This window comes from Ectothiorhodospira sp. 9100 (assembly GCF_022227565.1).
Lineage (GTDB): Bacteria > Pseudomonadota > Gammaproteobacteria > Ectothiorhodospirales > Ectothiorhodospiraceae > Ectothiorhodospira > Ectothiorhodospira marina.
Map to the genome: position 1 here is coordinate 1 of NZ_JAJNAN010000014.1, position 56,470 is coordinate 56,470.

Genomic DNA, 56,470 nt, shown 5'->3' on the forward strand with positions numbered 1-56,470 from the left:
GGCTATGCACCGGATGCCAAAACCTCTGCTGCGCGCCAGTTTGTCGCCGGTGATGGCGGGCGTTAGCCAAAATAGGGGAGTCGCATGAGCCCTAAGAGATATGTCGTTGTCAGCTCACATGAGAGTGAGTTTCCTGAGCCAATCACCTTCAAAAAAGGTGATTCTCTTCTTGTTGGTGAAGAATATGAAGGTCCTGAGGGCTGGGATAACTGGTTCCTATGCACTACGCCTGGGCAAGCCCGGCTGGGTTCCTGGTCAGGTTATCGAGAGTTTCGAGAACTCACACGGTAGCTCACCCCATCGGCCAGGGATTTCTCCGAGCCCAGGGACATGATCCAGTGCCCATGCACTACGCTCGTCGGACACCCCTGTCAATAACGGCTCAGACCCCGTACCATAATCGGTCCGGTTTTCGGGCCCTGTTCGCCGCTCGGCAACGCCCCCTCCCTCTTTTTCCCGCAGGACATTCTTTTGATCTCCACCGCCAATATCACCATGCAGTTCGGGGCCAAGCCCCTCTTCGAGAACGTGTCAGTCAAGTTTGGCGGGGGTAACCGTTACGGCCTGATCGGCGCCAACGGCTCGGGGAAGTCCACCTTCATGAAGATCCTGGGGGGCGATCTCGAGCCTTCCGCCGGCCAGGTGATGCTTGAGCCGAATGTGCGCCTGGGCAAGCTGCGCCAGGACCAGTTCGCGTATGAGAAGTGCAGCGTGCTGGATACCGTGATCATGGGGCACGAGGAGCTTTGGAAGGCGCGTGCCGAGCGCGACCGGATCTATTCTCTGGCGGAGATGAGCGAAGAAGACGGCATGAAGGTCGCTGAACTGGAGACCGAATTTGCGGAAATGGACGGCTATACCGCCGAAGCCCGTGCCGGCGAGCTGCTGCTTGGCCTGGGGATTCCGCTGGCACAGCACAGCGGGCCCATGAGCGAGGTCGCGCCCGGCTGGAAGCTGCGCGTCCTGCTGGCCCAGGCGCTGTTTTCCGATCCGGAAGTGCTGCTGCTGGACGAGCCCACCAACCACCTGGACATCAATACCATCCGCTGGCTGGAAAGCATCCTCACCTCGCGTAACAGCACGATGATCATCATTTCCCACGATCGCCACTTTCTCAACAGCGTTTGCACGCACATGGCGGATCTGGACTTTTGCGAACTGCGCCTGTTCCCCGGCAACTACGATGAATACATGACGGCCGCCACCCAGGCCCGCGAGCGTCTGCTGTCTGACAACGCAAAGAAAAAGGCACAGATCTCCGAGCTGCAGGCCTTCGTCAGCCGCTTTTCGGCCAACGCCTCCAAGTCCAAGCAGGCCACCAGCCGCGCCCGGCAGATCGAGAAGATCCAGCTGGATGAGGTCAAGCCCTCGAGTCGGGTCAGCCTGTTCATCCGTTTTGATCAGCACAAGAAGCTGCACCGTCAGGCCGTGACCCTCGACAAGGTCAGCCAGGGGTTCGATGGCGAGACGCTGTTCAAGAACCTGAGTCTGCAAATCGAGGCCGGTGAGCGCGTGGCGATCATCGGCCCCAACGGTATCGGCAAGACGACGCTGCTGCGCACCCTGGTGAATGAAATGCCGCCGATGGCCGGCACGGTCAAATGGGCCGAAAGCGCGGATCTGGGCTATTTCGCCCAAGAACACGCCGAGGACTTCAAGAACGACGAGACCCTGTTCGACTGGATGGCGCAGTGGACCACCGGCGGCGACCAATTGGTGCGCGGCACCCTGGGCCGCATGCTGTTTTCCAACGATGAAATCTTCAAATCGGTCAAGGTGATTTCTGGTGGCGAGCAGGGCCGGATGCTGTTCGGCAAGCTGATCCTGAAAAGGCCCAACGTGATGATCATGGACGAACCGACCAACCACCTGGATATGGAATCCATCGAGGCGCTGAACCTGGCCCTGGAGAACTACCCCGGCACGCTGATCTTCGTCAGCCATGACCGCGAGTTCGTCTCCAGCCTGGCAACCCGCATCATCGAGCTGAACGAAGACGGCGTGACGGACTACAACGGCACCTACGATGATTATCTGCGTCAGTTGGGCGTGGCGGTTTAAGCCTTAAGTAACACGCAAAAGGGGACAGATTTATTTTCCCGCCCTGCAGGGCGGGAAAATAAATCTGTCCCCTTTTGCTCTTTAGCTCCGCAGTGCCTTGGGCAGTGAGAACGTCACCGTCTCGCTGCGCCCTTCATGTTCCACGCAGGTCTCCACGCCCAGGGGCTTGAGGTGATCCACCACCTGCTGCACCAGCAGTTCCGGGGCGGAGGCGCCGGCGGTGATGCCGATGCGCTGGCGGCCTTCGAGCCAGCGGGCGTCGATGTCTTCGGCGCCGTCGATGAGGTAGGCCTGTATGCCCATCTTCTCGGCGATCTCACGCAGGCGATTGGAATTGGAACTGTTGGGGGAGCCCACCACCAGGATCAGGTCACACTCCCCGGCCAGGGACTTGATGGCGTCCTGTCGGTTCTGGGTGGCGTAGCAGATGTCGTCACGGCGCTGCCCCTGGATGTGGGGGAAGCGCTCCCGCAGGATCTTGAAGATGCCCTGGGTGTCGTCCATGGAGAGGGTGGTCTGGGTCACGTAGGCCAGATGGTCCGGGTCCTTGACGTCCAGTTCCTGGGCCTGCTGGATGTTCTCCACCAGGTAGATCTCGCCCCCGTGGCTGCGATCGTATTGCCCCAGGGTGCCGTCCACTTCCGGATGCCCGGCATGACCGATGAGGATGACCTCCTCACCCCGGACGGCATGGCGGGCCACCTCCATGTGTACCTTGGTGACCAGCGGGCAGGTGGCATCGAAGACGCGCAGGCCGCGCCTGTCGGCCTCGTCCCGCACGCTGCGAGGCACGCCGTGGGCGCTGAAGATGACCGTGGCGCCATCGGGCACCTGGTCCAGCTCCTCCACGAAGACGGCGCCCTTTTCCCTGAGTTCGTTCACCACGTAACGGTTGTGCACCACCTCGTGACGCACGTAGATGGGCTGGCCGAACAGGTCCAGGGCCCGTTCCACGATCTCGATGGCCCGGTCGACACCGGCGCAGAATCCACGGGGGTTGGCGAGGAGGATATGCATGTTCGTCTGGCCTGAGGGTGAGGGTTGCGGATAGGCGAACATCCTACAACAACGGCGCACGCCTGCCGAATGGGCCTGCCATGGTTGGGGGCAAAAAAGGTGTCTGTCCCCTTTAAGTTACGCTCAGCTCGGTGTTTCCACCGACAGCACCTCGATCTCCACCGTGATGGTATGCCCCGCCAGCGGGTGATTGAAATCCACAATCACACGGTCCCCTTCGATCTTGCGAATCAGCCCCGGGATCTGCTCGCCCGTGGGAGTGTCGAAGCCCACCAGCAGGCCCGGTTCCAGGGGCATGGCCTCGGGGAAATCGCTGCGTTCCATGGTCTGCACCGCTTGTGCCGTGGCGAAGCCGAAGGCTTGTTCAGGGGGCAGGGTGGTGGTGCAGGACTCCCCTTCTGAAAGCGCAGTGACCAGTCCTTCCAGGGCGCCGTGCAACTCGCCCTGGCCGACGGTGAATTCCACCGGTTCGACCGGATCTTCCCGGGTGCTATCGGCCACTTGGCCGTTTTCCAGGGTGATGGTGTAATGCATCCGTACCCGGCTGCCGGCGGTGATCATGACTTCTGTGTCCCGCGAGGGGCGGGTATGAGGCTGGTGATGATGAGGATCACGGCGCCCACGGTGATGGCGCTATCGGCGATGTTGAAGGTGGGCCAGTGGTAGCCGGCGTAATGGAGGTCGAAGAAGTCGATCACGTGCCCGTGCCAGACCCGGTCGATCACGTTGCCGATGGCGCCGCCCAGGATCAGCGCCAGGCTGACGGCGGTGCTGGTCTCGTCCCGCTTGAGTTGACGCAGCCACCAGATGATCACCCCGCTGACGACCACGGCCAGTGTCGTGAAGAACCAGCGTTGCCAGCCCCCGGCATCACTGAGAAAGCTGAAGGCGGCGCCCTGGTTGTATACCAGGGCCAGGTTCAGGAAGGGCAGGATCTCCATGGGGGCGAACTGCACCAGCTGGTACTCGGCGATGCGTTTGGTGACCTGATCCAGGAGGATCACGCCGAGGGAGAGCCATAGCCATTTGAGCATATTGTTCGGGTCTCTGTTTGACTGAGGTTGTGGTGGTGGGTGGGGTGGCTTCGTCTCCCTCATCCCCAGCCCTTCTCCCCAGAGGGGAGAAGGGAGTTTGTCCGCCCCTGAGCCTTCGGAAGGTGGCAGGGATGTGAGCCCCTCTCCCGCTGGCGGGAGAGGGGTTGGGGTGAGGGTGGGCGGAGGCCCCAATCAGGCAAATGCCCGCTGCTCACCCTCGCCCGCTACGTTCTCTACACAGCGCCCGCACAGCTCCGGATGCTCGGCGCTGGTGCCCACATCTTCCCGGTGATGCCAGCAGCGCGGGCACTTGGCATGTTCACAGCGCAGGGCGCGGATGGCCAGGGCGGTGCCATCGGGCAGGGCGGAGGCCACGGCCGTGGCGGGTGCCTGGCCCAGGGCATGCACCCGGGCATAGGAGGTGATCAGCACGAACCGCAGTTCATCCCCCAGGCGGGTCAGGATCTCCTGCAGCCCGGCATCGCAGTACAGATCCACCTCGGCATCCAGGGAGGCACCAATGCCGCCTTCGTTGCGCAGTTTTTCCAGCTCACGGCTCACGCACTGACGGACCTCCAGCACCCGTCGCCAGTCCTCCACACCCAGGGGCGCATCGTCCTGCAGGGGGAAGAGGCCGTCATACCAGGTGTTGAGCAGCACCGAGGCGTTGCGCTCGCCGGGGATCTGCTGCCAGATCTCCTCGCCGGTGAAGGAGAGGATGGGGGTCAGCCAGCGGGTCATGGCCTCGATGATGTGGTACATGGCCGTCTGCGCCGAACGGCGCGCGCGGCTGTCCGCCTGGGTGGTGTACTGACGGTCCTTGATCACGTCCAGGTAGAAACTGCCCATCTCCACCGAGCAGAAGTTATGCACCCGCTGGTAGATCTGGTGGAACTGGTAGTGCTCGTAGGCGCGGATGACATGCTGCTGCACCTGCAGGGCCTGGTCCACGGCCCAGCGGTCCAGGGGCAGCATGCGCTCGGCGGGCAGCAGGTCGGTGGTCGGGTCGAAGCCATTGAGGTTGGCCAGCAGGAACCGGGCGGTGTTGCGCATGCGCCGATAGGCATCGGCAGTGCGTTTGAGGATCTCGTCGGAGACGGCCATCTCGCCACTGAAGTCGGTAGCCGCCACCCACAGGCGCAGGATGTCGGCCCCCAGGGTGTCCATCACCTTCTGCGGGGCCACCACGTTGCCCTTGGACTTGGACATCTTCTGGCCCTGGGCATCCACGGTGAAGCCGTGGGTGAGCACCGCTTTGTAGGGCGCGGTACCGCGCATGGCCACGGAGGTGAGCAGGGACGACTGGAACCAGCCCCGGTGCTGGTCGGAGCCCTCCAGATACAGGTCAGCCGGCAGGCCCAGGCCAGGACGGCGTTCGGTCACCGTGGTGTGGGTCACGCCCGAATCGAACCACACATCCAGGGTGTCATTCAGTTTTTCAAAGTGTTCGGCGTCTTCACCCAGCAGTTCCTTGGGGTCCAGCGCAAACCAGGCCTCGATGCCTTCCTCTTCCACCTTTTTGGCCACGGCCTCAATCAGGGCCTGGGTGTCCGGGTGCAGTGCGCCGGTCTCCTTGTGGATGAACAGGGGAATGGGCACCCCCCAGTTGCGTTGCCGGGAGATGCACCAGTCCGGGCGGTTGGCCACCATGCCCTCAATGCGGGCGCGTCCCCAGTCGGGCACCCATTGCACCTGTTCGATGGCCCGCAGGGCGCCCTCGCGCAGTTCCGCCTTGTCCATGCTGATGAACCACTGGGAGGTGGCCCGGAAGATGATGGGGGTCTTGTGGCGCCAGCAATGGGGGTAGCTGTGGCGCAGTTTTTCCACATGCACCAGGGCGCCACGCTCCTTGAGCACTTCCAGGATGCGGCCATTGGCCTCGGTCACGTTCAGCCCGCCAAAGAGTTCGGTGGAGGGCAGGAAGCGCCCGTCGCCGCCCACCGGGTTTTCCACCGGCAGGTCATAGCGGCGACCCACGATGTAGTCGTCCTGACCGTGACCCGGGGCCGTATGCACCGCGCCGGTACCCGCCTCCAGGTTCACGTGCTCACCCAGAATCACGGGGACCTGACGGTCGTAGAAGGGGTGCTGTAGCAGCAGGCCTTCCAGGGCTGCACCCTGGGCGTGGCCGATGACGTGCTGCCCCTCCAGGCCGTAGCGCTGCATGAGGTTGTTCACCAGTTCGGTAGCCACCAGCAGGCGCTCGTCGTTCACGGCCACCAGGGCATACTCCAGCTCCCCGTTCAGGGCCACGGCCTGGTTGGCGGGCAGGGTCCAGGGGGTGGTGGTCCAGATGACCACGCTGATGGGGCCGCTGCCGGCATCACCATCCACATGCATACGTCTGAGCAGGTCCTCGTCGTCCAGGACACGGAAGCGCACGTCGATGGCCGGGGAGGTCTTGTCCTCGTATTCCACCTCGGCCTCGGCCAGGGCGGAACCGCAGTCCACGCACCAGTGCACCGGCTTGTTGCCCTGGATCACGTGACCACGGTCGATGATGCGGCCCAGGGCGCGCATGATGTCGGCCTCTACCGCGTAGTCCATGGTCAGGTAGGGATGTTCCCAGTCCCCCAGCACGCCCAGGCGCTTGAAGTCCTGGCGCTGACGGTTGACCTGGTCCTGGGCGTAGTGGCGACAGGCCTCGCGGAAGGTGCGGGCATCCGCGCCCTTGCCGGCCTTGCCCTGGCTGCGTTCCACCTGCAGTTCAATGGGCAGGCCGTGGCAGTCCCAGCCGGGTACATAGGGGGCATCGTAGCCCGCCAGGGTGCGGCTCTTGACGATGACATCCTTGAGGATCTTGTTCACCGCATGGCCGATGTGAATATCCCCGTTGGCATAGGGCGGGCCATCGGCCAGCACAAAGCGGGGTCGACCCGTGCTGGCCTGGCGGATCTGTTGGTACAGACCCTCCCGTTCCCAGGCAGCGAGCATCTCCGGCTCGCGCTTGGCCAGGTTGCCGCGCATGGGGAAGTCGGTCTTGGGCAGATTCAGGGTGTCTTTATAGTCGGTCAAGCTGGAAATCCTCGATTCAGTCCGGCGCGCGCTCGTCGCTGGGCCGCCCCTGAAAAAATGCACGGGCATGATCCACGTCCCGGGCGATCTGCGCGCGCAGTTCATCCAGGGAGGTGAAGCGTTGTTCATCCCGCAGGCGATGGAGCAGGTCCACATGCAGGTGTTTTCCATAGAGGTTGGCATTCGTGTCGAACAAATGCACCTCCAGGCGGTTCTGGACGCCCCCCACCGTGGGGCGGGTGCCGGCGTTGGCCACGCCCTGCACCGGCTCGCCGGGGAGGCCGAATGCCTCCACGGCAAATACGCCACGTATCGCCATGGGGCAGGGGCCCAGGCGCAGATTGGCGGTGGGGAAGCCCAGTTGGTGGCCCTTCTTGTCGCCATGGGCGACACGCCCGTTGATGCGATACGGGCGGCCCAGGAGTTTTTCCGCCTCGTCCATGCAGCCTTGGGCCAGGGCACCACGGATGCGGGTGCTGCTGACCCGGGCGCCGTCGATATGGAAGGTGTGCATGTGCGCCACATCGAAACCATGCACCCGCCCGGCCTCGCGCAGGGTTTCAAAGGTGCCGGCGCGGTCCTTGCCAAAGCGGAAGTCGTCCCCCACCACCAGGTGGCGCACGCCCAGGCGCTCCACCAGCAGTTCCCGGATGAAGTCCTGGGCGCTCATGCCGGCCAGGGCCGGGTTGAAGTTCAGGCACAGCAGCCGGTCCACGGAAAAACGGCGCATGGCCAGCAGTTTGTCGCGGAAGCGCTGCAGCCGGGCCGGCGAGCGCTCACCCAGAAAATACTCCCGTGGCAGAGGCTCGAAGGTGACCGCCACGGTGGGCAGGCCCCGTTCGGCCCCCTTTTCGGCCAACTGCCCGAGCACCGCCTGGTGCCCCAAGTGCACACCGTCGAAGTTGCCGATGGTGGCCACCGAGCCCCGGTGCCGGGGCCTCAAGTTGTGGGCACCGCGAATCAGTTCCATGGGATTGGCCGCAAAAGCCTCGATTATACGTGGGGGGGGGGGCGCGTTTACAGGGTTGGTGCCCCCTTGCTAATTACCGCAGCAGGAATGTCCTGGGCCGCACCCCGGTGGCCAGCAGAGTGAGTCCATAGGCGCCACCGCCCAGGGCGATCAGGCCCAGCAGGGCGCTGACCCGTGTCAGCGCCGGCCATTCGCTCCACTGGCTCAGTTCCGGCAGCATCAGCAACAAGAGCAGGGTCAAAAGGCCACTTGCCAATAGCATACGCCACCACAGGCCCGGCCAGCCGGGCAGGATCATCAGGATGCCGTCACGGCGCAGCCCGCGGTAGAGCAGTCCGGCATTGAGGTAGGCCGACAGCGAGGTGGCCAGCGCCAGGCCAGCATGGGGGCCGGGCCAGCCCATCCACACCCAGGGCACCACAATGGCCACGTTCAACGCCATGTTGGCCACCATGGCGATCACCGCCACCTTCACGGGGGTTTTGGTGTCCTGGCGGGAAAAGTATCCGGGCGCCAGGATCTTGATGAGGATGAAGGCGGGTAGCCCCACGGCGTAGGCCATCAGCGACAGGGCGGCCATGCGGGTGTCACTCTCCAGGAACTCCTGATACTGGATCAGGGCCGCGAGGATGGGGGCGGCGAGCAGGATCAGGCCCAGGGCCGAGGGCAGGGCGATGAGCAGGGACAGGCGCAGCGCCCAGTCCAGTGTCCTGCCGAAGGCTTGCGGGTCCTTGCGGGCATATTCTCCGGAGAGGCGAGGCAGAATCACCGTGCCGATGGCGATGCCGAACAGGGCCAGGGGCAGTTCCACGAAACGGTCGGAAAAATACAGCCAGGTGATGGAGCCGGTGGCAAGAAAGGATGCGATCAGTGTGTCCACCAGTAGGTTGATCTGAACCACCGAGGTACCGAAGATGGCGGGTAGCATGAGCTTGGCGATGCGCTTCACGCCCTCGTGGGTACGTCGCAGTCGGGGCCGGGGCATCAGCCCATGGTGCATCAGGAAGGGGACCTGGAAGGCCAGTTGCACCGCGCCGGCCACGAACACTCCCCAGGCCAGGGCCATCACTGGTTCCTGGAAATGCGGCGCACCCCAGACGGCAGCGGCGATGAGCGACAGGTTCAGGAACACCGGAGTGAAGGCGGGCACTGCAAACCGTCCCAGGCTGTTGAGAATGCCCCCGGCCATGGCGGTGAGCGAAATGAACAACAGGTAAGGAAAGGTGATGCGCAGCATGTCGGTGGCCAGGGCATGACGGCCATCCTCCCCGTGGAACCCCGGGGCAAAGACGCTGATCAAGAGGGGCGCGGCAATCACCCCGAGAAGGGTGGTGATGAACAGCACCAGGGTGAGGGCGCCGCTGACGTGGTCCACCAGGTCCTTCAGTGCCTTCTGGCCGCGCTGTTCACGGAATTCAGCGAACACGGGCACAAAGGCCTGGGAGAAGGCTCCTTCGGCAAACAGCCTGCGCAGGAAGTTGGGGATGCGAAAGGCAACGAAAAAGGCGTCGGTGGCCCCGCTGGCCCCAAAACTGACCGCCAGCACCATGTCCCGTAGATAGCCAAACAGCCGCGACACCAGGGTCATGGCGCTGACGACAGCGGTGGACTTGAGCAGTCGGCTCATGGGTTGGCGCGAACTCGTGGGTTGCCGGGCACAAAAAAACCCGGAGTGACCGGGTTTACAGGTATATCGTCATGGAGAAAAGGTGTCTGTCCCCATTTTCTCGAGCCCTTCTCCCCCAAGGGGAGAAGGGAGTCAGGTCGATTACAGTGCCCGCACCCGCGCATTCAGGCGGCTCTTGTGACGCGCGGCCTTGTTGCGGTGCAGGACACCCTTGGAGACGGACTTGTCGATGACCGGCACAGCGGCCTGGTAGGCGCTGGTGGCGGTGTCCTTGTCACCTGCTTTTACAGCCTTCAGCACCTTCTTGATGGCAGTGCGAAAGCGCGAACGCGCGGCCATGTTGTGCTGGCGATTCTTTTCGCTCTGGCGGGCACGCTTGCGAGCTGAGGCGATGTTGGCCAAGGTAATCTCCTGAAAATTCGGGTCAGTTCCGGAAAAGCCGGCAATCTTGCATGGAGGTGGGTGGGATGTCAAGGCATTCCTGAGCGGCCTTGCTGCGCCGCAGATTGATCCATCGCAATAACCCTGACACTCTTGCCCCCACCCGGCCCCACAAGAAACGTCGGGACACACCAAAGGAGGACAGGTCATGACCCCATCTGAGACGGATGAAATGCGCGCCTACACCCACCGGCCCCGTGCCAAGGCGAGACGCCGATGGCAGATCCTGCCCATGGTCTGGCTTCTGATCAGCCTGGCTTGGCTGGGGATGCCCTCTCTGGCCACCGCCTCCGATCCGGCGGCCCGCGTGGTCTATCATGCGGACTTTTCCGATCCCCGCCGGTTCAGCGCCATGCTCACGAGCATCAACAACATGGCAGTGCACTACGAGAATGAACTGATGGATCATGACATCCGCATCGTCGCCGTCTCCCACGGCATCCGCTTCCTGACCGACGATCCCCTGGAGGATTCCCCCTTTGCCGAGGACGATACCCTCGCCGAGGAGCGTGACAACCTGCGCGGGCGGTTGAGTTCCCTGATCTCCATGCATGGGGTGAAGGTGGAACTGTGCGACATCACCCGCTCGGCCCTGGATCTGCCGGAGGATGAACTCTACGAAGGGGTCTCCATGGTGCCCTCAGGCGTGGTGCGCCTGGCCGAACTGCAGAACACGAAGGGGTTTGCCTACATCAAGATCGAGTAGTCCCGGCCAAAGGTCGAACGCCGAGCTGGCAGACTTCCGGGTATGCATCAAGGCTCCGCGAAGGTCAGTCAGCCATCTCCTGGTCGGCTGTTCCCAATGCATCAAGGCCCTGTCGGGTGCCGGAGGTCTGTTGGCGGGCTTCAGCCGCAGGAAGAGGCTGCAGAGCCTACAGGGATGTATTCAGGCGTCCCGCCAACAGACCTCCGGCACTCGACAGGGCCGCTACCCCCGTAGCCAGTCACGTCGATCACAACACCACCAGATTATCCCGATGAATGAGCTCCGGCTCATCCACATACCCCAGGATGGATTCGAGCTCATCACCTCGCCGCCCCATGATGCGGCGGGCCTCGTCGGCGGCGTAGTTCACCAGGCCCCGGGCCACCGGGCGCCCATCCGGGTCCAGACAAGTGACCACCTCGCCACGGGAGAACCGGCCCTTCACGTGGGTGACACCCACCGGCAGCAGACTGCGGCCCGCCTCACGGATCACCCGTGCGGCACCGGCATCCAGCAGCAACTCCCCGCGTGAGACCAGTTGCCCGGCGATCCACTGCTTGCGTGCCGCCAGGGGTTCCCGGTCAGGACGCAGCAAGGTGCCCAGATCCTCGCCCGCGGCGACGCGTTCCAGCACCCCGGAGGTGCGCCCCGAAGCGATCAGGGTATGGGTGCCGGAGCGGGCGGCACGGGCCGCGGCCGTGAGCTTGGTGGCCATGCCGCCGCTGCCCAATCGACCGAAGGTGGGGGCCACCAGGCGCAGCAGGCTCGGGTCCGAGGCCAGACCCTCCGAGACCAGTCGGGCATCCTGGAAGGTGCGCGGATCCCGGTCGTACAGGCCGTTCTGGTCGGTGAGGATCACCAGCAAGGAGGCCTCCACCAGATTGCACACCAGGGCCGCCAGGGTGTCGTTGTCGCCAAAGCGGATCTCCTCGGTGGCGACGGTATCGTTCTCGTTTACCACCGGGATGGCGTGCATGCGCAGTAGGGTGCGCAAGGTGCTGCGGGCGTTCAGATACCGTCGCCGGTCGGCCAGGTCATCATGGGTGAGCAGAACCTGGGCGGCATGCAGCCCATGTTTCTGGAAATGACTCTCATAGGCTTGCACCAGGCCCATCTGCCCCACGGCGGCGGCGGCTTGCAGTTCATACAGGGCCGATGGTCGCTCGCTCCAGCCCAGGCGCGTCATCCCCTCGGCCACCGCGCCGGAGGATACCAGGATGATCTCGTGGCCGGCGCGGCTCAGTCGGGCCAATTGATCGGCCCACCCGGCCAGGGCCTGCATGTCCAGGCCCTGGCCGTCGTTGGTGATCAGCGCCGAGCCGATCTTGACGACCCAGCGGCGGGACTTGCCCAGTGCTTCACGTGTCACTGTCATGCGCTTCCAGGTGTCTCATGACCTGTTGTGTGAGGGTGTCCGTGCCTTCGCCGGTGACGGCGGAGATATAAAAGACGGGCGCCTTCCAGTCCAGGGCCTGGATGATGGCCTGGCAGCGTGCCTCGCGTTCATCGGGCGAGACCAGGTCCACCTTGTTGATCACCAGCCAGCGGGGGCGCTCCAGAAGCTGTGGGTCGAACTGCGCCATCTCCTGTTCGATCACGCGGACCGCCTGCTCAGGTGCCTGCTCGGGATCGGGCGGCTCAATATCCACCAGGTGCAGCAGCAGGCGGTTGCGGGACAGATGCTTGAGGAACTGGATGCCCAGCCCCGCCCCCTCGGCCGCCCCCTCGATGAGACCGGGGATGTCGGCCATCACGAAGCTCTGCAGGGGGCCCACGCGGACCACGCCCAGGTTGGGGTGCAGGGTGGTAAAGGGGTAATCGGCCACCTTGGGGCGCGCGCCGGATACCTTGGAGATCAGGGTGGATTTGCCCGCGTTGGGCAGTCCCAGCAGGCCCACGTCGGCCAGGACCTTCAGTTCCAGGCGCAACTGGCGCAGTTCTCCCGGGGTGCCCGGCTTGGACTGGCGGGGCGCCCGGTTCACGGAGCTCTTGTAGCGGGTGTTGCCCAGGCCGTGGAAGCCGCCCTGGGCGACCAATAGCTTCTGGCCATGGTCCACCAGGTCGCCGATCAACTCATCGGTCTGGGCGTCGAAGGCCAGGGTGCCCACCGGCACCTCCACTTCCAGGTCTTCCCCGGCGTGACCGGTCATGTTGCGGCCCCGGCCATTTTCGCCGCGCCCGGCCTCGAAGTGGCGCTGGAAGCGAAAATCCGCCAGCGTGTTCAGGTCGTGGGTGGCCACCAGGTAGACGGATCCCCCATCGCCCCCGTCGCCGCCGTCCGGGCCGCCGAACGGCACATACTTCTCCCGGCGAAAGCTTACGCAGCCGTTGCCGCCGTCGCCGGCCTTGACCTTGATGGTGGCTTCATCAACGAATTTCATGGGGTGGCTTCTTGTTCCGGGGTGGTGGGCGCCTTCTCAGGATACGTCGCCCGGGGGCAAAGCGACACCCCGGTCCCGTGCGGGGCCTGGGGGCATTAAAAAAGCCCCGGAAGGCCGGGGCTTTGGAGTCCTTGCTGCCGATTGTGGCCGGCAATCAGGCGGCGAGTACGCTCACGTACTTGCGGCCCTTGGGCCCCTTGGTTTCGAATACCACCTTGCCGTCCGCCTTGGCGAACAGGGTGTGATCCTTGCCGCAGCCCACATTCAGGCCGGGGTGGAACTGGGTGCCACGCTGACGAACGATGATGTTGCCGGCGATCACGGCCTGGCCACCAAAGCGCTTCACGCCAAGACGTTTGCTTTCTGAGTCGCGGCCGTTACGGGTACTGCCGCCTGCCTTCTTATGTGCCATTTGCTGTTACCTCTTGCCTATCAGCCGGCGATGGAAGTGATTTCCAGCTCGGTGTAGTGCTGGCGGTGCCCCATCTGCTTGCGGGAGTGCTTGCGACGGCGGAACTTGATGATCTCCACCTTTTCGCCGCGCCCGTGGGACTTGATGGTCGCGGTCACTTTGCCGCCTTCCACGTAGGGCGCACCCACCTTGATGTCTTCGCCGCTGCCGACCAGCAGGACGTTGTCGAATTCCACAGAGGCGCCTTCCTCCGCGTCGAGCTTCTCGACCCGGAGCTTTTCACCCTGGGCAACCCGGTACTGCTTGCCACCGGTAGCGATAACCGCGTACATCTTTGATGTTCTCCGAAAAGGTCTTCAATCCAAAGACGCGGAAGTTTACCTGCGCCGCAAGCGGTGGTCAAATAGAAAGACACGCAAACTCAGGGATACGCCTTGACACTCAACCACTCCATTCCTAGCATGCCCGAGGCTCCCTCCCTTAGTGATCAAATTCCGTCCATGGACCTTGACCAGATTCGCGACCTGATCGCCGACGACATGAAGGCGGTGGACGACTGCATTTGTCGGCGTCTGCAGTCCCCCGTGGTGCTCATCAACCAGTTGGGCCACTACATCATCAGTAGTGGCGGCAAGCGCCTGCGTCCGATGCTGGTGCTGTTGTCTTCCGGGGCCTGCGGCTATCGGGGCGCGCAGCACATCGAACTGGCTGCCGTGATTGAATTCATCCACACCGCCACCCTGCTGCATGATGACGTGGTGGACGCCTCGGAGATGCGCCGCGGGCGGGAGACCGCCAATGCGCGCTTCGGCAACGAGGCCAGTGTGCTGGTGGGCGATTTCCTCTATTCCCGCTCCTTCGAGATGATGGTGGAGATCGGCAACATGCGCATCATGGAGATTCTTTCCCACACCACCAGCACGGTGGCCGAGGGTGAGGTGATGCAGTTGCTCAACTGCCATGATGCGGACACCACCGAAGAACGCTATATGCATGTGATCCAGTCCAAGACGGCCAAGCTCTTCGATGCTGCTGGGCGGGTGGGTCCTGTGCTGGCTGAGCAGCCCGAGGCGGTGATCCAGGGGCTGGCGGCTTATGGCATGCACCTGGGCACGGCCTTCCAGCTCATTGATGATGTGCTGGATTACAGTGGTGAGCGCGACGAGATGGGCAAGAACATGGGCGATGACCTGGCTGAGGGCAAGCCGACGCTGCCGTTGATCCACGCCATGCGTGTGGGTAACGAGGCGGACGCGGCCCTGGTGCGCGAGGCCATCGAGAAGGGGGGCCGTGATTATGCCGAGCGGGTGCTGGCGGCCATTCAGGCGACGGATTCCATCGAGTACACCCGCAAGATGGCGGAGCAGGAAGCGGACAATGCCATCGAGGCCCTGTCGGTATTGCCTGAAAGCCCCTATCGGGATGCCATGGCATCGCTGGCACGTTTTTCCGTGGGGCGGGTGTACTGAGCGTATTTCGGGATTGGTGGGGTCGTGCGGGGTTGGACTTTCCGGAGTCTTCGTAGCACAATACGCACCCTGTCGGGACGGTCAATCCCGCAGTCAATCGGAGTGTAGCTCAGCCTGGTAGAGCACCGCCTTCGGGAGGCGGGGGTCGAAGGTTCGAATCCTTTCACTCCGACCAGATCGAAAAACGCCACGGGGGTCGTCCTTCGTGGCGTTTTTTTTGGCAGGTGCCTGGGGTGGGTGCCTGGGGTGGGTGCTGGGGGTGGTGTCTCCCTGGTGCCGGGGGCCGGTGCGCGGGACGCCGTGAATACTTCCCTGTAGGCTTTGCAGCCGCTTCCTGCGGCTGAAACCCGCGCACCGGCCCCCGGCACCAGGGAGACTGGTCACTATCCGGGCTTCGTTCACCCCCTCATCCCCGGCCCTTCTCCCCCGCGGGGAGAAGGGAGCAAGTCTTCTGTTTGAAGCCCCTCTCACCCTTCGGGGAGAAGGGAGCAAGTCTTCTGTTTGAAGCCCCTCTCAGCCTTCGGGGAGAAGGGAGCAAGTCTTCTGTTTGAAGCCCCTCTCACCTTCGGGGAGAAGGGAGCAAGTCTTCTGTTTGAAGCCCCTCTCACCTTCGGGGAGAGGGGTTGGGGTGAGGGGCGGTGTGCCCCAGACTACCCACGCCCCCCCAGCAGGCGCTCGGTGATGCTCTCCATCGCCGTGCCCATGCGTTTGCCCAGGCTCTGGCGGCGCTTGTAGGTGATCTCGTACAGATCATGCTCCCGGGCCAGCTTCATCAGCACATCGTCGCTGGTGCCCAGTTCGTCCACCAGCCCCAGGGGGCGGGCCTGTTCGCCGTACCAGTGCTCCCCGGTGCCCACCTGGTCCATGTCCAGGGACGGGCGATAACGGGACAGGAAGGTCTTGAACAGGGTGTGGGTCTCTTCCAGGTCCTCCTGGAACTTGGCCCGACCCTCGGCGGTGTTGCGGCCCAGTACCGTGAGGGTGCGCTTGTATTCGCCGGCGGTGAGCAACTCGACATCCACGTTGCGACGCTTGAGCCAGCGGTGGAAGTTGGGCAACTGCGCCACCACGCCGATGGAGCCGACGATGGCGAAAGGGGCGGCCACGATGCGATGAGCCACGGCGGCCATCAGGTAGCCGCCGCTGGCGGCCACCCGGTCCACGCAGACCGTGACCTTCAGCCCGGCATCACGCAGCCGCACCAGTTGCGAGGCCGCCAGGCCATAGTGGGGCACCATCCCGCCGCCGCTTTCCACGCAGACCACCACATGATCCAGGTCCGGACGGGCCTGGGTGAGCACTGTGGACACCTCCTCGCGCAGGCTCTCCACATGGGAGGCCCGGATGTCGCCGTGAAACTTCAGCACGAACACCCGGGCCCGGTCAGGATCCGGGGACGGGGCCAGTGCGCTCTTTCCCTTGTCGCCACCGCGCAGACGCTTGAGGCGTGCAGCCCACCCCCTGGGCGCCGCGAAGCGCCGTTTCAGGGTGTTCTCCATGTGCTGGTAGCGGTCGTTGAGGCGACGCACATTAAGTGAGTCCTGGCCGCGTTCCCGGGCATTGGCGGCGGTGCTGGCAAGACTGCCCAGCACCACCAGGATGGCCACCACGATGGTCAGTGCCTTGGCCAGGAAGAGGGCGAGATCGTAGATGAATTCCATCAGAGGGAATCCACCTTACGCCTTCATCACCTGGTTCTGCAGAAAGGCCTCGTATTCGGCCACGAAGGACTCGGGCATTTCAAAATAGGGCAGGGCACCGGTGGGCATCTCGTAGATGAGCCAGTTGGGGCGCTTGGCCACCACCGACTTGCCCTTGAAGTCCACGAAGTCGCCCCGCTCGCCATGCACCATGAACACCGGCAGCTTCAGGGATTCGTAGATGGTGGTGATGTCAGCGCTGAACAGGTTGCCGGCCAGGAAGTGGTAGGGGGCATTCTTGGCGCCGGGCTGGCGGGTGGTGGCCACGCTGTATTCCAGCAGCCCCAGGTCGATGTCCTTGGAGCCCCAGGCCTTGTTGAGGAAGTAGCGGATCACGCTGCGCTTGGTGAGGGCGTTGAATAGCCCCTGGCTCCAGGGGGCGCGCACGAAGAAGTTGTGCAGCCAGGGCATGCCGCGAGTGCTCTCTGCCGGGCCGTCCAGACGGCCGGTCCCCTTGAAGCCGGTGGGGCTCACCAGGCCGATGCTGCGGAAGGCGTCGGAGGATTCGTGGGCGGCGCGGGCCAGGAACTCCGAGCCCAGGGAAAGGGCGATGGCGTCCACCTTGCCTTCGCCGTGCAGGCGGCGGATCTCCTCCACCATGGCATGGACGGCATCGGTCATCAGGCGGGGCGTGTAGGCCCGGTCGCTACGGTCGGAGCCGCCGAAGCCGGGTAGTTCCAGGGCATACACCGGACGCCACTTGGCATAGTGATCGTAAAGTGGCTTGACTTCATAAGCGGAGCCGGCCGCATTCACGCTATGAATCAGCAGCAGGGGGACATCGGTGCGCTGTTCCTGACTGCCGGGCGCGGCGTGGTAGTAGCACAGACTGCCTGCCTTGCTCTGCAGGGTGCGGCGCTCACCCGTGAGGGCCGGAGGCAGGGTGTAGGCGGGTGCCTGGGCCTTGCCTGCGGCGCTGTCGGTGGCGGCCTCGGACAGATGGATCGTTGGATGGCTGGGCAGGGTGGCGGTCGCCGCCGCAAGCGGCTCGATTGAGATGGGTCTGAACATGGTGGGGTACTCCCGATCAAGTGGATGTGTGGCTGCCGTCACCTCTGGGCGACGGCGGAAATCCTGAATGTGTCTGTGAGTATCTGGAGTTTGGCCATGTCGATCAAGCGGCGCGACACTTCTGGCGCGGGGATCCGCGAAGGTCTATTCCTGGTGCTATAGTCGGGAAGCTGGGTGTATTGAGCGACTCAAAATCATTGTAAGGAGGCGTGTGATGAACATGATATTCCGTGCAGCGGCCACCCTGACGATCGCAGCAGGCTTGCCCCTGGGGGTTGTCCAGGCGGATCTCGATCGTTCGGCACCGCCAGAGGGTGCGCAGGTGTATTTCATTACGCCGTCGGATGGGGAGACCGTCAGTTCGCCGGTGATGGTGCGCATGGGGCTCAAGGGGGCGGGGATTGCCCCGGCAGGTGTGGAGCGTTCCAATACGGGCCATCATCACCTGCTGATCAACACGGATCTGGATGAGGTGAACCTGGATACGCCGCTGCCTTTCTCGGATCAGACGGTGCACTTCGGTGGCGGCCAGACGGAGGCAGAGCTGGACCTGGAGTCTGGCACACATACGTTGCAGTTGTTGTTCATGGATTACCGGCATGCCAGTTTTGATCCGCCGGTGGTGTCCGAGCAGATCACGATCACGGTGGAGTAGGTGCTTTCGCAGGGAGAGGGGCTAAAGCCCCCTCCCGTCATGGGAGGTGACAAAAGGTTCTGTTAGTATACCCATCAGTGATGCGTGGCCCCCGGAGTCCTCCGGCAGACACCACAACAACGATGGCCGCGTCAGGATCTTTCAACACCACCATAGGAAAACGGCAACATGCATATCGGCACCACGCTTACCAACTTCATTATCGAGACCCAGCGTCAGTTCGAGGGGGCCACCGGGGAGTTCACCGGCCTGCTCAACGACATCTCAGTGGCCTGCAAGAAGATCTCTGACCTGGTCAACAAGGGCGATCTGGTGGGGGTGCTGGGCACCGCCAACACCCAGAACGTACAGGGAGAAGAGCAGAAGAAGCTGGACGTGATCACCAATGAGATCTTCATCGAGGCCCTGGCCCATAACGGCCACGTGGCGGCCCTGGCCTCCGAGGAGATGGATGATGTCTACCATCTGCCGGAGGACGCGCCGCGGGGCAAGTACCTGGTGCTGTTCGACCCCCTGGACGGGTCCTCCAATATCGATGTGAACGTCTCGGTGGGGACCATCTTCTCCATCCTCAAGGCGCCGGCCGGTGTGCGTAACCCCAGCAAGGAAGACTTCCTCAAGCCCGGCACGGAGCAGGTGGCTGCCGGCTACTGTGTGTACGGACCCTCCACCATGATGGTGCTGACCACGGGCACCGGCACCAATATGTTCACCCTGGACCGTGATTTCGGCGAGTTCCTGCTCACCCATTCCAACGTGCAGATCCCGGAAGACACCCAGGAATTCGCCATCAACACCTCCAACATGCGCTTCTGGGAGCAACCCGTGAAGCGCTACATCGGCGAATGCCTGGAGGGCAAGGACGGCGCCCGGGACAAGGATTTCAACATGCGCTGGATCGCCTCCATGGTGGCCGAGGTGCATCGCATCCTGACCCGCGGCGGGGTGTTCATGTACCCCCTGGATTCCAAGATCCAGGCGAAGGGACAGGGCGGCAAGTTGCGTCTGATGTACGAGGCCAACCCCATGGCCTTCCTGATCGAGCAGGCAGGCGGCGCGTGTACCACCGGGCGGGAGCGCATGATGGCCTTGAGCCCGCAGGACATTCATCAACGCGTCCCCGTGATCCTGGGGTCGCGCAATGAAGTGGATCGGGTCACCGGTTATCACCAGGAGTAAGATGGCCCCAAGGGCTGTCGTAACGTACAAGGCCCGGCATTGCCGGGCCTTGTACGTTGAAGCGCCTGGATCCCGTGATGAATGAATCCGTGGCATTACGAACGGCGTGTTTGCCAAACCAGGGCCGAAGGGTCTGTAATACGCCCACATCCGGACTGAATCACCCACCCACTCAACTCCATCCAAAAGGGGACGACATCATGGATCGCTGTATCGGGCTGGACATGGGCTACGGCTATATCAAGGCGGAGGACGGTCAAAACGGCTATGTCTTCCCCAGTGTGGTGGGCGAGGCCGGTACCCAGGCGCCCATGTCCCTGGGCTTCAAGCGGCCGCCACCGACGGAGGATTTGCGTATCTCCGTGGGCGGGCGGGAGTATTTCCTGGGGGATCTGGCCATCCGTCACTCGCGTATCGCCTACCGGGGACTTTCTTCCACCCGCGCCGAGGGGGATGACATCCTCATCCTCTGCCTGGGCACGCTGGCGCTGTATTGCAAGGACAGCCTCAACAGCTTCTTCGTGGTCACCGGCCTGCCGCCGGGACGCATGCACATGGCCGACGACCTGGTACGGCGCCTGCAGGGAGATCACGAGGTGATCCGGCGCGTCGGCAATCAGCGCCATGCTTACAGCGTGCGTCTGGATCGCATCGACGTGGTACCCCAGCCCGTCGGCACCTTCTGGTCCATGGTACTGGATGACCGGGGCAATCTGCGCGAGGACAGCCCCATGCTGGATGGCCGCGTGGGCATCATTGATGTGGGCTTCCGGACCAGTGACTTCGCCACCATTGTGGATGGCGAATATGCCCCCGCCTTCAGCCGCACCGTGCCCATCGGCATCTCCCATGGATATGATGAAATCGCCGACCTGCTCAACGCCAGGTACGGTCTGGAGCGGGAGACCTACACCCTGGATGAGGCCATCATTGAAGGGGAACTGAATGTCTCCGGGCGCAAGGTGGATATCACCGGTCTGCGCGATCAGGTATTTCAGGATCTGGCCACCAAGTTGCTGGTGGAGATCAACTCCCTGTGGCAGGTGGATGACTATCCCTTTGTGCTGATCACGGGTGGGGGTGGTCAGGTCATGTCCCGCTATCTGCGCGAGATGATCCCCCATGCCCGAACCGTGGATGAACCCATTACCGCCAATGCCCGCGGGTTTCATGCCTGGGCCCGTTACAATGCGCTGCAGGCCGGCATGGGAGAGCGGGCCAGCGAGGACCCCTCGGAAGATGACGGTGCCAAGGCCTGACTGTTGCCGGCGGGCCGTTAGCGCGCCTGCACGCGGACCGGTCATTGGGTTAACCTAGGGGCCCGTTGCATATTGGCTGGAGATCCGACCCTTGATCAGGGGAACCCTTTATATCGTTTCCGCCCCCTCGGGGGCGGGCAAGACCTCGCTGGTGGCCGCCCTGCTCAGGGCCCGATCCAGCCTCGTGGTGTCCGTGTCCCATACCACCCGACAGCCTCGTGACGGGGAGGTGGATGGGCAGCACTATCACTTTGTGAACGCCGAGCAGTTTCTGGGCATGATCGAGGATGGCGCCTTTCTGGAGCATGCCCGGGTCTTCGATCATTACTACGGTACGTCCCGGGCGGCTGTGGAGGAGGAACTGGAGCAGGGGCTTGATGTGATCCTGGAGATCGACTGGCAGGGGGCGCAGCAGGTGCGACGCCTGATGCCCGGTTGTCAGTCGGTGTTCATCGTACCGCCTTCCCGTGACGAATTACGGCGGCGACTGCACACCCGGGGCAAGGATAGCGAATCCGTCATCGAACGGCGCCTGGGAGAAGCTGTCAAAGAAATTAGCCACTTTGACGAATACGATTATCTGGTGGTGAACGACGACTTCGATCGGGCCCTGGCGGAACTGGTCGCCATCTTCACCGCCAACCGCCTGCATACCCGCCCGCAACGGCATCGCCATGAGGCGCTGTTGCGTGATTTGCTGGCATCCGGGGAAGCAAACCCCTAGTATTAACCGTTTTTCCGAATGAATCAGGAGTTGCGCCCACCATGGCCCGCGTTACCGTTGAAGATTGCCTGGACAATATGGACAACCGCTTCCACCTGGTGCTGGTCGCTGCCAAGCGCGCCCGGCAACTGGCTGGCGGTGCCCATGCCCATCTGGATTGGGAAAATGACAAGCCCACCGTGCTGGCCCTGCGCGAGATCGCCGAAGGCCTGGTAGGCCCCGAAGTGCTGGATGAAGTGGTGGCTCGGGAGCATGCCGACCCCTCCCAGGTGAGCGAAGAGGAGGTGCGAACGGAGATCTAGTCCCCCGTGCGGATCCTCATCGGGATCCGCGGGCAAGACAGGCCCGCAAGCATGCCCCATGGTCGAGAGTGCCACATCCACCCAGGCCTCCAGTACATCCGCGTCCCTGGACACCACCCGGTTCATGGCCAGGGATCTGTGCGCCTATCTGGAAAGCTACCTGGAGCCCGACCAGGTCAGCGAAGTCTATCGCGCCTATCTGTTTGGCGCCGAGGCCCATGAGGGTCAGACCCGCCTGAGCGGCGACCCCTATATCGTCCATCCCCTGGCCGTGGCCAAGACCATGGCCGAGATGCGGATGGACCATCGCAGCATCATCGCCGCCATCCTCCATGACGTCATGGAGGATACCCACATCAGCAAGGAACGGATCATCGAGGAATTCGGCGAGGATGTGGCCGAACTGGTGGATGGCGTCTCCAAGCTCACCCACCTGAAGTTCCGCTCCAAGGCCGAGGCGCAGGCCGAAAACTTCCGCAAGATGATGCTGGCCATCACCCGCGACCTGCGGGTGATCATGGTCAAGCTGGCGGATCGCCTGCACAACATGCGTACCCTGGGGGTCATGCGTCCGGACAAGGGCCGGCGCATCGCCCGGGAAACCCTGGAGATCTACGCCCCCATTGCCCAGCGCCTGGGCATGAATGCCATCCGGCGTGAACTGGAGGTGCTGGGCTTCGCCTCCCACAATCCGCTGCGCTACAAGGTGCTTCAGGATGCTGTGAAGAAATCCCGTGGGCATCGCAAGGAGGTGATGCAGAAGATCGAAACCGCCATCTGCTCGCGCATGGAGGAGGCGGGGATCGTCTCGCGCATCATCGGCCGGGAGAAAAACCTCTACAGCATCTACCGCAAGATGCGGCAAAAACGCCTCTCCTTCGAAGAGGTGTTCGATGTCTTTGCCATTCGCATCGTGGTGACCGACGTGGATGCCTGCTATCGGGCCCTGGGCGTGGTCCACAATCTGTACAAGCCGGTTCCGGGTCGCTTCAAGGACTACATCGCCATCCCCAAGGCGAACGGCTATCAGAGCCTGCACACCGTGTTGTTTGGCCCTCATGGTATCCCTATCGAGGTGCAGATCCGCACCGAGGAGATGGACCGGGTGGCCGAGAGTGGTATTGCCGCCCACTGGCTGTACAAGGCCGGGGATCGTCAGTCCGCCTCTGCCCAGGCCCGGGCCCGGGAATGGCTCAAGGGCGTGCTGGAGATCCAGCAGGCCGCTGGCAACTCCATGGAGTTCCTGGAAAACGTGAAGGTGGACCTGTTTCCCGAAGAGGTCTACATCTTCACGCCCCGGGGCGAGATCATGGAGTTGCCCAAGGGGGCCACGGCGGTGGACTTTGCCTACGCGGTGCACTCGGATGTGGGCAACACCTGCGTGGCGGCCAAGATCGATCGGCGCCTGGCGCCGCTGTCCACCAAACTGGAGAGTGGCCGTACAGTGGAGGTGATCACTGCCCCCGGTGCGCGCCCCAATCCTGCCTGGCTGAACTTCGTGGTGACCGGCAAGGCCCGGACCGCTATCCGGCATTACCTCAAGAATCTGCAGCAGGGTGAGGCCGTCAATCTGGGGCGGCGGTTGCTGGACAAGGCCCTGATCGGCGTGGGCAAAAGCCTGGAAGAGATCCCTCCGCAAGAGATGCAGCGCCTCCTGGAGGACCTGCAACTCCCCAATCTGGATGCCTTGCTGGGCGATGTAGGCTTGGGCAACCGCATGGCCACCCTGGTGGCCCGGCGCCTGAGCAGCGATGACATGGGAGATGACGCTGCCGCACCCTCACCGGCGAGTCTGGGCAAGCCCCTGGCGGTCAAGGGCACCGAGGGCATGGTGCTGTCATTTGCCAAGTGTTGTCACCCCATACCCGGTGATCCCATCGTGGGCGTGATGAGCGCCGGCCGGGGGCTGGTGGTGCATCGGGAGCCATGTCGCAACGTGGCCGAATACCGCAACAAACCGGACAAGTGGATCCCGGTGGCCTGGTCGGAGGATTCCACCCAGGAATATGCCGCCGCCATTCGCGCCCAGACCGCCAACAAACGAGGGGTGCTGGCGAATCTGGCCTCGGTGATTGCTGACATGGGATCGAATATCGAGAATGTCTCGTTCGATGAGCGCGATGGCCATGCCTCGACCATCACCTTCACCCTGAGCGTGCGCAGTCGCAAGCATCTGGCTGACCTGATGCGGCGCCTGCGCCGCGTGCCCGAGGTGCTGCGCATCTCTCGGGCACGGGGGTAAAGGCCTCCGGCGCGGGTCGATCCTACTCGCTTACGGCTCCCCGGGGGGCGCTGCGGCCGCCCTGCGAGGCGGTCTTCTTGTTGCTGAAGGTCTTCTTGCGTGCGCCGCCGTTGCCGCCGGCACGCGGTCGCTTGGGTCCGCTGCTGCGTGGTGCACGGCTGGCGGGTTCAGCGCTCTGCTCCCCGGGTTTTTTCTGATTGACCGGCGCCAGGGAGATTTCCAGCTCGATGAGCTCGTCCCATTGTTCTTCGGTTCGCTGGCTGTCGGGTATGGCCAGCAGGCTTTGCAGTCGACGGCGCGGAGAGGTGGGTTGGGAATCGTTCATGGCTAGGTCGTCGCGTGAGTGAGCGAAGGTAAGCGGGATGACAGGTCAATGGCTGACGTCATGGTCTTCATCTCCATGAGAGAATGGGCGGATCCCACGGGTGGGGGGGGGCTTGGGGTCAGGTCTCGCGGGCCTTATCCATGAGCCCTTCGGCGATATCCAGCAGGTCCTGATAGGTGCGGGCTTCTTCGCCCACCACCGCGTAGCGGCCATCCACCACCAGGGTGGGGACGCTGTTGACTCTAAAACGTGATTGCAGGCGGTCGCTGCGCGCCACCAGCGTCTGAGTGCGGGAGGCATGGAAGGCCTGGGAAAATTGCTCCATGTCGACGTCGCGATTCTCCATCCAGTCCATGATCGCCTGCTCGGTGAACAGCCGCTCACGACGCTGGCCAACGGCGTCGAAGACTTCCTGGTTCAGTCGCTCCAGTTCCCCGGTGGCCTCCAGGGCAAAGTACACGCGGGAAAGATTGGCCCAGGCAGAGCGGTTGAAGGAGACCGGGACTCGGCGGAACACCACATCGTCGGGCAGGCCCTCAACCCAGGGTTTCATCACCTGATTGAGCTGACCACAGAAGGGGCAGCCGTAGGAAAAGAACTTGAGCAATTCAATCTTGCCTTCGGGGGCCTCGCTCTGGGGGCGGGAGATGGCGCGCCAGTCACGTCCTTCCTGCAGTTCTGCCAGGGTGATGGGGGCGAGGGCCAGGCCCAGCCCCCCCACCAGAAATTGATTGAATCGACGTCGGGTCAACGGCATCAGTTTGCTCCAGGGGCAGGATCATTTGCTTTGGCTTCGGGCCGACCACCCTGGTTGCGTGACTTCAGGATCAGGTATGGGGTCTGGGTGTTCGGCCATGGACGGGCACAGGCCCGCCACCAGTGAAAGGTGGTGTCATCACAGCCTTTCGGAATGGGGCTCAATGCCCCGAGCCAGCGTGAAACCCGGTTCACGACAGGCATCATGCTCATGAGTGTAGCGGCCGCTTCGAGCCGCTCCTCCCTTTGTCCGGGATCCGCCCTGATCATGCCCGGATTGAGGCGCCGCGATCAATGGTGGGCCGTTGACCAAGTATTATACTGGCCCAAGGCTGCAAAATGCCATCAGCGCGACTTGATGAACATCAGGCGTCCGAAGAAGGCCATGGTCAGGATGATCCAGCCGATGGGATAAGGCAGTATGCCCAGCATGAAGGCCGTGAGGGTGGCAATCAGCAGGGCGCCGATGATCAGTAGTGGAATGTCCATATCCGTTTGAACATGCCCCGGGGCGGAAGTGCCCTGGAATATCATTTGAATTGGGGCCGGAGGCCCCATGGATGCCATGACAATCTTGATATCCCTTATCGGGGCTGGGGTGCTGATCGCTCTCGGTCTGTTCTCCCTGCGCCTGTGGCTGCAACGGGCCTTTCGTATCCGGGATCGGCGCTGGGTGAATGACCCTGAAAGCCTGGCCATCCCGGCCGAACGGGTCCGGGTGCCCACGTGCCGGGGGCGGACCTTGTCCGCCGCCTGGTATCTGAGCCACCCCGGCGCGCCGGTGGTGGTCATGGTGCATGGCTGGGGGGCCAATGGCTCGCATCTGCTGTTCATGGTGCCAAGGCTGCTGAGTGAGGGGCTCAACGTGGCGGTGTTCGATGCCCGTTGCCATGGTCAGAGCGATGATGACACCTTTGCCTCGCTGCCCCGCTTTGCCGAGGATGCCGAAGCCGTCATGGCCGGATTACGGGCGCGAGGCCACGGGGATTTCATCCTGCTGGGGCATTCCGTGGGGGCCGGTGCGGTGCTGCTCACCGCCTCGCGCAACCCGGGGATCCGGGCGGTGATCAGTCTGTCTGCCTTCTCCCACCCCGAACCCATGATGAACGGCTGGCTCCAGGAGCGGGGCATCCCCCGCCGGCCGTTGGGGCTGATCATCAATCGCAGCGTGGAATGGCTGATTGGTCATCGCTTTGATGACATCGCCCCGCGCACCACCGTGGCGAAGATCAAGGCGCCGCTGCTGCTGGTGCATGGCTGCCAGGATACGGTGGTGCCTCCCTGGCATGCCCGCCGTCTGGCCCAGGAAAACCCCCAGGCCACGTTGCTCAAATTGCCCGATGTGCAGCATAACGACCCAGAAGGCTTCGCTCGTCACGTGGCCCCCATCCTGGACTGGCTGCGCCCTCACCTGCGGCACCAGGCCCCTGTCGCCCCCTCGGAGCAAGAGCGTGTTACTGGAACCGGTTAGCATCCTGATCATCGCCACGGCGGCCTTCTTCGCTGGCATCATCAATGCCCTGGCCGGTGGCGGCAGTTTCCTTACCCTGCCGGCCCTGGTGTTTACCGGTGTGCCCCCGGTGGCGGCCAATGCCACTGGCACGGCGGCTCTGCTGCCGGGCTATCTGGCCAGTGCCTGGGCCTATCGGGATCTCATCAAGGCCCCGGCGGGGTTGTCGGTGCTGGCGGTGGTGGTCATCGGTGCCGTGGGGGGCGCTGCGGGTGCCTTGCTGCTGCTGGCCACCTCGGATCAGGCCTTCCGGGTGATCGTGCCCTGGCTGCTGCTGTTTGCCACGGTGTTGTTTGCCTTCGGGCCGCGTCTGCATGGGTTTCTGTCCCGGCGTGCGGGGCGTGGCCATGGCCTCTGGGGTCGGGTGGGGGTGCTGGCCGTGTGCGGCTATGGCGGGTATTTCAACGGTGGCATGGGCATCGTCATGCTGGCCATGTTCCGCCTGCTGGGTGTGCATGATCTTAATGTGGCCAACGGCCTGAAAAACCTGCTCTCCGCCGTGCTCACCGTGATTGCCGTGGCCATCTTCGTGGCTGGCGGCGCCATCTCTTGGCCGGAACTGCCCCCCATGGCCCTGGCCGCCGTCCTGGGCGGCTTCGCTGGCGCCCGAATCGGCCGTCGCCTGCCGCCGAATGTATTGCGCAACGGCATTGTTCTCGTGGGGGCGATCACGACGGTGATCTTTTTCCTGGAACTGTCCGGCTGAGCTGCCCCGGAACAAATGGCGCCTAAGCTGCGATGCCTTCCACGATAAGATGGCTCACATCGGTTCTTTCGCTGGCGTGCTCGAAGGTGATGGCGCACACGTTGCCGTCTGCATCGACGTCAAGGAGGGTTCTTTCATCCAGATCCCTGGATTCGGTAATCCCTTCGTCGCGGAACTCGATATAGAGCGTGTCCGTGTCATTGAAGTAGCTGATTTTCATAGTTTGAAGCTCCTGTCAAAGAAGGCGTTATGGACGGTTTCCCCGTCCGCCAATAACACCACCCTCAAATACCGCTCGTCCATCTCCTTGATGCTCGCCCATCGTCTGATGCGACCGTCTGCCTGGATGAATTCTCTTTCCGGGTGCTCGATGACATGACAGATCCACTCGTCCTTGATTCTGGCACGATCAGGCCTTGCTCGTGTTGCTTGGAAATACTTTGTTGTTTTCACTTGATGACGGGTTGGTCCATGGTATCCATTACCACCCAATGGCTTCCGGCAGCCACAGGGCGATCTGCGGGAAGACCACCAGCAGCCCCAGGGCGGCCATCTGAATGATCACGAAGGGCACGGCGCCCTTGTAGATGTCCGTGGTCTTGATGCCTCGGGGCGCCACCCCCTTCATGAAGATCAGCGACCATCCAAAGGGCGGCGTGAGGAACGAGGTCTGCAGGTTCATGGCGATCAGAATGGCGATCCACACCGTGGAAAACTCCGGGTAGCCCGCCAGAAAGGGCATGAACAGCGGCACCACGATGTAGGTGATCTGGATCCACTCCAGGAAGAACCCCAGCAGGAAGATCAGCAGCAGCATGAACAGCAGGGTGCCGTAGGGGCCGCCGGGCACCCAGTTGAACATGGCCTCCACCAGGAACTCCCCGTCCAGCCCACGGAAGGCCAGGGCGAAGACCTGCGACGCGATCAGCACGAAGAAGACCATGGCCGTGATGCGCACCGTGACCTTCAGGGTCTCCGACAGGATGGGGCGACTCAACCGGCCCATCACGGCCGCTACCACCATGGCACCCACGGCCCCTACGGCGGCTGCCTCAGTGGGGGCCGCGATGCCGCCGATAATGGACCCAAGGACTGCCAGCACCAGCGCCAGGGGAGGCAGGACCGAGGTGAACAGGTCCCGGATCAATTGACGGGTGCTCATGGCGGCCCGCTCGGCCGCATCCAGGGCCGGCACGTCGGCAGAATAGAACCAGGCCAGCACGAACAGATACAGCACGTACAGGGTGGCCAGCAGCAGCCCAGGGATCAGGGCCGCGGCAAACAGGCTACCCACGGAGAGGTTCATGGTGTCCGCCAGCACCAGCAGGACCAGGCTTGGAGGGATGATCTGTCCCAGGGTGCCTGCGGCGCAGATGGTGCCGCAGGCCACGGTGGGCTTGTAACCGCGCCGGAGCAACGTGGGCAGGGCCATGAGGGTGAGGGTGACGATGGCCGCCCCCATCAGCACACCCACCATGATCACCGCCAGGGCCATGCCGCCGGGCAGGGCGCCGCTGGCGTGGCCGATCACCTCCAGCATGCGTTCGGCCACGCGGGTCTTGTCCAGCATCACCCCCATGAAGACGAATAACGGAATGGCCAGCAGGGTGTAATTGGTGATGGTGCCGAAGATGCGGGCGGGCAGCAGTTCGAACAACCAGCCTTCAAAGCCGATGAAGCCGAAGATGAAGCCCACTGCCGCCACCGCGAAGGCCACCGGTATGCCGGTGAGCACCAGGACGAAGAAGGCGGCCACCATCATCAGGGCGATGTACTCAAGCGGCATGATCGGCGCTCCCTGCGTTGTGACGACGTGCATGGCGGTAATGGAAGACCAGGCGCCGGCCAATGCGTAGCAATTGCCGCAATGACTCGATGAGAATCAGTGCGAAGCCTACCAGGATCATGGCCTTGGGCAGGAAAAGCCAGGGCATCCCACCGGCATTGGGAGAGCCCTCGCCGCGCACATAGGCGATTTGTACAAAAGGCCAAGTGTAGTAGAGAACCAGCAGGGACACTGGAATGGCCACCAACAGCATGGTGATGCCATCCAGCCAGAGCTTGCCCACGCGGCTGAGGTGGTGAGAAAAGACATCCACGCGCACGTGTTCATCGGCGCGCATGGCATAGGCGATACCCGTCATGACCGTGAGGGACAGGACATACCACTCCAGTTCCTGTGACCAGACCGTGCCGATACCCAGGGCGTACCGCGCAGCCATGTTGATGAAGACCAGCAGCACCAACGCCGCCATGCTGACAGCCGCAACCCCGCCGGCCAGGCGGGTCACTTGGTTCAGGGCGCGTTCGATGCGCAGCAGGAGTCGGGACATGACGTTCTCCCAAACAGCACAAGGCCCCTCTCCCGCCAGCGGGAGAGGGGTTGGGGTGAGGGTGTATCAACCCAGGATCTTCTGTCCCAGATCCCGGATCTGGGTCTGGAACATGGTCTCCGAGTTGGCCTGCCAGCGGTCGTGGCGGGCCTTGAACCTGAAGTAGCTCTCGTGGACCTTGCGGGTGAGCTCATCGTTCGAGGCGCGGTCGCTGAGGATGTCCCGGGTTGCCTCCTGCAGGGCCTGGATCACATCGTCGGGCACGGGGCCGAACTGCACCCCATGGTTGTTCACCAGGTCGTCCAGGGCATCGGCATTGCGGGCCTCCAGCCAGGCGTGAGACGTGATATTGCAGGCTGCGGCGGCATTGCGCATGATCGCCTGCAGGTCCTTGGGCAGGGATTCCCAGGCGCGACGGTTCACCACCACCTCGGTACTGGTGGCCGGCTCGTGCCAGCCGGAGGAATAGTAGTATTTGGCGGCCCGATGCAGGCCCAGTTCCCGGTCGGAATAGGGCCCCACCCACTCGGCGGCATCGATGGCACCGCGTTCCAGCGCGGCAAACAGTTCGCCACCGGGCAGCAGGCGGGCATTGGCGCCAATGGCATTGTAGATGTCCCCCGCCAGGCCCGGCATGCGGATGTTCAGGCCCCTGAAATCCGCCAGGCTCTCCACCGGTTCCCTGAACCAGCCCATGGGCTGCACGCCAGTGCAACCCACCACGAGGGGGATCAGGTCAAAGGGTTCGTACACCTCCCGGTAGAGTTCGTAACCGCCGCCCTCGTTCAGCCAGGCGTTGTGCCCCTGGAAGGTCATGCCGAAGGGGACTGAGGTGAAATACTGGGCGGCAAAGGACTTGCCCGCCCAGTAATAGGCGCAGCCATGGTTGAGTTGCACCTGCCGGCCAGAGGAGGCGGCGTCAAAGCCCTCGAAGGCAGGGACCAGTTCGTTCGCGGAATAGACGCGGATGCGGATGCGTCCATCCGACATCTCTTCCACACGCCGGGCAAAATCCGTGGCGCTGCCAGGGCCGGTCTGGAAGAACGGCAGGCCGGCGGGCCAGGTGGTGGTCATGCGCCAGTTGAAGCGTTCCTGAGCCTTGACGATGGCTGGCGCCCCCAGCACGGCGGCGGCCCCTGTGGCCACCGCCGTGCCGGCCTTGAGGAAGTCGCGACGTTTGATGGACATGGTTGTGATCTCCTCGGTGGTTTCTGTTCTTGTGATTTGATTCGTTGGCTCTTGGGCCAGGGAAAATTATGACGCATCCGGGGCCTGGATGCCAGACGGGGTATCGGTGAGGGCCATGTTTCTGTGTCATGGATGTCCCCACCCCGTACGGGTCGTTCGCGAACGACCCGGCATGGGCACCGGCGTCACGGGCCTGTCGGGTAAGCCCGTGGGCTCGGAGCGTCCGGCCGGGCGCTTCTCGAAGCGCCCCTACGGGTGATGGGGTTGTGATGCGTATCTGAGGCGCCCCTACGGGTGATGGGGTTGTGAGGCATACCTGAGGCGCCCCTACGGGTGATGGGGTTGTGAGGCATACCTGAGGCGCCCCTACGGGTGACGGGGTTGTGAGGCGTGTCTCGAAGCGTTAAGGATGACGGTGCCGCAAAGCGTGTTATGACGCCTTGATCAGGGCTTCGGTGGCCTCCCAGACACGCCGGTTCATCTCGGGGGCGCGGGCCTGTGCGGGTGCCTTTACGGGGCCCTTGCGGGAGACATACTGGCCATTGAGGTTGGCCATCTCGGGGGCCGTGGCATAGTGAATCACCGACTGAGCCGCCTGGTTTGCCGTGGGGATGGCCCAGCCCAGCCAGCGTGCCACCGCCCGCCAGAAGGCGTTCTGCGCGCCGTCGGTACCGCCCAGGTTCGACATGAACACCCCGGGGAAGACGCAGTTCACGGTGACGCCGGAGCCTTCCAGTTGCCGTGCCAGTTCGAAGGTTGAGTGCAGCATCCCCAGCTTGGACTGCCCGTAGGCCTGCATCATGCGATAGCGTCGCTTCTCCCAGTTGAGATCGTCCAGGTCCATGGCCGTGTTGAACCGGGTGCCCACGTTGATGATCCGGGCCGGGGCGCTGGACTTGAGACGGGGGAGCAGCAGGCGGGTGAGCAGGAAGGGGGCCACATGATTGATGGCCAGGGCCTTTTCAATGCCATCGTGGGTGAGGCGTCGTTCCGGGAAGGCGCTGCCGGCGTTGTTGATGAGCAGGTGCAGCGCCTTGAAGTCGCGATTGAACTGCGCCGCCACGCGACGAACGTCTGATTGTTCCGCAAGATCACCGGTGATCAGGTGGATGTCTTCGTTGCCGCTCTCGGCGCGGATTTCCCAGCGGGCCTGTTCGCCGCGAGAGAGGGAGCGGCAGACCATCACCAGCGTCATGCCCCGGCGTGCCAGCTCCGTGGCGATGGCCTTGCCCAGACCGGAGTTGGCACCGGTGATGAGCGCGGTGTGTTGGGTGGGGTCAGAGGAGGCGGTGTTCATCGGGTATGTCCTTGATGAAAGCGGCCCTCACCCCACCCCCTCTCCCGCCTGCGGGAGAGGGGCTCAAAGATGGCAGCCAGTCTCGGGGAAGAAAGGCTGAGGGTGAGAGGGGGTCAAAATGCCCTTCTCCCCTCTGGGGAGAAGGGCTGGGGATGAGGGGCGCGGTGGGCACGGGCTTTACAGCAAGCGCTCAATATCCTGGGCGATGTCCTTCGGATCCGTATTGGGTGCGTACCGCCGGACCACCTGTCCCTCACGGTCCACCAGGAACTTGGTGAAGTTCCATTTCACCGCCTGAGTCCCCATCAGGCCCGGGGCCTGGGCCTTGAGGTGCTGGTAGAGGGGGTGGGCGTTGTCGCCGTTTACCTCCACCTTGGTGAACAGGGGGAAGTTTGCCTGAAAGCGCGTGCTGCAGAACTGGGCGATCTGGGATTCATCCCCAGGTTCCTGGTTGCCGAACTGGTTGCAGGGAAAAGCCAGGACGTCGAAACCGCGTTCATGAAAACGGTCCTGCAGGGCCTGCAGGCCACTGTACTGGCCCGTAAAGCCGCATTGACTGGCCACGTTGGTGATCAGCAGGACCCGTCCGGCAAATTCCGACAGCGGGCGGGGGTTGCCCTGGATGTCGGTGGCCTCGAAGTCATAGACGGAGGTGGGTGTCTCTGGCATGGGCTGTACTCCCTGGACCGATGATGAGTGCCATCCTGACAGGATGGATCACGAGGCCTTGAGAGTGCCCGATGTGAGGGTGGGGGTAAAGCGGACTGCGTGTGCTCGCCGCTCCCCCTCATCCCCGGCCCTTCTCCCCCGAGGGGGAGAAGGGAGCAATGAAGTCTTCTCCTTGGGATGGTGGACCCATGAGCCCCTCTCCCGCTGGCGGGAGAGGGGTTGGGGTGAGGGTGGTGGGCTTACCGCGGCAGGTCGGTGCGGCCCATCAGCCATTGATCCACCGAGCGGGCGCACTGACGACCCTCACGGATGGCCCACACCACCAGGGACTGGCCGCGACGCATGTCGCCGGCGGCAAATACGCCCTCGGCGCTGGTGTGATAGGCCTTGTCGCCCTCGGTGCTGCCCTTGACGTTACCGCGGGCGTCCAGCTCCATGCCCGATTTTTCCGTCAGTTCAGCCAGCATGCCTTCCTGCACAGGATGCACGAAGCCCATGGCCAGCAGCACGAGATCGCAGCGGATCTCCTGCTCGGTGCCGGGCACTTCGCTCATCTGGAAACGACCCTCGGCGTCCTTCTCCCACTTCACCGTGACCACCTTGGCCGCCTTCACATTGCCATGGCCATCATCAATGAAGCCCTTGGTGGCGATATTCCACATGCGGTCGCAGCCTTCCTCCTGGGAGCTGGAGGTGCGCATGCGGTTGGGCCAGTCGGGCCAGGTGAGGCCCTTGTCTTCCTTCTGCGGCGGCTTGTCCAGGATCTCCACCTGGGTGACGTGGGCCGCGCCGTGGCGGTTGGAGGTGCCGATGCAGTCGGAGCCGGTGTCGCCGCCGCCGATGACCAGCACGTGCTTGCCCTGGGCGCTGATGAAGTCGTCGTCGGGCACGAACACCCCCTGCACCCGCTTGCTGTTGCGGGTGAGGAAGTCCATGGCGAAGTGCACGCCGTTGAGCTCCCGGCCGGGAACCGGCAGGTCACGGGGCTTCTCTGAACCACCGGCCAGGACCAGTGCATCGTAGTCAGCCTGCAGCCGGGACACGGGGATGTCCACGCCGATATGGGACAGGGTATGGAAACGCACGCCCTCCGTGCGCATCTGGGCGATGCGCCGGTCGATGTGGGTCTTCTCCATCTTGAAGTCCGGGATGCCATAGCGCAGCAGACCACCGATGCGATCGGCCTTCTCGAACACGTCCACGTTATGACCAGCCCGGGCCAGTTGCTGGGCACAGGCCAGACCGGCAGGGCCGGAACCGATCACGGCCACGGTCTTGCCGGTGCGCCGATGGGCCACCTGGGGTTTGATCCAGCCTTCTTCCCAGGCCCGGTCAACGATGGCGCACTCGATGGTCTTGATGGTCACCGGCGTGTCGTCGATGTTGAGCGTGCACGAGGTCTCGCAGGGCGCCGGGCAGATGCGTCCGGTGAACTCCGGGAAGTTGTTGGTGGAATGCAGCACCTTGATGGCTTCTTCCCAGTCGTTCCGATAGACCAGGTCGTTCCAGTCGGGGATCAGGTTGTTCACCGGACAGCCCTGGTGGCAGAAGGGGATGCCGCAGTCCATACAGCGAGCCCCCTGTTCCTGCACCTGGTCGGGTTTCAGGGGAATGACGAATTCCCGGTAGTGCACGATGCGGTCGGCGGCCGGCTCGTAGTGCCGGTCGCGACGGTCGTATTCCATGAATCCGGTTGGCTTACCCATGGTTGGCGCTCCCTTCAAGCGTCTGGCTGGCCTTTGGCGGTTTGTTGGGCTCGGGCGGACGGGCCTTCTGGGCCTGGAGGTCTTCCAGTGCGCGGCGATAATCCACCGGCATGACCTTGACGAAGCGAGGCAGCCAGGCCTCCCAGTCGTCCAGGATGGTCTTGGCGCGGGTCGAGCCCGTGTAATCCAGATGGCGCTGGATCAGGCTCTTGAGGCGCTGGGCGTCGAAGCGGGTCATGTCGTGACTCACATTCACGCGACCGTGGGTCTCCAGGTCGCCGCCCTGGTGATCCCAGGACTCCAGGGCATCGTCCTCGGCGGCGATGGGTTCCAGTTCCACCATGGCCTGGTTGCAGCGGTCGGCAAAGCTGCCGTCCTCGTCCAGCACATAGGCGATACCACCGGACATGCCGGCAGCAAAGTTGCGGCCCGTGGTGCCCAGGCACACCATGATACCGCCGGTCATGTATTCACAACCGTGGTCACCCACGCCCTCCACCACCGCGGTGGCGCCGGAGTTGCGCACACAGAACCGCTCACCCGCCACGCCACGGAAGAACACCTCACCGCTGATGGCGCCGTAGAGCACCGTGTTGCCCACGATGATGTTGTCCTCGGCCGGGTTGATGGCCGAACGGGCGGGCGGATAGATGATGATGCGACCACCGGAGAGGCCTTTGCCCACGTAGTCGTTGGCCTCGCCTTCCATGTCGAGGGTCACGCCCTTGGCCAGCCAGGCCCCGAAGGACTGGCCGCCGGTGCCCGTGGCCTTGATGTGGATGGTGTCGTCCGGCAACCCCGCATGGCCATAACGCTCGGCCACGCGGCCGGAGAGCATGGTGCCCACGGTGCGGTGGTAGTTGCGGATCTGTGCCTGGATCGTCACCGGCTTGCCCTGGCTCAGGGCGGGCTCGGCCTGCTGGATCAGTTCGTGATCCAGGGCCTTGTCCAGGCCGTGATCCTGGAGTTCGCAGTGACGGATGGCCACGTCCGGGCCCACGTCCGGGCGGGTCAGGAGCTTGGTGTAGTCCAGACCCTCGGCCTTCCAGTGGTTGATGGCGCGACGCATCTCCAGGCGATCCGCCTGGCCGATCATCTCGTCCATGGTGCGGAAGCCCAACTTGGCCATCAGGCGACGGACCTCTTCGGCCACGAAGAAGAAGTAGTTGATCACATGCTCCGGCTTGCCAGTGAAGCGCTTGCGCAGTTCCGGATCCTGGGTGGCCACGCCCACCGGGCAGGTGTTCAGGTGGCATTTGCGCATCATGATGCAGCCTTCCACGATCAGCGGCGCGGTGGCAAAACCAAACTCATCGGCCCCCAGCAGGGCGCCGATGACCACATCACGGCCGGTGCGCAGACCGCCGTCCACCTGCAGGGAAACACGCCCGCGCAGACGGTTCATCACCAGGGTCTGATGGGTCTCGGCCAGGCCGATCTCCCAGGAGCTGCCGGCGTGCTTGATGGAGGTGAGCGGACTGGCGCCCGTGCCACCGTCATAGCCGGCGATGGTGATGTGATCCGCGTGAGCCTTGGAGACGCCCGCGGCCACGGTACCCACGCCCACCTCGGAGACCAGCTTCACGGAGACGCGGGCCTTGGGGTTGACGTTCTTCAGGTCGTGGATCAGCTGGGCCAGATCCTCGATGGAATAGATATCGTGATGCGGCGGCGGCGAGATCAGGGCCACGCCAGGGGTGGAATGACGCACCCGGGCGATCTGGGCATTCACCTTATGACCGGGCAGCTGGCCACCCTCACCGGGCTTGGCGCCCTGGGCCACCTTGATCTGGATGTCGTCGGCGTTCACCAGGTATTCGGTGGTGACGCCAAAGCGCCCTGAGGCCACCTGCTTGATGGCGGAACGCTCCGGGTTTCTGGCGCCGTCCGCCAGGGGCAGGAAGCGCTCCGGTTCCTCGCCGCCCTCGCCGGTGTTGGACTTGCCGCCGATGGCGTTCATGGCCTTGGCCAGGGTGGAGTGGGCCTCGTGGGAGATGGAGCCGAAGGACATGGCCCCGGTAGCGAAGCGCTTGACGATCTCCTTGGCCGGTTCCACCTCGTCCAGGGGGATCTCGCGGTCAGCGAAACGGAAGTCCATCAGGCCGCGGAAGGTGAGCAGGTTCTCGGTCTGCTCGTCGATCATGCGGGAGAACTCGGCAAAGGTGGCAGCATCGTTGGCGCGGGTGGCGTGCTGCAGCTTGGCGATGGTGTCCGGGTTCCAGACATGGCTTTCGCCACGCAGACGGAACGCATAGTCACCGCCCACATCCAGCTGGTCGCGGTAGATCTCCGCATGGCCATAGGCCTGCTGGTGCCAGCGCACGGCCTCTTCGGCCACCTGGGCCAGGCCAATGCCTTCCACGCGGGTCTGAGTGCCGGAGAAGTATTTGTCAACGAAGGCCGTGTTCAGGCCCACCGCGTCGAAGATCTGGGCGCCGCAATAGGACTCCAGGGTGGAGATGCCCATCTTGGACATCACCTTGAGCAGGCCCTTGCCCACGGCCTTGATGTAGCGTTTCTGGGCCTCTTCAAAGCTCAGCCGCTCGGGCAGGCGATCCAGCATGGACTGGATGGTGTCGAAGGCCAGATAGGGGTTGATGGCCTCGGCGCCATAACCCCCCAGGGTGGCGAAGTGATGCACTTCCAGGGCGGCACCGGTCTCCACGACAATGCCGGAGCTGGTGCGCAGGCCCTTGTCGATCAGATGGTGATGCACTGCGGAGGTGGCCAGCAGCATGGGGATCGGCACGCGATCCTGGTTGGTATCCCGGTCGGACAGGATCAGGATGTTGAAGCCATCGAGCACCGCCTGCTCGGCCTTGGCGCACAGGGTCTCCAGGGCGGTTTCCATGCCCTCGGCCCCTTCGGAAGCCGCATAGCACACATCCAGGGTACGGGTGCGGAAGGCACCGCTGGAGTTGTATTCGATGTGACGAATACGCTCCAGATCCTGGTTGGTGAGCACTGGTTGCGGGGTCTCCAGGCGCCAGTGCTGACCAGCCTCGTTGATGCCCAGCAGATTGGGGCGCGGGCCGATCATGCACACCAGCGACATGACCAGTTCCTCGCGGATCGGGTCGATGGGCGGGTTGGTCACCTGGGCAAAGTTCTGCTTGAAGTAGTTGGACAGGTTCTTGGGCCGGGTCGAGAGCACCGAGGGGGGGTTGTCCGCACCCATGGAGCCCACGGCCTCCTGGCCGGTGAGCACCATGGGGGTGAGCAGGAACTTGAGATCCTCCTGGGTGTAGCCGAAGGCCTGCTGGTAGTCCAGCAGGGTGGCGTCATCGGGGGCCATGGGGCCGACGCCAGTGGGCAGGTCTTCCAGGCGAATCTGGGTCTTCTTGAGCCATTCCCCATAGGGGCGGGCCTCGGACAGCTGGGCCTTGACCTCATCATCACTGATGATACGGCCTTCTTCCAGATCAATCAGCAGCATGCGACCGGGCTGCAGACGCCATTTCTTGACGATGCGTTCTTCGGGGATGTCCAGCACGCCCATTTCCGAACCCAGGATCACCATGTCGTCATTGGTGACCAGGTAGCGGGCCGGGCGCAGGCCGTTGCGGTCCAGGGTGGCACCGATCTGCCGGCCATCGGTGAAGCACATGGCGGCGGGGCCGTCCCAGGGCTCCATCAGAGCCATGTGGTACTCGTAGAAGGCGCGGCGCTTCTCGTCCATCAGGGTGTTGCCCGACCAGGCCTCGGGGATGAGGATCATCATGGCGTGAGCCAGGGAGTAGCCTCCCATCACCAGCAGTTCCAGGGCGTTGTCAAAGCAGGCGGAGTCGGACTGGCCCTCGGGGATCAGCGGCCAGATGGTGTCCAGGTCATCGCCCAGCACCTCGGAGCGCATGGTGTGGCGGCGGGCCGCCATCCAGTTCACGTTGCCGCGCAGGGTGTTGATCTCGCCGTTGTGGCAGACCATGCGGAACGGCTGCGCCAGATCCCAGGTGGGGAAGGTGTTGGTGGAGAAGCGCTGGTGCACCAGCGCCAGGGCGCTGACGAAGGTCTCGTCCTGCAGGTCCAGATAGTAGTGGCCCACCTGGCCGGCCAGCAGCATGCCCTTGTAGTTGACCGTGCGGGAAGACATGGAGCACACATAGCAGGCATCCACACCGTGCCCGGCATCGCGGATGTCGTTGTCCATGCGCTTGCGGATCACGAACAGTTTGCGTTCGAAGGCGTCTTGATCGGGGCAGTTATCCCCTCGGCCGATGAATACCTGGCGCACCACCGGTTCGCTGGGCAGCACGCTCTCGCCCAGGTCGCTGTTGTCCACGGGGACGTCGCGCCAGCCCAGTACGGTCTGACCGCCTTCCTGGATGTGCTTCTCGATGATGGTCTGCATCTGTTCGCGCAGGCCGGCATCCTGAGGCAGGAAGATCACCCCCACGCCGTAGCGGCCGACCTCCGGCAGGTCGAACCCGACCTTGGAGCGGAAGAAGGCGTCCGGAATCTGCACCAGGATACCGGCCCCATCGCCGGCCTTGGGGTCGGCGCCGACGGCACCCCGGTGATTGATGCGTTCCAGGATTTCCAGGCCCTGCGCGACGATCCGATGACTCTTCTCGTTTCTGATGTGGCACACAAAGCCGACACCACAGGCATCGCGCTCCAGGGATGGATCATATAGGCCCTGTTCGGGCGGTAAGGCGTGAAAACTCATCGTTGACCTCGCTGATATCTGGTCGCTGGTCGGCATCCGCGGCAATCTGACGCAGGGGGCTGGCGTTGCAAGGGCTGGGGATCGCCCACTCTCACAGGCCCGCGCGGAAGGCCATCAACCGGCGGGCTTGGGAGAGTAAAGCGAAACTTTTCATTGTGCCAGTGTTTGTCACCTAAAAGGGCAAGGAATTGCGTGGTATGCACTGTTTCAGTGCGCGCTTGCGCCATTTTGGGGCGCTATTGGCCTCCTTGCAGGCTGGCACCCGTGGCCGCCAGAGGCGTCATGTCCCGAATATGCAGGTCCATCTGAGGATAAGCAATTTCGATGCCCTCCTTACGAAAGCGCTTGATGATGGCGTGATGCAGTTCGCTGATGGTGAGCAGCCGCTCCCGTAACTGGCACACATACACCCGCAATTCGAAGGTGAGCGCGCTGTCGCCGAAGTTGAGGAAGAACACCGTGGGTTCCGGATCATCCAGCACCTGGGGGTTCTCCTGGGCCACTTCCATCAGGATCTCCTGCACCTTGTCCACATCCGAGTCGTAGCTGACGCCCACCGGGATCACCAGGCGGGTCGTGGTGTCGGAGAGGGTCCAGTTGATCAGGCGTTCGGTGATGAAGTTCTTGTTGGGTACAACCACTTCCCGGTTGTCCCAGTCCACGAGGGTGGTGGCCCGGGTGCGGATGCGGGCCACGGTACCACTGTATTCACCAATGGTGATGGTGTCGCCCACACGGATGGGGCGCTCCAGCAGCACGATCAGGCCGGAGACGAAATTGGCCACCACCTCCTGAAGGCCAAAGCCCAGACCCAGGGTGAGCGCCGCCACCATCCACTGCAGTTCGCTCCAGCGCAGGCTCAGCAGGGAAAAGACAGTGATCACCGCCACCACAGCCAGCACATAGCGCAGCAGCATGGTGGTGGTGTAGCGGCCGGCGGCGTCCAGTGTGGTGCTGCGGGCCAGCAGGATCTCCACCAGCCCGGGCAGATTGCGCGCCGCCAGGGTGAAGACGACCCCCAGGAATCCGGCCAGCAGGAAATCCTGCAGGCTCACCCGACTGAGTATTTCAGCATCGCCCACGACGATGGTGCGTGACCAGAGGGTGACGCCATCCAGCCAGGTCAGCGCCGGCAGCATGTCCGACCAGGCCCAGAACAGGGCCAGGATCATCCCCGCCCCGGCGGCGGTGCGCAGCAGGGTTCGGGTCTGCTGGTTCACGTCCTCCAGGCTCAGGTGGCGCTCGGGGATATCCAGGCCGCCCTCGGCGCCGGCGATGCCGCTGCCCTCCGCGGCAGCGGCCTTGGCCCGTTGCTCTCGCATGCGGCGGATGAGCAGGCGGGTTTCGCTGAGGATCAGTGCCCGGGCGGCCAGGCTGGAGGCCAGCCACACCAGCCCCAGGACAATGACCGTATCGATGATGCGTGCCATCAGTTCGCCGACGGTGAGCAGGTATCCGGCCAGGGTCAGGGTGGCCAGGATCAGGGTGGCGGTTGCCAGGGTCATGCGCAGCAGGCGCCGGCGTCGTTCCGGGATCGGGAAAGGTGTGCCCTCGGGGGGCTGCGCCAGCAGGTTCCAGCCCAGCAGGCCCGTGATGATGACGGAGGCGAGCAGGCCCAGCCGCCCGAAGATATCGAAGACCAGCTCGCTGGGATGGGCAAAGGCCAGTGCCAGGAAGAGGATCAGCGCCAGTTGCGTGGGCAGGTACCAGGTGAGATGGCGGCGCAGGCGTTGCAGGGTCAGTTCATTCCAGCCGAAATGGGCGCGTGCCACGCCATGGGTCGATGTGAACAGCAAGACCAGGTGACCCGCCATCCACCAGATGGAGGCACTGAAGAGCATGGTGGCCAGGACCTCGACGCCGAATTCCACCTCCGGCATCAGTTCCAGGCGCAGCGAGGTGATCATCAGCAGTAACGGGATGGGGGCGGCCCGTACCAGGCTCCATCCCAGGGCCAGCAGGGTCAGTTTGATGTGATCGGTAAAACGGTGCCGAGTCTTTTCCGCCAGCGCCCTGAGTTGACTCGGCGTGCCCCGGCCCCAGGCGTAGAGCACGCTCACCACCAGCAGTGTGAGCAGCATCGCCACCGGGCTGCCAATGGTCACTTCCCGAAGTGCCCAGCGGATCTCCCGCCATGAAGCGGGGTCTGCCAGGCTGGTGACGGCGCTGGGGGCCGCCATGGCCCAGTCCAGGCTCACCGGTGTGTGGCTGGGCCACCACAACAGGGTTTCCCTGAGGATCTGTTGCAATTCGTCCACCAGTGCCACCACGGACCGGGCACGCAGGTCCGCCTGGCGTAGCTGGTCGGCCAGGACCTCCTCCGCCTGCAGATGGACCGCCAGCGCCTCCTGCTGGATGCGTGTCAGTCCCGCCCGGGCCCGGTCGTCGGCGGCAGTGATGACCGGGGTGGGAGAGGATCGCACGGTCTGTTCCCGCAGGCTGATGCTCTTCAGTCTGGCTTGAGCCAGTTCCTGCTCAATGTCAGCCAGGGCGTAACTGATTTCGTCCAGGTCGCGCAGGCGTCGCTGCTCTTCAAGGAACAGTCCGCCCAGGGCCTCATTGAGGCCGCTGACCTCCAGACGCTCGCGCACATTCGTCAGCGTCTGCGTCAGTTCCCGCTCCAGGCGGGTGTAGCGTTCCCGATCCGCCTGCAGTTCCCGGATGCGGGTCTGGGTGCGGGCAATCTCCTGGAAACGGGTATTCAGGGACTGAATCTCGCCAGCAAACCGTGCACGGGCATCCGGTTCCTGGTTCACCAGGCGCCGCAGGTCGGCGCGCAGGTTGCGCAGTTCCTCCGTGGAACGCTCATTCAGTTCTCGCTGTAATTGGGTGGTCCGCAGGGCCAGCCAGCGGGACTCCAGCTCCAGGGCCAATGCCTCCAGGGACAGGGTTTCCATGCGCGGAGGCAAGGTCTGGGCATCCAGTTGCGCGGCGATGATGCGGGCATCCGCCTGGCGTATCAGGGCCTGGGAAGCGGCTTCCTGTGCCTCGTTCATCTCCGCGCCATTGATCGTCTGGTCCTGATCCATGGCCTGTTGACGCTCGCGGCTCAGGCGTTCCAGGGTTTCGGCCTGGCTGCGGGATTGTTCCTCCAGGCGCGTCAGGGTGATTCGCTTCTGGTCCAGCTCCAGCGCGGCCTGCTGGCGTCGGCGCTCCAGGGTTGTGAAGTCCTGGTCGATATCCTCAATGGTCCGCTCGGCCTCGATGGCGGTCAGGGGGGCCACCGATTGCCGGATTCGGTCCATCAAATCATTTAGCCGCTGCGGTGTGGAGCGGGCCGTGTTGGCCCGTTCCAGTGCGCCACGCACGCGGTCGGCTGCTGCCTGCTCCCGCTCCAATGCGCTCTGCCAGAGGGCTTGTTCAGTGCTTTCCAGGCTTTCGTCCCCGGCCCGTTGAGTCAGGTGTTGCTCGGGGCTCTGCTCCAGCCAGTCATTGGCTGGCCGGGTATCAATGGCATCAATCAAGGGGGCCAGGCGGTCGCGGCCCGCCGCCATTTCGTCCAGCAGTGCCTCTATCTCCGCCTGGGTGACCTGGGACAGGGGGGCGGGGCCTTGCGGCTCCTGGGCATGCAGGGGGAATGACAACGGCAGGATCAGACACAGGATCAGCAGGCTGGACAGGATGCGGTACATGGTCTTCCGAGGGGTTGAAAAGAGGGCGTCGCGACCCGAAGGTATCCGCGATACCGCCCGTTACATTATCTTGTCAGTTTATACCCATTGCCGGTGTCGCCCATCATGAATACAGCAGAATCCACGTCTCGATCTTCCACTGCCCGCACCGTCTCGCTGGTGCTCGGTTCCGGCGGTGCCCGCGGGCTGGCGCACATCGGCGTGATTCAGGAACTGGAGGCTCAGGGCTATGAGATCCGGGCCATCGCTGGCAGTTCCATGGGGGCGCTGGTGGGCGGGATTTATGCGCTGGGGGAGCTGGATACCTATGCAGAGTGGGTCAAGGGCCTGGAGCAGTCGGATGTGCTGGGTCTGCTGGACTGGAGCTTTTCCGGGGGAGGAATCATACGGGGTGAAAAGCTCATCAAAAAGCTCAAGGAGCTGGTGGGGGAGCGCGACATCGAGCATCTGCCCATCAGCTATACGGCGGTGGCCGTGGATATCGAGCGGGGCAAGGAGCTTTGGATTTCCGATGGTTCACTGTTCGATGCCATCCGCGCCTCGATTGCCATTCCCGGGGTGTTCACGCCGCATCGCTATCGGGGGCGCACCCTGGTGGATGGTGGGCTGCTCAATCCGGTGCCGGTGGCGCCCACCCTGCGCACCCTGACGGATCTGACCATTGTGGTGGATGTGAATGGTCCTGCCTCCGACTCCAGTTCGGAGACGGACGAGGAAGGCGCACCGGCCAATGGCAAGCAAGGGCTGCTGAGGCGGATGCGTGGCTATGTGGAATCCTTGGGTAGCGATGGCAGTCCGGAGGCACCCGAGGGGCTGGCGGTATCCGAGGTGTTGATGCGCTCACTGGACACCATGCAGGCGGCGCTGACGCGACAACACCTGGCCGTGTTTCGCCCGGACCTGGTGATCAGTGTGCCCAAGAATGTCTGCATGATCCACGAGTTTCACCGCGCGGGGCCGGTGGTTGACCTGGGTCGGGAATTGGCCCGGGAGGCCCTGGACAGTGCCCGGAAGGCGTCTTCAGGGCCAGCATGAGGGCGCCACAGAACACCGCGCCCGCCTTTCCCCTCATCCCCAGCCCTTCTCCCCGGCGGGGAGAAGGGAGCTCATGCTCAGGTCAATTTCCGTTGTTGCCCCTCTCCCCGCCGGGGAGAGGGGTTGGGGTGAGGGGAGGGGAGGGCTCGTAGAGTCTACTTCCCCCGCTCGCCTTCCTTCGGTTCCAGCCCGTAGGGCTCCACCAGGCGCCATACATGGTCCGGGATCATGTTGTGCATGCGCTTGGGCAAGGCCCGACGCAGGTGCAGGATCGTCTCCACCGCCTTCATTTCCACCCGGGCGCGGGCGAACTCCAGGCCGCGGGGGCCGATACGCGGCATCAGGAAGGCGGCGAGGGGGCGGGCCCAGTCGGGCATGCTGCGCAGCGGCAGGCCGCCGGCGGCCCGCTCGGTGTTCTTCATGAACCCGGTCACCGGCCCCTGGCGCTTGCCGGCACTGGTGGGCGCCTTGAGGGTGACCTCGTCCCCCAAAAGGTCCAGCATCTCCTGCCCCCGGTCATTGCGAACCACCAGCCACTGCTCCCCACGTCCGGCCATGTAGCCCACCGTGATGTCCGCCAGCACATTGGTGTAGTCCACGCAGGTCTGGCAGGTGAGGGGAAAGAAGTCCCTGGGCAGCTTGGAGATGGGCAGTTTGAGGAAGGGGATGGTGCGTACCCGACCGTCGGTGAAGCGCAACTCCACATGGTAGTCGGCGCGAAATTCCAGGTAGGTGACGGTTTCCGGTTGTTCCGAGAGCAGGGCCAGAAACTCGTGAAAGTGCTCTGTCGTGGTGTTGTCGGAGCACGGGGTGCCGATCACGTAAAGTGACTCGATATCCAGTTCCTGCTGCAGGGCGCGCAGGGGGTACACCTGGCAGGGCAGACCGATGATCGCCAGTCGCTTGTAGCCTTGTGCCAGCGCCGGTTCCAGGTGTGCCAGCAGCGGGGCATAGCCCATGCGCATGCCCCGGCAGCGGGCCATGTCCTCGGCGCGGGTGACGAGCACCGGTTCCGGGCGCCAGAAATCATCGGCGGCGGGTTGCATGGTGAGTACCGCATCCACACGGCTTGTCTCCAGCAGGCGTTCGGCCAGTCGGGTGGTGATGCCCGTCCATTGGGCGCCCTTCCGCGGCGGTTGCAGCGCAGCCTGGTGCATCGCCTGATAGGGGCCGAAGAAGCCTTCGTCCTCGCGCTCCGGGTTGCGGGCACGGCCGTGCACCTGGGCCTCCATCCGGGGGTAACGGGGATGGATGAACTGGCAGGCATGGCCGCAGCGGCGCGGATCGTGGGTGCGGGTGATGCCGCAATCGGTGCACAGGTCCCGGTGGGGGAGTGCCTCGTCGGTGGGCGCATTCTGCTGTGTGGGGGATTGCAGGGGCATGGAACAGGTTCCTGATCGGTGCCGGGCGGTAACTGGAGGGGGTGAGCTTACTGCATTTCATGGGGCTTATCCCAGCACCCGCCACGATGCTGAGATGCTTACGGCAGCACCCTGTCGATACGCAGATTGACCTGGCCCTCCGGATCCGACGGATCCACCGGATCACTGATCCCCTCCAGGTCGCCGCTGCGGGCCTCGGCCATGCCGCTGCGGCTGACGCGGGCGACCACTTCAATCCACTGGTACTGAGTCATGGAGGTCTGTGTGGCCATCCCCATGCCATTGCCATCCTCCAGGCTGACCTGAAGTGGGAAACGGGCCTCGGTGCGGACCACGGCCAGGGGCATGCGTGGACCGTCCACCGGGCGGGCGAAGACCATGACCTGCTCATCACCGGTGAGCCGCTCGGCCAGGGCGTTGTCCAGTTCGATGTTCACTTCCAGTACCGTGGCATCACCCTGCGGGTCAGTCCCGGCCGGGGCGCTGTCGGTCTGCTTCTGCTGCATGGCTGCGCCCACCTCCCGCAGTGCATCCTGCACTGCGCGGGCCGATCCGGTGTCGGGGTCCAGCAGGGTCTGGAGGTGCTCCAGATGCTCCCGGGAGCGGGTCAGTTCACCTGTCTGGAAGGCGCCGATGGCCGCCAGCCAGAGGGCATTCTGGTTGTCCGGCTGTTGTTCCAGGGCGGTGTTCAGTAGCCGGGCAGCCTGGTCGGATACACGACCGTCCTGGGCGACCACCAGGGTCTCGGCATAATCCACGTTCAGCATGGGGTCATCGCCGATGATCCCATGGGCGCGCTCGTAAGCCTGGGCGGCGTCGTCGAAGCGTTCCAGGAACCGATAGGTGCGCGCCAGGACCAGCCAGCCTTCGGCATCGTCGGGCTCCTGCTCCAGACGGGCCTTGAGCTGGTCAATCATGCGCTCCACTTCCTCAGGATCGTGTTGAGCCGCATCCTGACCCATCTCCGGGTTGTTGGAGGGGGCCTGTCCCATGGCAATGGTCTGGCGTGGGTCCGGCCCGGCGGGAGCCAGTTGGAAGTGGATCAGCAGGGCCAGGATGGGGATCAGGATGGCGGAGACCAGCAGCACCATGCCGCCCCGACGCTGACCGGACCCGCTGCTGGGTACCACGGGAGCCTGGGGCGCATCTTCCTCGTCCGTGATCAGATTGTCTTCCAGTTCCAGGCGCGCGGCCTCGTACTGTTCCCGGTTCATGAGTCCCGAGGCCAGTTCCTGGTCCAGTTCCGCCATGCGCTGCCGGTAGATGGTGAGGTTCAGGCCCCGGGCCTCCACTTGTGGCCCGGGCCGACGGCGCAGGAACGGCCAGATGATCAACATCATGGCCGTGAGCATGAGCAGCGCGGCCGCGATCCAAAAACCCATTGTCATACGTCTTTTCCTTCACCCAGCAGGCGTCGAGCCCGTTGGCGTGCGGCGCTGTCCACGCCGGTGGTCCCGGTGCCCTGACGGCTGCCCCGGGAGGTCAGATACAGTGCCACGAATCCCAGCCCCAGGAGCACGAAGGGTCCGATCCAGAGCAGGTAGGTGGCAGGCGAGAAAGGGGGGCGGTAGAGCACGAAGTTGCCGTATCGCGACACCATGTAGTCGATGATCTCATCGTCGCTGGAGCCGGCATGGATCTGGGTACGCAATTCCCGGCGCAGGTCCTGCGCCAGGCCGGCATCCGAGTCCGCCAGGGATTGGTTCTGGCACACGGTACAGCGCAACTCATGGAGCAGGCCGCGGTAGCGTTCTTCCAGTTCGGGCTTCTCGAAGTTCGTCGGGTCCACCCCGGCGGCCTGGACCGTCGGCGAGAACGCCAGCAGGGCCAGCAGTGGGATCAGGGGTAACCAGGTGGTCATAGGGTTTCGCTCCGCAGGCGCTCCACCAGGGGCAGCACGTCGTTCTGTATCTTGTCCCAGGTGAGTGGGCCCACGTGCTTGTAGCGGATCCGGCCCTCCCCATCGATGACGAAGGTCTCTGGCGTGCCATACACGCCCCAGTCGATACCGACACGACCTTCCAGGTCATGGGCATTCCACACGTAGGGGTTACCGAATGCCCGCAGATAGTTGAGGCCGTCCTCACGCGCATCCTTGTAGTTCAGCCCATAAATGGGCACGCCATACCGATCGGTCATGCGTGCCAGCAGTTGGTGCTCCTGACGACAGGAGACGCACCAACTGGCCCAGATATTGAGGAGCACCACCTCGCCGTTGAAATCCGCCGAGCCCACCTTGCGTGCGGGGTCTTCCAGGGCCGGCAGTTCGAAGGCCGGGACCGGCTTGTCCACCAGAGGAGAGGGCACCAGACGCGGGTTGAGGCCCAACCCGATCAGCAGGAACAGGCCCAGCAGGAGCAGGAGCCCCATGGGCAACAGGTACATGAGTCGTTTCATGCCGAGGGGCTCCGTTGGGCAGGCTGGGGGGGGGTATCCCGGTTATTGGCCACGCGGGCGTCTTCAGTCCGCGAGCTGGCCGACTCGGTGGCCCGACGTCGGGAGAAGACCCGGTAACGTCGATCGGCGGCCGCCACGAATCCTCCGAGCACAATCATCGTCGCCCCGATCCAGAGCCACATCTGGAAGGGGTTGTGATAAATCCGCAGCGACCACGTCTGGCCCGACATGGGCTCCCCCAAGGCGACCAGGATGTCACGGGTGAAGCGGGATTGATACGCCGCCTGGGCCATGGGCTGGGTCTGCACCCGGTAGATTCGGCGCTGAGGATACAGGTCCGTGACCGGTTCACCGTCACGAGTGACGTGCACATGGGCCTCCAGGGCATCCCAGTTGGGGCCGGCCACATCGTAGACATCCCGCAACTCATAGGTATAGCCCCCCAGTTCATGGCTCTGCCCCAGGCCCATGCGAACGTCGCGTTCCTGTTCAAAGGCCATGAGCAGGGTGATGCCCATCACCAGCACGGCAAAGCCCAGGTGACCGATGGTCATGCCCCAGTAGCTGGCGGGCAGTTTGCGCAGGGTTGTCATGGGCGTACCGCGCTGGCGCAGCCGGCTATAGAGATCCCGACCGGATGCCAGCATGACCCAGACGGCCAGGCCCACGCCCAGGGTGATCATCAGCGATGTGCTGCCCATCAGGGCCAGCGGGAAGACCACGCCCACGGCCAGGGCCGCGAGCAGGGTATGCCACAGGCGCAGGGTGACCTCCCGGGCGGAGGCGCTCTTCCAGCGCAGCAGCGGCCCCAGACCCACCAGAAAGACCAACGGGAGCATCAGCGGCGCGAATACGGCGTTGAAGTAGGGAGGCCCCACGGAGATCTTGCCCATGTTCAGGGCATCCAGCAGCAGGGGATACAGCGTCCCCAGCAGTACGGCTGCCAGGGCCACCACCAGAATGACGTTGTTGGCCAGCAGGGCGCCTTCGCGGGAGATGGGCTGGAATTCGGCGTGGCTGCGCACATTGGGGGCCCGCCATGCGTAAAGGGCAAAGGAGGCCCCGGTCACCGCCAGCAGCAGTGCGAGGATGTACACGCCCCGGGCGGGGTCGGTGGCAAAGGCATGCACGGAGACCAGTACCCCGGAGCGCACCAGGAACGTGCCCAGCAGGCTCAGGCAGAAGGCCATGATGGCCAGCAGCACCGTCCAGGTGCGAAAGCCTCCCCGTTTTTCCGTCACGGCCAGGGAGTGGATCAGGGCCGTGGCGGCGAGCCAGGGCATGAAGGAGGCGTTTTCCACTGGATCCCAGAACCACCACCCCCCCCAACCCAGGGTGTAGTAGGCCCACCAGCTGCCCAGAGCGATGCCGGTCCCCAGGAAGGCCCAGGCCACCGTGGCCCAGGGCCGGGTCCAGCGGGCCCAAGCCGCATCCAGGCGTCCGCCGATCAGGGCGGCAATGGCAATGGCGAAGGGCACGGCCAGGCCCACATAACCCATATAGAGCATGGGCGGGTGGATCACCAGACCCGGATCCTGCAGCAGCGGATTGAGGTCGCGCCCGTCAGCCGGTACCGGGAAAAGGGTTTCAAAGGGGTTGGAGGTGAACAGTGTGAAGGAGAGGATGCCCACGCTCACCAGGCCCATGACGGCCACGGTGCGTGCTGCCATGTCCGTGGGCAGTCCCTTGCTGAGCCAGGACACGGCCAGCGACCAGCCGCCCAGCATCAACGCCCAGAGCAGCAATGATCCCTCATGGCCGCCCCAGACTCCGGAGATGCGATACATCAGCGGCAGTTCGGAGTTGGAGTGGTTGGCCACGTAGGCCACCGAGAAATCGTGCGTGATGAAGGCATGGGTGAGCGCGATATAGGCGATCACCAGGAAAAGAAACTGACCGCCCACGGCCGTGTGTGCGGTGGCCATCCAGGCCGGTGTGCCCCGATGGGCGCCGATGAGGGGGATGATGCCCTGTACGGTAGCCATCAACAGGGCGAGGATGAGGGCGAGTTGTCCGATCTCCGGGATCATGATCAGTAGACCCTGTCGCCGAGATGTTCTTCGTAGCCCACGGCTTTCAGGGCGTCCGCCACCTCGGGGGCCATGTAGTTCTCGTCGTGTCGTGCCAGCACCCGCTCGGCGCGGAAGATGCCATCGCTGCCCATGCGGCCGTGAGTGACCACCCCCTGACCCTCGCGGAACAGGTCCGGGAGCAGGCCGACGTACTGCACCGGGATGCTGTGGGCCGTGTCGGTGATGCTGAACTGCACGGTCAGGTCGGTATCGTTGTGCTGGAGGGAGCCTTCTTCCACCAGCCCGCCCAGGCGGATGATGCGTTCGCCCGGCGCCTCTCCCTGGGCCAGCTGCGAGGGCCCGTAGAAGTACATGAGGTTCTCGCTAAAGGCGCTCAGGGCCAGGGCCGAGGCGGTGGAAACCGCCAGCACGACGAGTAGCACCCCGGCCATTCGTCTCTTCTGTCGAGGTGTCATCGTTTTCTCCTGCCTGGGTGTATCCAGCTGATTATCATGGTGTTGCCGCTCACGGGCCCGGCTGCCCCCGGAGTGCCGGCCATAGATAGCACCAACGCGGTCGGGGTCGCAAGCAAACGGGCGCTTGCCCTTTCTATCCGTATTGGAGACAACCTGGATCGTGTCAGGTTCGATGGTGTGGAGTCATCCATGTGATCCAGATCAGAAACCCGGTGCCTGCGTGGCGGGACGGATGGACCGCGGCGGGCGTGTACGCTGCCGGGTCCGCTGGTAACATGGGCCTGTGGATCATCTGGAGCGCCGTCATGGCTGAGCATCACTGGGGGTCATCCCTGGAATCCAATCGGGTGGCTGGTAGCCGACTCGAGTTGCTGTTGTTTCAGCTTCAGGGCCAACAGCTCTACGGCATCAATATCTTCAAGGTGCAGGAAGTCATTCCCTACCAGCCACTCTCCCATCTGGCGGGTGCGCATCCTCTGGTGAAGGGGATTGCCACCCTCAGGGGCATTACCATGCCCGTCATGGATCTTTCGCTGGCCATTGGTGGCCCGCCCCTCAAGGCGCCGGAGGAGGGTTACATCATCATCACCGAGTACAACCGCTCGGTGCATGGCTTCCTGATCCGTCGCGTGGAACGCATCATGAACACCCAGTGGGGTCAGGTTCAGCCACCGCCTCGGGCCACGGGTCGCAATGCCTTCGTCACTGCCATCACCCTGCTGGACGATCGCATTGTGGAGATCCTGGACGTGGAAAAGGTGCTGGATCAGGTGGTACACGCCAGCACCCAGGTGTCGGCGGATCTGAGTGATGGTTTTCGTGCAGAGGACTGTAAGGTCCTGGTGGTGGATGACTCCACGGTGGCCCGTAATCAGATCCGTGCCGCGCTGGAACAACTCGGCGTACAGTGCACCCTGGTGACCGATGGCAAGCACGCCATCGACCTGATCGAGCGCATGCAGGCCGAGGGGGTGGATGTGGCCCGGGAATTCATCATGATGGTGTCCGATATCGAGATGCCGGAAGTGGACGGTTATCAACTCACCACCCGGGTTCGCGAGGACGCCCGCCTCAAGGATCTCTACATCCTGTTGCATTCGTCCATCAGCGGGGTCTTCAACGTGGACATGGTGCGCCGAACCGGGGCGGACAAGTTCGTTCAGAAATACCACCCGGATGATCTGGCTGAAGCCGTGCGTGAGCGCATGCAACAATTGGGGCAGTGGTCGTCATGAGTGATGCGGCTGCCGCGCCGGCCCACACGCCGGGCACGCTCACCCCGCATCCTTTTCCCGCCCATTGCCTGGAAGTGGACAGTTTGGTGCTGGAGCGTGGAGAGCGCCTGCTTTTCAACGGTCTGACGTTCTGCCTGGACGCCGGCGAACTGCTGCAGGTGGCTGGCCGCAACGGGGCCGGCAAGACCAGCCTGCTGCGGGTGCTGTGCGGGCTCACCCGCCCCATGGACGGGGACATGACCTGGGATGGTGTGCCGGTGCGGCGCCTGGATGATGGCCCCGGCGGCCACCTGGCCTACCTGGGGCATCACAACGCCCTCAAGGATGAACTCAGCGCCGAGGAAAACATCCAAAGCCAATGCCGTCTGCATGGCTGTCCACAAACGCCCGAGGCGGTATTCTCCATGCTGGATGAACTGGGTCTGGGCGGGCATGCCGACCTGCCCGTGAAGCTGCTGTCCCAGGGGCAGAAGCGGCGCGTGGCTCTGGCCCGATTGCTGTTGCTGAGACGACCCCTGTGGATTCTTGATGAACCCTTTGCGGCGCTGGACGTTCAAGTGATCGAGGTGCTCAGACAGGCGCTGGAAGCCCATCTGGCAGCCCGGGGCATGATCATTCTCACGACCCATCAGGTTGTCCCCGTGCGCGGCCCCCAGCGCACCCTGACCCTGGGGGATGGAGCATGATGGCGCTGCTGCAAGCCTTGCTGGCCCTGTTGCAGCGGGACCTGCTGCTGGCGGTGCGCCGTCGCCAGGATGCGCTGGTGGTGCTGGGATTCTTCGTGGTGGTGGTGTCACTGTTTCCGCTGGGGGTGGGGCCGGATCCGCAATTGCTGCGCAGCATGGCCCCCGGGGTGCTCTGGGTATCCGCCCTGCTGGCCACCATGCTTTCTCTGGAGCGCCTGTTCGCCGATGACTTCCGCGATGGCTCCCTGGAACAGCTTTTGCTGACGCCGCAGCCCCTGCCGTTGCTGGTGCTGATGAAGATCCTTGCCCACTGGCTGGTCACCGGCCTGCCGCTGGTGCTGATCTCGCCCCTGCTGGGCATGCAGCTGAATCTGGATGGCGCCGAGATCGTCGTGCTGATGACGGCCCTGTTGCTGGGTACGCCCATTCTCAGCCTGGTGGGCGCCATCGGTGCGGGGCTCACCCTGGGTTTGCGGGGAGGCGGTGTGCTGATCTCGCTGCTGATCCTGCCCCTTTATGTACCGGCACTGATCATGGGGTCGGGGGCTGTGGATGCGGTCATGTATGGGTCGAGCCCCGAGGCTCACCTGTCGCTGTTGGCCGCCTTGCTTATTTTCACCCTGCTGTTGGCGCCCTGGGCCATTGCCGCGGCGCTGCGCATCATGCTGGATTGATTGGAGGAAGGCCGTGGCTCAACCGCGTGTGCAGTGGTTCAAGTTCTCCTCACCGCCAAACTTTTACGACCTGTCGGGGCGCCTGATCCCCTGGTTTGGGGGGCTGGCAGTGGTCCTGTTCATCATGGGTTTGTACACCGGTTTCATGGTGGCTCCACCGGACTATCAGCAGGGGGACAGTTACCGCATCATGTTCATCCATGTACCGGCGGCCTGGATGTCCATGTTCCTCTACGTGCTCATGGCGGTGTATGCGGCCATCGGCCTCATCTGGCGGGTGAAGACCGCCGAGGTGATGGCCAAGGCCATCGCCCCCACGGGGGCCTTGTTCACCTTTCTGGCTCTGTGGTCGGGGGCCCTGTGGGGCAAGCCCACCTGGGGCACCTACTGGGTGTGGGACGCCCGCCTCACATCGGAGTTGATCCTGCTGTTTCTGTATCTGGGGTATATGGCGCTGCATGGGGCCATCGAGGACCGGCAGCGGGCCGCCAATGCCAGCGCAGTGCTCGCCCTGGCCGGGGTGGTCAACGTCCCCATCATCTATTTCTCGGTGAAGTGGTGGAATACCTTGCACCAGGGGGCCTCCATTACCGTGACCAGTTCACCCACCATGGAAACCGTGATGTTGACGGCGCTCCTGCTGATGACGTTTGCCTGCTGGATGTATTCCATTGCGGTGGTGCTGTGGCGGGCCCGGCTGGAATTACTGGAACGTGAGCGTCGCACCAAATGGGTGCTGGAACGCATGGGGGGCAAGGCATGATGGAATTTCTCGCCATGGGGGGCCATGGGTTGTTCGTCTGGGGCTCCTACGGGGTCACCCTGCTGGTGCTGCTGGGAGAGATGATCTGGCTGCGCCGCCGGCGCCTTGCCCTGCGTCGCCAGTTGGCGCGCCTGGCAAGGCTCCAGGGGGATTCACCCTCGTAGGCCGCCCCGCCCGGGCGCGTCTACTCCTCCTGGGTGAAGCGCGGTGCCTCGAAGCGCAGGGCCTGCAATTCCGGATCATGCCCCGAATCATCATGGCAGGTCTGGCAGGTATCGAAGTTCTCCATCATGCCCGTATGCTGGGCAAAGAACTCGGGTTCATTGGCCTCCACTTCGCTGGTCATGTGGCAGTCGGTGCAGTTGTCGCTGGTCTTCTCCGGGTACAGCCGTGACGGTGGATCGTTGTGGGGGTTGTTCTGGCCGGTGAACATCAGATAGACCTTGCGCACCCCATGCACCTTGTCGGTCACCAGGCCCTTTGTGTGGCAATCCAGGCAGTCGTTGTAGTAGTGGTCACCGTGGTCCCAGGAGACCTTTTCATAGGCATGGCAGGTGATGCAGAACGTGTTTTGCTTGGAGACATGGTGGCCCCCCACGCCCCCGCCGACCAGCAGCGCCAGAACGACGACCACGATGGTGATGATCCAGAACCTGCCCATGACGAACTCCTTGGTCTTCGATAAAGAGGTTAACCCATACGTGCTGATTCCCCTGAAGACTGTAGCAGAATGCGACGAAGTTCGGGTTGCAGCACAAGGGGAAGTGTCCTCAATATCCGCACATAGGGGCAGAATCACCCAGCTCATTTTCCTGGGAGGCGATAAGGGATGAACAATCTACTGGAGCGCTTATCGGTGTTGATCGTGGACGATTTCCACGCGATGCGCTCCAATCTTTCAGGGATGCTGGTATCCATGGGGGCGCGTCAGGAGCCGGATGTGGCGGCCAATGCCCAGGATGCCCTGAGCCAGTTGCGTGCTCACCACTACGACATCATCCTGTGCGACTACAACCTGGGCGGCGGCATGGATGGCCAGCAGTTGCTCGAAACGGCTCGCCGCGAGGGGCGCGTGGGTGTGGGCACGGCCTTTTTGATGATCACCGCCGAGAACACGGCGGAGATGGTCATGGCCGCACTGGAGAGCGGTCCCGATGCCTATCTGGCCAAGCCCATCACCAAGGATCTGCTGGCCGTCCGACTGCTGCGGGTGCTGCGCCGCCGCCTTCCCTTGAGGCCGGTGGCCGAGGCGCTTTCACGGCAGGATCAGTCCGGTGCTCGCCATCTCCTGCGGGACATGCTGGAGACGGGGCGCGGGCAGCGAGCCGATGTGCTGCGTCTGCAGGCGGTTCTGGCTCTGGAGGACGACGATGCGGACAGCGTGGAGGAGGCGGCTCGCGCGGCCCTGGAGGAGCAGGAGGTGGCCTGGGCCCATGTGGCCTTGGGGCAGGCACAAGAGATCCGTGGTCACGACGACAGGGCGGAGGCCTGTTTTCGCAAGGCCCTGGAGGTGACGCCCCACTTCATGTCCGCTCACGATTGTCTGGCCGGCGCACTGGAACGCCAGGGGCACAAGCAGGAGGCCTTCAAGGTGCTGATCGGGGCCGTGGCGCGCTCTGCTCGTTCCCTCGCGCGTCAACGTCACCTGGGGCGTCTGTCCATGGAGCTTCAGCACTGGGATCAGGCTGCGTCCTCCTGGAAGCAGGCTGTGCAGCTGGGCCAGTCTCAGGGCATGGGGCATCCCTCCGACCCTGTCTGGCTGGCCCACGCGCTGGCTCAGCATGGCCAGGCACGCGCGGCGGCGGCGTGTCTTAAACAGATGCGCATCGACTGGAGGGGGCATGATGAGTTTCCCTGGTGGGAGCGGGTGGGGCTGATTCTGGTATGCGGTGAACTGGAACTGGATCAGGCTGCCATCCTGGACGCCCTGGATGTCCAGCTTTCCCGTGGGCAGCCGTCCGCTGCGGTCCGGTCTGCATTGATCCAGGCCCTGTCCCATCTGGGAGAGGTGGAACGGGCCGAGATGCTGCATCAGGAGAGCCTCTGATGGTCTTGCTCCCGTGGAAACGGTTAGGATGACGGAAAACGCAACAGGGGGGAGGATGTGAGTCGACTGGATTTCAGCGCGGTGCTGGCCATCAGCATCCATGACATGAAGAATTCGCTCAATATGGTGCTCAATTCCCTCGACGCCCTGTTGGAGAATCATTCGGGTGATTCCATGCAGTGTGATCCCGCCCGTCTCACCCAGCTCCGGTACGAGGCGCGGCGGGTCAACGATACCCTGATTCAGCTGCTGACCCTCTACCGGAACGACACAGGGGGCTTCACGCCCCGTTTTGCCCCAGTGATGATCCAGGAGCTGCTGGAAGACTACTGGTTGAGCAATAAACCCCTCATGGATCACCGGGGAGTGAGTTGCCAGCTCCATTGCGATCCGGATCTAATCTGGGTGATGGATCGCGGCCTGGTGAGTAGCCTGCTGGAAAATGTCATCAACAATACCATCCGCTACACTCAGGATAGGCTGTCCATCTCGGCGCGTCAGGAATGGGGTTGGCTGGTCCTGCAGGTGGATGACAACGGTCCTGGCTATCCTGAAGCCATGCTGGGGGGCCGGTCGCTGGAGGATCAGGGCGATTTTGACCCCACGGAGGGGCGCACCGGGCTGGGACTGTATTTCTGCGCCCTGGTGGCCGACATGCATGCCGACGAGACGCGCCGGGGCTATGTGGAGTTGTCCAACCGGGGTAACCTGGGCGGCGGCTGTTTCACCCTGCGTCTTCCGGAAGTGCTGACCTGAGAGCCCGTTATGTA

At 63.7% G+C, this 56,470-nt stretch carries 52 protein-coding genes and 1 tRNA gene (1 of these 53 cut by a window edge); 21 read left to right on the top strand and 32 right to left on the bottom strand.

Features of this window, described 5'->3' with window-relative positions; genetic code table 11:
- The first annotated feature begins 471 nt into the window (after positions 1–471).
- Positions 472–2,061: an ABC-F family ATPase gene (locus tag LPW29_RS06235; RefSeq protein ID WP_238627307.1), complete on the top strand. Its 1,590-nt coding sequence runs from the start codon at positions 472–474 to the stop codon at positions 2,059–2,061.
- A gap of 81 nt (positions 2,062–2,142) precedes the next feature.
- On the opposite strand, the gene ispH is transcribed toward LPW29_RS06235, so the two are convergent.
- The 7 genes from ispH to rpsT form a co-directional block, all read right to left on the bottom strand.
- Positions 2,143–3,078, bottom strand: coding sequence for a 4-hydroxy-3-methylbut-2-enyl diphosphate reductase (ispH, locus tag LPW29_RS06240; protein ID WP_238627308.1), 936 nt, complete (start codon positions 3,076–3,078; stop codon positions 2,143–2,145).
- A gap of 123 nt (positions 3,079–3,201) precedes the next feature.
- On the bottom strand, positions 3,202–3,639 hold the full coding sequence (locus LPW29_RS06245) for an FKBP-type peptidyl-prolyl cis-trans isomerase (RefSeq protein ID WP_238627309.1): 438 nt from the start codon (positions 3,637–3,639) through the stop codon (positions 3,202–3,204).
- The gene (lspA, locus tag LPW29_RS06250) at positions 3,636–4,112 is read right to left on the bottom strand and encodes a signal peptidase II (protein ID WP_238627310.1); all 477 of its coding nucleotides are present in this window, start codon (positions 4,110–4,112) and stop codon (positions 3,636–3,638) included. Before lspA ends, LPW29_RS06245 begins: the two co-directional genes overlap by 4 nt.
- 192 nt (positions 4,113–4,304) lie before the next feature.
- A complete protein-coding gene (ileS, locus tag LPW29_RS06255) occupies positions 4,305–7,127 on the bottom strand; it encodes an isoleucine--tRNA ligase (RefSeq protein ID WP_238627311.1) in 2,823 nt (940 codons plus the stop codon).
- 16 nt (positions 7,128–7,143) lie between these two features.
- Positions 7,144–8,097 (bottom strand): bifunctional riboflavin kinase/FAD synthetase, encoded by a 954-nt coding sequence (ribF, locus tag LPW29_RS06260; protein WP_238627312.1) that lies wholly within the window; start codon positions 8,095–8,097, stop codon positions 7,144–7,146.
- 73 nt (positions 8,098–8,170) lie between these two features.
- Complete coding sequence (murJ, locus tag LPW29_RS06265) at positions 8,171–9,724, bottom strand: murein biosynthesis integral membrane protein MurJ (protein WP_238627313.1); 1,554 nt, start codon at positions 9,722–9,724, stop codon at positions 8,171–8,173.
- A gap of 141 nt (positions 9,725–9,865) precedes the next feature.
- Positions 9,866–10,126 carry a 30S ribosomal protein S20 gene (gene rpsT / locus LPW29_RS06270; protein ID WP_025282995.1) on the bottom strand — a complete coding sequence of 87 codons (261 nt, stop codon included), beginning with the start codon at positions 10,124–10,126 and terminating at the stop codon, positions 9,866–9,868.
- Between the two features lie 271 nt (positions 10,127–10,397).
- On the opposite strand from rpsT, the gene LPW29_RS06275 reads away from it, so the two are divergent.
- Entirely contained in the window at positions 10,398–10,871 is a 474-nt protein-coding gene (locus LPW29_RS06275) for a DsrE family protein (protein WP_238627352.1), read from the top strand.
- A gap of 247 nt (positions 10,872–11,118) precedes the next feature.
- On the opposite strand, the gene proB is transcribed toward LPW29_RS06275, so the two are convergent.
- From proB to rplU, 4 genes are all read right to left on the bottom strand, one after another.
- Entirely contained in the window at positions 11,119–12,246 is a 1,128-nt protein-coding gene (gene proB, locus LPW29_RS06280; RefSeq protein WP_238627314.1) for a glutamate 5-kinase, read from the bottom strand.
- Positions 12,230–13,252: an Obg family GTPase CgtA gene (cgtA, locus tag LPW29_RS06285; RefSeq protein WP_090252464.1), complete on the bottom strand. Its 1,023-nt coding sequence runs from the start codon at positions 13,250–13,252 to the stop codon at positions 12,230–12,232. The genes proB and cgtA overlap by 17 nt, the downstream gene beginning before the upstream one ends.
- A gap of 154 nt (positions 13,253–13,406) precedes the next feature.
- The gene (gene rpmA / locus LPW29_RS06290) at positions 13,407–13,664 is read right to left on the bottom strand and encodes a 50S ribosomal protein L27 (protein WP_025282991.1); all 258 of its coding nucleotides are present in this window, start codon (positions 13,662–13,664) and stop codon (positions 13,407–13,409) included.
- A gap of 20 nt (positions 13,665–13,684) precedes the next feature.
- Positions 13,685–13,996, bottom strand: coding sequence for a 50S ribosomal protein L21 (rplU, locus tag LPW29_RS06295; RefSeq protein ID WP_090252467.1), 312 nt, complete (start codon positions 13,994–13,996; stop codon positions 13,685–13,687).
- Positions 13,997–14,164: 168 nt separating this feature from the next.
- Between rplU and ispB the strand changes: the two genes are divergently transcribed.
- Positions 14,165–15,133: an octaprenyl diphosphate synthase gene (gene ispB, locus LPW29_RS06300; RefSeq protein WP_238627315.1), complete on the top strand. Its 969-nt coding sequence runs from the start codon at positions 14,165–14,167 to the stop codon at positions 15,131–15,133.
- Positions 15,134–15,231: 98 nt separating this feature from the next.
- Positions 15,232–15,308: transfer RNA gene (locus LPW29_RS06305), tRNA-Pro, on the top strand.
- Between the two features lie 475 nt (positions 15,309–15,783).
- Here the strand turns inward: LPW29_RS06305 and sohB are convergent.
- Positions 15,784–16,794 (bottom strand): protease SohB, encoded by a 1,011-nt coding sequence (gene sohB / locus LPW29_RS06310; RefSeq protein WP_238627316.1) that lies wholly within the window; start codon positions 16,792–16,794, stop codon positions 15,784–15,786.
- A gap of 15 nt (positions 16,795–16,809) precedes the next feature.
- Positions 16,810–17,844, bottom strand: a complete 1,035-nt coding sequence (locus LPW29_RS06315; protein WP_090252475.1) for an alpha/beta fold hydrolase — start codon at positions 17,842–17,844, stop codon at positions 16,810–16,812.
- Between the two features lie 214 nt (positions 17,845–18,058).
- Here LPW29_RS06315 and LPW29_RS06320 point away from each other — a divergent pair, with 214 nt between their 5' ends.
- The 6 genes from LPW29_RS06320 to spoT all read left to right on the top strand — a co-directional run bounded on the left by LPW29_RS06320 (position 18,059) and on the right by spoT (position 24,205).
- Positions 18,059–18,499, top strand: a complete 441-nt coding sequence (locus LPW29_RS06320; RefSeq protein WP_370642820.1) for a DUF4399 domain-containing protein — start codon at positions 18,059–18,061, stop codon at positions 18,497–18,499.
- Positions 18,500–18,667: 168 nt separating this feature from the next.
- Positions 18,668–19,678 carry a class 1 fructose-bisphosphatase gene (locus LPW29_RS06325; protein WP_238627317.1) on the top strand — a complete coding sequence of 337 codons (1,011 nt, stop codon included), beginning with the start codon at positions 18,668–18,670 and terminating at the stop codon, positions 19,676–19,678.
- Positions 19,679–19,878: 200 nt separating this feature from the next.
- On the top strand, positions 19,879–20,937 hold the full coding sequence (locus LPW29_RS06330; protein ID WP_090252482.1) for a ParM/StbA family protein: 1,059 nt from the start codon (positions 19,879–19,881) through the stop codon (positions 20,935–20,937).
- Positions 20,938–21,028: 91 nt separating this feature from the next.
- Complete coding sequence (gmk, locus tag LPW29_RS06335; RefSeq protein ID WP_238627318.1) at positions 21,029–21,661, top strand: guanylate kinase; 633 nt, start codon at positions 21,029–21,031, stop codon at positions 21,659–21,661.
- Positions 21,662–21,702: 41 nt separating this feature from the next.
- Entirely contained in the window at positions 21,703–21,963 is a 261-nt protein-coding gene (rpoZ, locus tag LPW29_RS06340) for a DNA-directed RNA polymerase subunit omega (RefSeq protein ID WP_090252486.1), read from the top strand.
- A 58-nt stretch (positions 21,964–22,021) separates the two neighbouring features.
- On the top strand, positions 22,022–24,205 hold the full coding sequence (gene spoT / locus LPW29_RS06345) for a bifunctional GTP diphosphokinase/guanosine-3',5'-bis pyrophosphate 3'-pyrophosphohydrolase (protein ID WP_238627319.1): 2,184 nt from the start codon (positions 22,022–22,024) through the stop codon (positions 24,203–24,205).
- A gap of 22 nt (positions 24,206–24,227) precedes the next feature.
- On the opposite strand, the gene LPW29_RS06350 is transcribed toward spoT, so the two are convergent.
- From LPW29_RS06350 to LPW29_RS06360, 3 genes are all read right to left on the bottom strand, one after another.
- Positions 24,228–24,530, bottom strand: a complete 303-nt coding sequence (locus LPW29_RS06350; RefSeq protein ID WP_238627320.1) for a hypothetical protein — start codon at positions 24,528–24,530, stop codon at positions 24,228–24,230.
- 118 nt (positions 24,531–24,648) lie between these two features.
- On the bottom strand, positions 24,649–25,287 hold the full coding sequence (locus LPW29_RS06355; RefSeq protein ID WP_238627321.1) for a thiol:disulfide interchange protein DsbA/DsbL: 639 nt from the start codon (positions 25,285–25,287) through the stop codon (positions 24,649–24,651).
- Positions 25,288–25,631: 344 nt separating this feature from the next.
- Entirely contained in the window at positions 25,632–25,775 is a 144-nt protein-coding gene (locus LPW29_RS06360) for a hypothetical protein (protein WP_238627322.1), read from the bottom strand.
- A gap of 76 nt (positions 25,776–25,851) precedes the next feature.
- On the opposite strand from LPW29_RS06360, the gene LPW29_RS06365 reads away from it, so the two are divergent.
- Both LPW29_RS06365 and LPW29_RS06370 read left to right on the top strand, forming a co-directional pair.
- Positions 25,852–26,757 carry an alpha/beta hydrolase gene (locus LPW29_RS06365; RefSeq protein ID WP_238627323.1) on the top strand — a complete coding sequence of 302 codons (906 nt, stop codon included), beginning with the start codon at positions 25,852–25,854 and terminating at the stop codon, positions 26,755–26,757.
- Positions 26,744–27,502 carry a sulfite exporter TauE/SafE family protein gene (locus LPW29_RS06370; protein ID WP_255705735.1) on the top strand — a complete coding sequence of 253 codons (759 nt, stop codon included), beginning with the start codon at positions 26,744–26,746 and terminating at the stop codon, positions 27,500–27,502. The genes LPW29_RS06365 and LPW29_RS06370 overlap by 14 nt, the downstream gene beginning before the upstream one ends.
- Before the next feature lie 22 nt (positions 27,503–27,524).
- On the opposite strand, the gene LPW29_RS06375 is transcribed toward LPW29_RS06370, so the two are convergent.
- The 9 genes from LPW29_RS06375 to LPW29_RS06415 form a co-directional block, all read right to left on the bottom strand.
- A complete protein-coding gene (locus LPW29_RS06375; RefSeq protein ID WP_238627325.1) occupies positions 27,525–27,722 on the bottom strand; it encodes a DUF2283 domain-containing protein in 198 nt (65 codons plus the stop codon).
- A 261-nt stretch (positions 27,723–27,983) separates the two neighbouring features.
- Positions 27,984–29,288 carry a TRAP transporter large permease gene (locus LPW29_RS06380; RefSeq protein WP_238627326.1) on the bottom strand — a complete coding sequence of 435 codons (1,305 nt, stop codon included), beginning with the start codon at positions 29,286–29,288 and terminating at the stop codon, positions 27,984–27,986.
- Entirely contained in the window at positions 29,278–29,835 is a 558-nt protein-coding gene (locus LPW29_RS06385; RefSeq protein WP_238627327.1) for a TRAP transporter small permease subunit, read from the bottom strand. Before LPW29_RS06385 ends, LPW29_RS06380 begins: the two co-directional genes overlap by 11 nt.
- A gap of 66 nt (positions 29,836–29,901) precedes the next feature.
- On the bottom strand, positions 29,902–31,023 hold the full coding sequence (locus LPW29_RS06390) for a TRAP transporter substrate-binding protein (RefSeq protein ID WP_238627328.1): 1,122 nt from the start codon (positions 31,021–31,023) through the stop codon (positions 29,902–29,904).
- 430 nt (positions 31,024–31,453) lie between these two features.
- Positions 31,454–32,320: an SDR family NAD(P)-dependent oxidoreductase gene (locus tag LPW29_RS06395; RefSeq protein ID WP_238627329.1), complete on the bottom strand. Its 867-nt coding sequence runs from the start codon at positions 32,318–32,320 to the stop codon at positions 31,454–31,456.
- A 177-nt stretch (positions 32,321–32,497) separates the two neighbouring features.
- Positions 32,498–32,989, bottom strand: coding sequence for a glutathione peroxidase (locus LPW29_RS06400; protein WP_238627330.1), 492 nt, complete (start codon positions 32,987–32,989; stop codon positions 32,498–32,500).
- Between the two features lie 239 nt (positions 32,990–33,228).
- Positions 33,229–34,695: a glutamate synthase subunit beta gene (locus LPW29_RS06405; protein ID WP_238627331.1), complete on the bottom strand. Its 1,467-nt coding sequence runs from the start codon at positions 34,693–34,695 to the stop codon at positions 33,229–33,231.
- Entirely contained in the window at positions 34,688–39,361 is a 4,674-nt protein-coding gene (gene gltB, locus LPW29_RS06410; RefSeq protein ID WP_238627332.1) for a glutamate synthase large subunit, read from the bottom strand. The genes LPW29_RS06405 and gltB overlap by 8 nt, the downstream gene beginning before the upstream one ends.
- A gap of 236 nt (positions 39,362–39,597) precedes the next feature.
- The gene (locus LPW29_RS06415; protein WP_238627333.1) at positions 39,598–42,993 is read right to left on the bottom strand and encodes a mechanosensitive ion channel domain-containing protein; all 3,396 of its coding nucleotides are present in this window, start codon (positions 42,991–42,993) and stop codon (positions 39,598–39,600) included.
- A 105-nt stretch (positions 42,994–43,098) separates the two neighbouring features.
- On the opposite strand from LPW29_RS06415, the gene LPW29_RS06420 reads away from it, so the two are divergent.
- Positions 43,099–44,028, top strand: a complete 930-nt coding sequence (locus LPW29_RS06420) for a patatin-like phospholipase family protein (protein ID WP_238627334.1) — start codon at positions 43,099–43,101, stop codon at positions 44,026–44,028.
- A 155-nt stretch (positions 44,029–44,183) separates the two neighbouring features.
- On the opposite strand, the gene LPW29_RS06425 is transcribed toward LPW29_RS06420, so the two are convergent.
- The 6 genes from LPW29_RS06425 to ccmE form a co-directional block, all read right to left on the bottom strand.
- Positions 44,184–45,410, bottom strand: coding sequence for a Coenzyme F420 hydrogenase/dehydrogenase, beta subunit C-terminal domain (locus tag LPW29_RS06425; RefSeq protein WP_238627335.1), 1,227 nt, complete (start codon positions 45,408–45,410; stop codon positions 44,184–44,186).
- A gap of 98 nt (positions 45,411–45,508) precedes the next feature.
- A complete protein-coding gene (ccmI, locus tag LPW29_RS06430; RefSeq protein ID WP_238627336.1) occupies positions 45,509–46,798 on the bottom strand; it encodes a c-type cytochrome biogenesis protein CcmI in 1,290 nt (429 codons plus the stop codon).
- A complete protein-coding gene (locus tag LPW29_RS06435) occupies positions 46,795–47,271 on the bottom strand; it encodes a cytochrome c-type biogenesis protein (RefSeq protein WP_090254551.1) in 477 nt (158 codons plus the stop codon). The genes ccmI and LPW29_RS06435 overlap by 4 nt, the downstream gene beginning before the upstream one ends.
- Entirely contained in the window at positions 47,268–47,807 is a 540-nt protein-coding gene (locus LPW29_RS06440; protein ID WP_238627337.1) for a DsbE family thiol:disulfide interchange protein, read from the bottom strand. Before LPW29_RS06440 ends, LPW29_RS06435 begins: the two co-directional genes overlap by 4 nt.
- Positions 47,804–49,837: a heme lyase CcmF/NrfE family subunit gene (locus LPW29_RS06445; protein ID WP_238627338.1), complete on the bottom strand. Its 2,034-nt coding sequence runs from the start codon at positions 49,835–49,837 to the stop codon at positions 47,804–47,806. The genes LPW29_RS06440 and LPW29_RS06445 overlap by 4 nt, the downstream gene beginning before the upstream one ends.
- A gap of 2 nt (positions 49,838–49,839) precedes the next feature.
- The gene (gene ccmE / locus LPW29_RS06450; protein WP_238627339.1) at positions 49,840–50,295 is read right to left on the bottom strand and encodes a cytochrome c maturation protein CcmE; all 456 of its coding nucleotides are present in this window, start codon (positions 50,293–50,295) and stop codon (positions 49,840–49,842) included.
- 191 nt (positions 50,296–50,486) lie between these two features.
- Between ccmE and LPW29_RS06455 the strand changes: the two genes are divergently transcribed.
- Genes LPW29_RS06455 through ccmD form a run of 5 tightly spaced genes read left to right on the top strand, consistent with a single transcriptional unit; the run spans position 50,487 to position 53,817 of the window.
- Complete coding sequence (locus LPW29_RS06455; protein ID WP_238627340.1) at positions 50,487–51,530, top strand: chemotaxis protein; 1,044 nt, start codon at positions 50,487–50,489, stop codon at positions 51,528–51,530.
- On the top strand, positions 51,527–52,216 hold the full coding sequence (gene ccmA / locus LPW29_RS06460; RefSeq protein ID WP_090254592.1) for a cytochrome c biogenesis heme-transporting ATPase CcmA: 690 nt from the start codon (positions 51,527–51,529) through the stop codon (positions 52,214–52,216). The genes LPW29_RS06455 and ccmA overlap by 4 nt, the downstream gene beginning before the upstream one ends.
- On the top strand, positions 52,213–52,890 hold the full coding sequence (ccmB, locus tag LPW29_RS06465) for a heme exporter protein CcmB (protein WP_370642821.1): 678 nt from the start codon (positions 52,213–52,215) through the stop codon (positions 52,888–52,890). Before ccmA ends, ccmB begins: the two co-directional genes overlap by 4 nt.
- Positions 52,891–52,903: 13 nt before the next feature.
- On the top strand, positions 52,904–53,653 hold the full coding sequence (locus LPW29_RS06470; RefSeq protein WP_238627341.1) for a heme ABC transporter permease: 750 nt from the start codon (positions 52,904–52,906) through the stop codon (positions 53,651–53,653).
- Positions 53,650–53,817 (top strand): heme exporter protein CcmD, encoded by a 168-nt coding sequence (ccmD, locus tag LPW29_RS06475; protein WP_090254540.1) that lies wholly within the window; start codon positions 53,650–53,652, stop codon positions 53,815–53,817. The genes LPW29_RS06470 and ccmD overlap by 4 nt, the downstream gene beginning before the upstream one ends.
- A 20-nt stretch (positions 53,818–53,837) precedes the next feature.
- Here ccmD and LPW29_RS06480 read toward each other — a convergent pair whose 3' ends face one another.
- Positions 53,838–54,314, bottom strand: coding sequence for a NapC/NirT family cytochrome c (locus LPW29_RS06480; protein ID WP_238627342.1), 477 nt, complete (start codon positions 54,312–54,314; stop codon positions 53,838–53,840).
- Between the two features lie 168 nt (positions 54,315–54,482).
- On the opposite strand from LPW29_RS06480, the gene LPW29_RS06485 reads away from it, so the two are divergent.
- The 3 genes in view from LPW29_RS06485 to LPW29_RS06495 are tightly spaced (at most 57 nt apart) and all read left to right on the top strand, a layout consistent with a single transcriptional unit that may run on beyond the window.
- Complete coding sequence (locus LPW29_RS06485) at positions 54,483–55,700, top strand: response regulator (protein ID WP_238627343.1); 1,218 nt, start codon at positions 54,483–54,485, stop codon at positions 55,698–55,700.
- A gap of 57 nt (positions 55,701–55,757) precedes the next feature.
- Complete coding sequence (locus LPW29_RS06490; RefSeq protein WP_238627344.1) at positions 55,758–56,456, top strand: sensor histidine kinase; 699 nt, start codon at positions 55,758–55,760, stop codon at positions 56,454–56,456.
- Between the two features lie 9 nt (positions 56,457–56,465).
- Positions 56,466–56,470, top strand: partial view of a GAF domain-containing protein gene (locus tag LPW29_RS06495; protein ID WP_090254533.1) — the 5' end (the start) only. Its footprint extends 712 nt past the window's final position; only the first 5 of its 717 coding nucleotides appear in the window; its start codon is at positions 56,466–56,468; its stop codon lies off the right edge, out of view.

What these genes read in the sequence shown, in the direction of transcription:
- spoT (WP_238627319.1), top strand. Translation starts at nt 22,022, where the DNA reads ATGGTCGAGAGTGCCACATCCACCCAGGCCTCCAGTACATCCGCGTCC.
- LPW29_RS06320 (WP_370642820.1), top strand. Translation starts at nt 18,059, where the DNA reads ATGAACATGATATTCCGTGCAGCGGCCACCCTGACGATCGCAGCAGGC.
- LPW29_RS06485 (WP_238627343.1), top strand. Translation starts at nt 54,483, where the DNA reads ATGAACAATCTACTGGAGCGCTTATCGGTGTTGATCGTGGACGATTTC.
- LPW29_RS06440 (WP_238627337.1), bottom strand. Translation starts at nt 47,807, where the DNA reads ATGAAACGACTCATGTACCTGTTGCCCATGGGGCTCCTGCTCCTGCTG.
- LPW29_RS06360 (WP_238627322.1), bottom strand. Translation starts at nt 25,775, where the DNA reads ATGGACATTCCACTACTGATCATCGGCGCCCTGCTGATTGCCACCCTC.
- LPW29_RS06380 (WP_238627326.1), bottom strand. Translation starts at nt 29,288, where the DNA reads ATGCCGCTTGAGTACATCGCCCTGATGATGGTGGCCGCCTTCTTCGTC.
- LPW29_RS06400 (WP_238627330.1), bottom strand. Translation starts at nt 32,989, where the DNA reads ATGCCAGAGACACCCACCTCCGTCTATGACTTCGAGGCCACCGACATC.
- LPW29_RS06405 (WP_238627331.1), bottom strand. Translation starts at nt 34,695, where the DNA reads ATGGGTAAGCCAACCGGATTCATGGAATACGACCGTCGCGACCGGCAC.
- LPW29_RS06390 (WP_238627328.1), bottom strand. Translation starts at nt 31,023, where the DNA reads ATGTCCATCAAACGTCGCGACTTCCTCAAGGCCGGCACGGCGGTGGCC.
- proB (WP_238627314.1), bottom strand. Translation starts at nt 12,246, where the DNA reads ATGACAGTGACACGTGAAGCACTGGGCAAGTCCCGCCGCTGGGTCGTC.
- LPW29_RS06315 (WP_090252475.1), bottom strand. Translation starts at nt 17,844, where the DNA reads ATGTTCAGACCCATCTCAATCGAGCCGCTTGCGGCGGCGACCGCCACC.
- ccmB (WP_370642821.1), top strand. Translation starts at nt 52,213, where the DNA reads ATGATGGCGCTGCTGCAAGCCTTGCTGGCCCTGTTGCAGCGGGACCTG.
- rpmA (WP_025282991.1), bottom strand. Translation starts at nt 13,664, where the DNA reads ATGGCACATAAGAAGGCAGGCGGCAGTACCCGTAACGGCCGCGACTCA.
- ccmE (WP_238627339.1), bottom strand. Translation starts at nt 50,295, where the DNA reads ATGACACCTCGACAGAAGAGACGAATGGCCGGGGTGCTACTCGTCGTG.
- rpoZ (WP_090252486.1), top strand. Translation starts at nt 21,703, where the DNA reads ATGGCCCGCGTTACCGTTGAAGATTGCCTGGACAATATGGACAACCGC.
- ispH (WP_238627308.1), bottom strand. Translation starts at nt 3,078, where the DNA reads ATGCATATCCTCCTCGCCAACCCCCGTGGATTCTGCGCCGGTGTCGAC.
- LPW29_RS06385 (WP_238627327.1), bottom strand. Translation starts at nt 29,835, where the DNA reads ATGTCCCGACTCCTGCTGCGCATCGAACGCGCCCTGAACCAAGTGACC.
- LPW29_RS06420 (WP_238627334.1), top strand. Translation starts at nt 43,099, where the DNA reads ATGAATACAGCAGAATCCACGTCTCGATCTTCCACTGCCCGCACCGTC.
- sohB (WP_238627316.1), bottom strand. Translation starts at nt 16,794, where the DNA reads ATGGAATTCATCTACGATCTCGCCCTCTTCCTGGCCAAGGCACTGACC.
- LPW29_RS06445 (WP_238627338.1), bottom strand. Translation starts at nt 49,837, where the DNA reads ATGATCCCGGAGATCGGACAACTCGCCCTCATCCTCGCCCTGTTGATG.
- LPW29_RS06365 (WP_238627323.1), top strand. Translation starts at nt 25,852, where the DNA reads ATGACAATCTTGATATCCCTTATCGGGGCTGGGGTGCTGATCGCTCTC.
- ccmA (WP_090254592.1), top strand. Translation starts at nt 51,527, where the DNA reads ATGAGTGATGCGGCTGCCGCGCCGGCCCACACGCCGGGCACGCTCACC.
- LPW29_RS06350 (WP_238627320.1), bottom strand. Translation starts at nt 24,530, where the DNA reads ATGAACGATTCCCAACCCACCTCTCCGCGCCGTCGACTGCAAAGCCTG.
- LPW29_RS06415 (WP_238627333.1), bottom strand. Translation starts at nt 42,993, where the DNA reads ATGTACCGCATCCTGTCCAGCCTGCTGATCCTGTGTCTGATCCTGCCG.
- LPW29_RS06275 (WP_238627352.1), top strand. Translation starts at nt 10,398, where the DNA reads ATGGTCTGGCTTCTGATCAGCCTGGCTTGGCTGGGGATGCCCTCTCTG.
- ribF (WP_238627312.1), bottom strand. Translation starts at nt 8,097, where the DNA reads ATGGAACTGATTCGCGGTGCCCACAACTTGAGGCCCCGGCACCGGGGC.
- LPW29_RS06375 (WP_238627325.1), bottom strand. Translation starts at nt 27,722, where the DNA reads ATGAAAATCAGCTACTTCAATGACACGGACACGCTCTATATCGAGTTC.
- LPW29_RS06395 (WP_238627329.1), bottom strand. Translation starts at nt 32,320, where the DNA reads ATGAACACCGCCTCCTCTGACCCCACCCAACACACCGCGCTCATCACC.
- LPW29_RS06355 (WP_238627321.1), bottom strand. Translation starts at nt 25,287, where the DNA reads ATGCCGTTGACCCGACGTCGATTCAATCAATTTCTGGTGGGGGGGCTG.
- ccmI (WP_238627336.1), bottom strand. Translation starts at nt 46,798, where the DNA reads ATGACAATGGGTTTTTGGATCGCGGCCGCGCTGCTCATGCTCACGGCC.
- ispB (WP_238627315.1), top strand. Translation starts at nt 14,165, where the DNA reads ATGGACCTTGACCAGATTCGCGACCTGATCGCCGACGACATGAAGGCG.
- LPW29_RS06480 (WP_238627342.1), bottom strand. Translation starts at nt 54,314, where the DNA reads ATGGGCAGGTTCTGGATCATCACCATCGTGGTCGTCGTTCTGGCGCTG.
- LPW29_RS06245 (WP_238627309.1), bottom strand. Translation starts at nt 3,639, where the DNA reads ATGATCACCGCCGGCAGCCGGGTACGGATGCATTACACCATCACCCTG.
- murJ (WP_238627313.1), bottom strand. Translation starts at nt 9,724, where the DNA reads ATGAGCCGACTGCTCAAGTCCACCGCTGTCGTCAGCGCCATGACCCTG.
- LPW29_RS06325 (WP_238627317.1), top strand. Translation starts at nt 18,668, where the DNA reads ATGCATATCGGCACCACGCTTACCAACTTCATTATCGAGACCCAGCGT.
- cgtA (WP_090252464.1), bottom strand. Translation starts at nt 13,252, where the DNA reads ATGAAATTCGTTGATGAAGCCACCATCAAGGTCAAGGCCGGCGACGGC.
- LPW29_RS06435 (WP_090254551.1), bottom strand. Translation starts at nt 47,271, where the DNA reads ATGACCACCTGGTTACCCCTGATCCCACTGCTGGCCCTGCTGGCGTTC.
- LPW29_RS06425 (WP_238627335.1), bottom strand. Translation starts at nt 45,410, where the DNA reads ATGCCCCTGCAATCCCCCACACAGCAGAATGCGCCCACCGACGAGGCA.
- ccmD (WP_090254540.1), top strand. Translation starts at nt 53,650, where the DNA reads ATGATGGAATTTCTCGCCATGGGGGGCCATGGGTTGTTCGTCTGGGGC.
- rplU (WP_090252467.1), bottom strand. Translation starts at nt 13,996, where the DNA reads ATGTACGCGGTTATCGCTACCGGTGGCAAGCAGTACCGGGTTGCCCAG.
- lspA (WP_238627310.1), bottom strand. Translation starts at nt 4,112, where the DNA reads ATGCTCAAATGGCTATGGCTCTCCCTCGGCGTGATCCTCCTGGATCAG.
- LPW29_RS06330 (WP_090252482.1), top strand. Translation starts at nt 19,879, where the DNA reads ATGGATCGCTGTATCGGGCTGGACATGGGCTACGGCTATATCAAGGCG.
- gltB (WP_238627332.1), bottom strand. Translation starts at nt 39,361, where the DNA reads ATGAGTTTTCACGCCTTACCGCCCGAACAGGGCCTATATGATCCATCC.